The sequence below is a fragment of the Defluviimonas salinarum genome (assembly GCF_026013545.1).
Taxonomy (GTDB): Bacteria; Pseudomonadota; Alphaproteobacteria; order Rhodobacterales; family Rhodobacteraceae; genus Albidovulum; species Albidovulum salinarum.
In genome coordinates this window covers 167290-209218 of the sequence record NZ_JAPDOG010000006.1, presented here as the reverse complement: position 1 = coordinate 209218, position 41929 = coordinate 167290, and the positions used below count along the sequence as shown (strand labels likewise).

General features: G+C 67.5%; 38 protein-coding genes and 1 tRNA gene (1 of these 39 cut by a window edge). 24 read left to right on the top strand and 15 right to left on the bottom strand.

All coding sequences use genetic code 11. The annotated features are described in order from the left end of the window. A partial coding sequence (locus tag OM960_RS09185; protein ID WP_264771761.1) for a trimethylamine methyltransferase family protein occupies positions 1–185 on the top strand: 185 nt, incomplete at its 5' end. A gap of 50 nt (positions 186–235) precedes the next feature. After that, complete coding sequence (locus OM960_RS09180) at positions 236–2647, top strand: GcvT family protein (RefSeq protein ID WP_264771760.1); 2412 nt, start codon at positions 236–238, stop codon at positions 2645–2647. Positions 2648–2815: 168 nt separating this feature from the next. Here OM960_RS09180 and OM960_RS09175 read toward each other — a convergent pair whose 3' ends face one another. The 6 genes from OM960_RS09175 to OM960_RS09150 all read right to left on the bottom strand — a co-directional run bounded on the left by OM960_RS09175 (position 2816) and on the right by OM960_RS09150 (position 11367). Then, entirely contained in the window at positions 2816–3871 is a 1056-nt protein-coding gene (locus tag OM960_RS09175; RefSeq protein WP_264771759.1) for a helix-turn-helix transcriptional regulator, read from the bottom strand. Between the two features lie 139 nt (positions 3872–4010). After that, positions 4011–4292 (bottom strand): hypothetical protein, encoded by a 282-nt coding sequence (locus OM960_RS09170; RefSeq protein WP_263334196.1) that lies wholly within the window; start codon positions 4290–4292, stop codon positions 4011–4013. A 671-nt stretch (positions 4293–4963) separates the two neighbouring features. Then, positions 4964–7255 (bottom strand): arginine/lysine/ornithine decarboxylase, encoded by a 2292-nt coding sequence (locus OM960_RS09165; RefSeq protein WP_264771758.1) that lies wholly within the window; start codon positions 7253–7255, stop codon positions 4964–4966. Between the two features lie 290 nt (positions 7256–7545). Then, entirely contained in the window at positions 7546–8682 is a 1137-nt protein-coding gene (locus tag OM960_RS09160) for a saccharopine dehydrogenase C-terminal domain-containing protein (RefSeq protein ID WP_263334193.1), read from the bottom strand. Positions 8683–8710: 28 nt separating this feature from the next. Continuing rightward, positions 8711–9442, bottom strand: coding sequence for a response regulator transcription factor (locus OM960_RS09155; RefSeq protein WP_264771757.1), 732 nt, complete (start codon positions 9440–9442; stop codon positions 8711–8713). Continuing rightward, positions 9439–11367 carry a hybrid sensor histidine kinase/response regulator gene (locus tag OM960_RS09150; RefSeq protein ID WP_264771756.1) on the bottom strand — a complete coding sequence of 643 codons (1929 nt, stop codon included), beginning with the start codon at positions 11365–11367 and terminating at the stop codon, positions 9439–9441. Before OM960_RS09150 ends, OM960_RS09155 begins: the two co-directional genes overlap by 4 nt. Before the next feature lie 204 nt (positions 11368–11571). Here OM960_RS09150 and OM960_RS09145 point away from each other — a divergent pair, with 204 nt between their 5' ends. The 6 genes from OM960_RS09145 (at position 11572) to OM960_RS09120 (ending at position 18760) form a co-directional block, all read left to right on the top strand. After that, the gene (locus OM960_RS09145; protein ID WP_264771755.1) at positions 11572–13551 is read left to right on the top strand and encodes a long-chain fatty acid--CoA ligase; all 1980 of its coding nucleotides are present in this window, start codon (positions 11572–11574) and stop codon (positions 13549–13551) included. Then, positions 13548–14369 carry an ABC transporter ATP-binding protein gene (locus OM960_RS09140; RefSeq protein WP_263334186.1) on the top strand — a complete coding sequence of 274 codons (822 nt, stop codon included), beginning with the start codon at positions 13548–13550 and terminating at the stop codon, positions 14367–14369. Before OM960_RS09145 ends, OM960_RS09140 begins: the two co-directional genes overlap by 4 nt. 77 nt (positions 14370–14446) lie before the next feature. After that, positions 14447–15433, top strand: coding sequence for a branched-chain amino acid ABC transporter permease (locus OM960_RS09135; protein ID WP_263334184.1), 987 nt, complete (start codon positions 14447–14449; stop codon positions 15431–15433). Positions 15434–15436: 3 nt separating this feature from the next. Continuing rightward, positions 15437–16513, top strand: a complete 1077-nt coding sequence (locus OM960_RS09130) for a branched-chain amino acid ABC transporter permease (protein ID WP_263334183.1) — start codon at positions 15437–15439, stop codon at positions 16511–16513. A 71-nt stretch (positions 16514–16584) separates the two neighbouring features. Continuing rightward, positions 16585–17865 carry an ABC transporter substrate-binding protein gene (locus OM960_RS09125; protein ID WP_264771754.1) on the top strand — a complete coding sequence of 427 codons (1281 nt, stop codon included), beginning with the start codon at positions 16585–16587 and terminating at the stop codon, positions 17863–17865. A 73-nt stretch (positions 17866–17938) separates the two neighbouring features. After that, entirely contained in the window at positions 17939–18760 is an 822-nt protein-coding gene (locus OM960_RS09120) for an ABC transporter ATP-binding protein (RefSeq protein WP_263334179.1), read from the top strand. 5 nt (positions 18761–18765) lie between these two features. Here the strand turns inward: OM960_RS09120 and OM960_RS09115 are convergent, their stop codons facing one another. Next, positions 18766–19098, bottom strand: a complete 333-nt coding sequence (locus OM960_RS09115; protein ID WP_264771753.1) for a DUF6614 family protein — start codon at positions 19096–19098, stop codon at positions 18766–18768. Positions 19099–19218: 120 nt separating this feature from the next. Here OM960_RS09115 and OM960_RS09110 point away from each other — a divergent pair, with 120 nt between their 5' ends. Both OM960_RS09110 and OM960_RS09105 read left to right on the top strand, forming a co-directional pair. Continuing rightward, positions 19219–20388, top strand: a complete 1170-nt coding sequence (locus tag OM960_RS09110; protein ID WP_264771752.1) for a phenylacetate--CoA ligase family protein — start codon at positions 19219–19221, stop codon at positions 20386–20388. Positions 20389–20515: 127 nt separating this feature from the next. After that, the gene (locus OM960_RS09105; protein ID WP_264771751.1) at positions 20516–22189 is read left to right on the top strand and encodes a peptidoglycan-binding domain-containing protein; all 1674 of its coding nucleotides are present in this window, start codon (positions 20516–20518) and stop codon (positions 22187–22189) included. A gap of 67 nt (positions 22190–22256) precedes the next feature. Here the strand turns inward: OM960_RS09105 and ykgO are convergent, their stop codons facing one another. Together ykgO and OM960_RS09095 are read right to left on the bottom strand one after the other, a co-directional pair. Beyond that, positions 22257–22382 carry a type B 50S ribosomal protein L36 gene (ykgO, locus tag OM960_RS09100; RefSeq protein WP_263334173.1) on the bottom strand — a complete coding sequence of 42 codons (126 nt, stop codon included), beginning with the start codon at positions 22380–22382 and terminating at the stop codon, positions 22257–22259. Between the two features lie 68 nt (positions 22383–22450). Beyond that, a tRNA-Val gene (locus OM960_RS09095) sits at positions 22451–22525 on the bottom strand. 151 nt (positions 22526–22676) lie between these two features. Here OM960_RS09095 and OM960_RS09090 point away from each other — a divergent pair. Next, a complete protein-coding gene (locus OM960_RS09090) occupies positions 22677–23540 on the top strand; it encodes an N-formylglutamate amidohydrolase (protein WP_263334171.1) in 864 nt (287 codons plus the stop codon). Here OM960_RS09090 and OM960_RS09085 read toward each other — a convergent pair whose 3' ends face one another. Continuing rightward, entirely contained in the window at positions 23541–24794 is a 1254-nt protein-coding gene (locus OM960_RS09085; RefSeq protein WP_263334170.1) for a DNA polymerase IV, read from the bottom strand. A 165-nt stretch (positions 24795–24959) separates the two neighbouring features. On the opposite strand from OM960_RS09085, the gene OM960_RS09080 reads away from it, so the two are divergent. Then, positions 24960–26132, top strand: coding sequence for a site-2 protease family protein (locus OM960_RS09080; RefSeq protein ID WP_263334168.1), 1173 nt, complete (start codon positions 24960–24962; stop codon positions 26130–26132). A gap of 72 nt (positions 26133–26204) precedes the next feature. Continuing rightward, entirely contained in the window at positions 26205–27761 is a 1557-nt protein-coding gene (locus OM960_RS09075; RefSeq protein ID WP_263334166.1) for a PAS domain S-box protein, read from the top strand. Here OM960_RS09075 and OM960_RS09070 read toward each other — a convergent pair. Further along, on the bottom strand, positions 27732–28478 hold the full coding sequence (locus OM960_RS09070) for a response regulator (protein ID WP_263334164.1): 747 nt from the start codon (positions 28476–28478) through the stop codon (positions 27732–27734). The genes OM960_RS09075 and OM960_RS09070 overlap by 30 nt on opposite strands. A gap of 183 nt (positions 28479–28661) precedes the next feature. On the opposite strand from OM960_RS09070, the gene OM960_RS09065 reads away from it, so the two are divergent. Then, on the top strand, positions 28662–29363 hold the full coding sequence (locus OM960_RS09065) for a helix-turn-helix domain-containing protein (protein ID WP_264771750.1): 702 nt from the start codon (positions 28662–28664) through the stop codon (positions 29361–29363). Between the two features lie 18 nt (positions 29364–29381). On the opposite strand, the gene OM960_RS09060 is transcribed toward OM960_RS09065, so the two are convergent. Beyond that, positions 29382–30470 (bottom strand): polyheme membrane-associated cytochrome C, encoded by a 1089-nt coding sequence (locus tag OM960_RS09060; protein ID WP_264771749.1) that lies wholly within the window; start codon positions 30468–30470, stop codon positions 29382–29384. A 131-nt stretch (positions 30471–30601) separates the two neighbouring features. Here OM960_RS09060 and OM960_RS09055 point away from each other — a divergent pair, with 131 nt between their 5' ends. The 9 genes from OM960_RS09055 (at position 30602) to OM960_RS09015 (ending at position 37295) form a co-directional block, all read left to right on the top strand. Then, positions 30602–31846 (top strand): hypothetical protein, encoded by a 1245-nt coding sequence (locus tag OM960_RS09055; RefSeq protein WP_264771748.1) that lies wholly within the window; start codon positions 30602–30604, stop codon positions 31844–31846. Further along, positions 31843–32619, top strand: coding sequence for an RnfABCDGE type electron transport complex subunit D (locus tag OM960_RS09050; RefSeq protein WP_264771747.1), 777 nt, complete (start codon positions 31843–31845; stop codon positions 32617–32619). The genes OM960_RS09055 and OM960_RS09050 overlap by 4 nt, the downstream gene beginning before the upstream one ends. Next, on the top strand, positions 32612–33412 hold the full coding sequence (nqrC, locus tag OM960_RS09045; protein ID WP_264771746.1) for an NADH:ubiquinone reductase (Na(+)-transporting) subunit C: 801 nt from the start codon (positions 32612–32614) through the stop codon (positions 33410–33412). Before OM960_RS09050 ends, nqrC begins: the two co-directional genes overlap by 8 nt. A 1-nt stretch (position 33413) precedes the next feature. After that, positions 33414–34067 carry an NADH:ubiquinone reductase (Na(+)-transporting) subunit D gene (locus OM960_RS09040; RefSeq protein ID WP_264771745.1) on the top strand — a complete coding sequence of 218 codons (654 nt, stop codon included), beginning with the start codon at positions 33414–33416 and terminating at the stop codon, positions 34065–34067. Then, positions 34064–34666, top strand: coding sequence for an NADH:ubiquinone reductase (Na(+)-transporting) subunit E (nqrE, locus tag OM960_RS09035; protein WP_264771744.1), 603 nt, complete (start codon positions 34064–34066; stop codon positions 34664–34666). Before OM960_RS09040 ends, nqrE begins: the two co-directional genes overlap by 4 nt. Continuing rightward, a complete protein-coding gene (gene nqrF / locus OM960_RS09030; protein WP_264771743.1) occupies positions 34663–35883 on the top strand; it encodes an NADH:ubiquinone reductase (Na(+)-transporting) subunit F in 1221 nt (406 codons plus the stop codon). The genes nqrE and nqrF overlap by 4 nt, the downstream gene beginning before the upstream one ends. A 37-nt stretch (positions 35884–35920) precedes the next feature. Further along, a complete protein-coding gene (locus OM960_RS09025; protein WP_264771742.1) occupies positions 35921–36091 on the top strand; it encodes a hypothetical protein in 171 nt (56 codons plus the stop codon). After that, positions 36084–36482, top strand: a complete 399-nt coding sequence (locus OM960_RS09020) for a CBS domain-containing protein (RefSeq protein WP_264771741.1) — start codon at positions 36084–36086, stop codon at positions 36480–36482. Before OM960_RS09025 ends, OM960_RS09020 begins: the two co-directional genes overlap by 8 nt. Positions 36483–36584: 102 nt before the next feature. Beyond that, on the top strand, positions 36585–37295 hold the full coding sequence (locus tag OM960_RS09015; RefSeq protein ID WP_264771764.1) for a FadR/GntR family transcriptional regulator: 711 nt from the start codon (positions 36585–36587) through the stop codon (positions 37293–37295). 2 nt (positions 37296–37297) lie between these two features. Here the strand turns inward: OM960_RS09015 and OM960_RS09010 are convergent, their stop codons facing one another. After that, positions 37298–38593 (bottom strand): ABC transporter substrate-binding protein, encoded by a 1296-nt coding sequence (locus tag OM960_RS09010; RefSeq protein ID WP_264771740.1) that lies wholly within the window; start codon positions 38591–38593, stop codon positions 37298–37300. A 163-nt stretch (positions 38594–38756) separates the two neighbouring features. Between OM960_RS09010 and OM960_RS09005 the strand changes: the two genes are divergently transcribed. Beyond that, complete coding sequence (locus OM960_RS09005; RefSeq protein WP_263334140.1) at positions 38757–40124, top strand: trimethylamine monooxygenase; 1368 nt, start codon at positions 38757–38759, stop codon at positions 40122–40124. Between the two features lie 63 nt (positions 40125–40187). Here the strand turns inward: OM960_RS09005 and OM960_RS09000 are convergent, their stop codons facing one another. Together OM960_RS09000 and OM960_RS08995 are read right to left on the bottom strand one after the other, a co-directional pair. Further along, on the bottom strand, positions 40188–41540 hold the full coding sequence (locus OM960_RS09000) for a sensor histidine kinase (protein ID WP_264771739.1): 1353 nt from the start codon (positions 41538–41540) through the stop codon (positions 40188–40190). Further along, positions 41540–41929, bottom strand: partial view of a response regulator gene (locus tag OM960_RS08995; protein WP_263334137.1) — the 3' portion only. The gene runs 270 nt beyond the window's last position; only the last 390 of its 660 coding nucleotides appear in the window; its start codon lies off the right edge, out of view — the gene reads right to left on this strand; the stop codon is at positions 41540–41542. Before OM960_RS08995 ends, OM960_RS09000 begins: the two co-directional genes overlap by 1 nt.

The window sequence follows — 41929 nt, the reverse complement described above, 5'->3', positions numbered from 1 at the left end:
CGGATTGGACCAACTACGGCGGCTGGGAGGCGGCCGGCGCGAAGGACGCGCTGACCCGCGCGACCGGGCTCTGGCAGCAGGCGCTGCGCGACTATGAGGAACCGGCACTGGACCCCACCATCCGCGAGGCACTTGACGCCTATGTCGCCCGCCGGAAAGAAGAGATCGGCAGCGACGAGCCGTGAGCCCCTCCCGCGATACCCGTACAAACGACGAATTCCCGAAAGGCTTACACATGAAAACCAATGCCCAGGCTGTCGTGATCGGAGGCGGCGTCATCGGCTGCTCGATCCTTTATCACCTCACCAAGCTCGGCTGGACTGATGTCGTCCTGCTTGAACGCGACGAACTGACCTCCGGCTCGACCTGGCACGCGGCGGCCAACATCCACGGGCTGCACGACAACAACAACATCACCCGGATCCAGAACTACACGATGGATCTCTACAAGGCGCTCGAGGCCGAGACTGGCCAGGGCTGCGGCGTGTTCCAGCCGGGATCGCTCTACCTCGCGCAGACCGAGGCGCGCGAGCACCAGCTGCGCCTGCAGGCGGCCAAGGCGAAATACTACGGGCTGAACTTCCACGAGATCAGCCGCGACGAGGCCGAACGGCTGCATCCGCTGGTCAATTTCGACGGCATCCGCTGCATCATGTTCGAGCCGTCGGGCGGCAATGTCGACCCGTCGGGCGTGACCAATGCCTATGCCGTGGGCGCGCGCCAGCGCGGCGCCGAGATCCACCGCTTCACCCCGGTTACCGCGACCGAGCAGCAGCCCGACGGTACATGGATCGTTCGGACGCCCAAGGGCGACATCCGCACCGACTGGGTGGTCAACGCCGCCGGCCTCTGGGGCCGCGAGGTCGCGGCGCTGGCGGGGATCACGCTGCCCCTGCAGCCGACCGAGCACCAGTATTTCGTGACCGAGACGATCCAGGCCATCGCCGACATGGACCGCCGCCTGCCCTCGGTCGCGGACCGCGACGGGGAATACTACCTGCGGCAGGAGGGCAAGGGTCTCCTGATCGGCGCCTACGAGCGCGACATGCGCTTCTGGGCCGAGGAGGGTACGCCGCTCGACTTCGCGCATGACCTCTTCCCCGACGACCTCGGGCGGATCGAGGAGAACATGATGCGCGCCATCGACCGGGTGCCGGCGGTGGGCGAGGCCGGGATCAAGCGGGTCATCAACGGCCCGATGATCTGGTCGCCGGATGCGAACGTGCTCTACGGCCCGCATCCCGACCTGAAGAACTACTTCTGCTGCAACGGCATCATCCCCGGCTTCTCGCAGTCGGGCGGCATGGGCCTGATGGCGGCGCAGTGGATCGTCGAGGGCGAGAGCCAGTACGACATGTTCGCCTGGGACGTGGCGCGGTTCGGCGAATGGGCGGACAAGGCCTTCACCAAGGCGCGGGTGCGCGACCAGTACGCGAACCGCTTCAAGATCCATTTCCCGAACGAGGAACGCGCGGCGGGCCGCCCGGTGCGCACCCGGCCCGTCTACGAGACCCAGAAGGCGATGGGCGCGGTCTTCGGCCTGAACTACGGCTGGGAACACCCGCTGTGGTTTTCCGACACGCCCGGCACGACCGACACCAACGGCTTCACGCGTCAGAATTGGTGGGGCCCGGTGGGCGACGAATGCCGGATGCTGCGCGACCGCGCGGGGATCATCGACATCTCCAACTTCGCCAAGTACCGGGTCACGGGCGCGGGCGCGTCGGACTGGCTCGACGCGGTCTTCGCCAACCGGATGCCGAAGGCGGTGGGCCGGTTCTGCCTGACGCCGCTCATCGGCGTGCGGGGCGGGATCGCGGGCGATTTCACGGTGACGAAGCTCGGCGAGGAGGACTTCCTGATCGTCGGCTCGGGCATGGCCGAACGCTACCACAAGCGGTTCTTCGACGCCGTCGCGCGCCCCGAAACCGTGCGTTTCGAAGGCCGGACCGAAGCGATGTGCGGCTTCAACGTCGCCGGGCCGCAATCGCGGGCGCTCCTGCAGGGGCTCACCGACGCCTCGCTCGCGACCGCGGACTTCCCGTTCATGCGATCGGCGCAGATCACCCTGGCCGGGGTCGAGGTGGTCGCAATCCGGGTCTCGTTCACCGGCGATCTCGGCTGGGAGCTGCATTGCCGCACCGAGGACCAGGCCGCGCTCTATACCGCGCTTCTGGAGGCCGGCAAGTCGATCGGCGTCGGTCCGGTCGGGTCGCGGGCGCTGATGAGCCTCAGGGTCGAGAAGGGCTACGGTTCCTGGAGCCGCGAATACAGCCCCGAGTACTGGCCGCAGGAAACCGGGTTCGCGCCGCTGATCAAGATGGACAAGGAGTTCCTGAACAAGGCCGCCTATGCCGCGCTGATGGACCGCGCGCCGCGCGAGACGCTGTCGATGGTCGAGGTGCTCGACGTGAAGGACGCGGACGCGACCGGGGGCGAGCCGATCTTCCTGCCCGATGGCAAGCCCGTGGGCCGCGTGACCTCGGGGGCCTACGGCTATTCGGTCGGCAAGTCGCTCGCGCTCGCCTATCTGCGGGGTGTCGCGCCCGGGACCGAGGTCGAGGTGATGATCCTCGGCCGGCCGCATCGCGGGGTCGTCCTCGCGCGGCCGCCCTTCGACCCGGGCGGCGAACGGCTCCGCGCCTAGCGCGCGGTCGTCTCGCTGCGATCGGAAGCGGTGGACCGGCATCGGCTGGGATCCCGGTCCCGTGCCGGTCCGAACCGGCCGCCGGGCCTGGCGGCGGCATATCCGCCGGTTGGCCCGGCACGTCAGCCGGTGCCCCGGCGGCCGGCGGCCCGATGCCGTGGCCGTCTGCTAGAGCGCCTTGCCGTTCTTGCCATTGGCCGGCGCCGATGGTGCCGGAAGGGCGAGCGGGTCGCGGTCCGCCTCCGACCTGCGGACTTCGCTCGGGGCCATGCCCGTCAGCCGCTTGAACGCGCGGCCAAAATGCGATGGGTCGGAGTAGCCGAGCATCAAGCCGATTTCGATGATCGGGATATCCGTTTCGGCGATCAACTCGCGCGCCTTGTCGATCCGCGTCTTCAGCACGAGATCGCGGTAGGAGATGCCGAATTCGTCCATCCTCCGCCGCAGGGTCCGTTCTCCAAATCCCAACCGTCGAGCGACATGGCCCATCTCGACGCGCCCCTCTTCGATGCCGAGCCGGATCATCGCCTCCACCGCGGCCAACGACTCCTTCGGGGCAGGGGTGGTCACTTCCAGGACGATGTCATTCAGCGTCGTGAGTTTCGACGGGCGCACCAACTGAACGCAGGACAATGCGGAACGCTTGTAGGCCAGGGTGATCGCGGGCTGCTGAAACCGGATCTCGCAGCCAAACAGCTGTTCATATCGCGCTGCATTCGCCGGCTTCGGAAAATCAAACCCGACGTGCTCGAGGAGCGTCGTTCCGGTAATATACCGCTCGCCCAGTGAGGCCATCACCCGCGCCGACAGCACTGCGTAGTGCCGATATCCCTTCGCACTGCGCAGGACCGAGTGGTAGTTCCAATATGCCCGGCTCTCCTTGGTCTGAATGGACAGCCTGTCGTGGGAAGCGTGGTAGGGCATCATCGCGCAGGCAAGATGGATCGCATCGCCAAAGGTCTCGGCGGCGCACACATAATCGGCGAACTTGCCAAAAGTTGAAATGGAAGCGTGCTTCGCGAGCTCGAGGCACGCTTCGCCCTTGATTACCTGTGACAGGCCTTCAAAGAAACTGAGCTGGCGGCTTTGGGGAACATAGTGCTTGTAGCTGTGCAGAACCGTTTCCGGCAGGTCGACACGCTGCAAAAGTGATGCCAATGCGCGCGGTCCGATCAATTCCTCGACGGGATCCGCGAAACCGACGAAGGCACGGCTGGAGATCATCGGAACTCGCATTTTCAGCGGTTTCTCTCCAAGCCAGAATTGCACCCGTCAGGGACTGTAAATCGCTTGCCATTCCGGCGCAAATTCCACGCCGGGTTAAATGAGGGGGGCGAATTCGCCCTCCCCCAAAAGTATTAGATCAGCCGCACTTCCTGTCGAGGATCAGCTTGATCTTGGTCTTCTTGCCCTCGCGGTTGTCGCTGCCGTCGATGATCATCTGCATCTCGGACGCATCGGCCCATGCGAGCTTGCCGAGGCAGTCTTCGGACACGCCGTGATCGAGCAGCAGGTCCTTGAGATACTGTTCCGTATTGTTGAGGGTGAGCGAGCCGTTTTCATAGAGCTTCTCGGCATAGGTCTGCGCCATGCCGGCGGTACCGAATGCACAGGTCAGCACCGCGAGCGAAAGCAGCTTTTTCATGGGTATTCTCCAATTCATCCCGGTTGCAATTGTGTTGGCTGCACAGCGGAGATCCCCTTTGGTGAACACCGCGATGCTTAGCGCAGCCACTATTGCATCGCGTAAATCACGGGTGCTAGCCATATTCGGCCACGATGATTCTTTCGCTCCTTGAGCGTCGGTGGCTGCAGTTCCGGGCGTCGTCCAACTTGAAGCCTAAAACTGCTGGAGCACTCTATTTCGAATTGCGATCGGCATGCCGGGTTGGCGTGCCGCCGATTTCGTCTTGATGATCGCAGGCTTGTTCCGGAAACCGTCGGAAGGCCACGCGCCGCCGCCGCATCGACGGCCCGACGACAGGCTTTTAGGGCGACCGCGCAAATCGGCAACCGTTTCCCGGCCGGATTCGTCGCCACGGAGCGACCGGTGAAGGCGATCAGACAACCGCAAAGTGCTTGCCCCGACGTAAGGTGAATTTGCCGCCGACGCTCCGCCGGAACCGGAAGATTCCGGGCGTGAGAACGCGTCACGAAGCGTTCCAGCGCGGCGAAGGGCGAAGGGAGCCGGTTTTCCGGATCAGCGCAGGCTGGGACGCGCACTCCGCGACGGGGATTTCCTGATCCGATCCTTTGGCGCCTCGTCGGGCCGGCGTGGTTCCCTCTCAGGAAGGCGGCCGGTTTCCGGCCGTCAGGTCACGTTCCCACGCAGTCGGCGAAATAGTGTACCGACCCGTCGGCGCCGACCTCCTGCACGAGGCCGTGGATATCGGTTTCGAAGCCCGGGCATTCGCGCGCGAACTCGCGGTTGAACTTCAGGTATTCCACGATCTTCTTGTTGAACACTTCGCCCGGAATCAGCAGCGGGATGCCCGGCGGGTAGGGCGTGACCAGACTGGTGGTGATCCGGCCCTCCAGGTCGTCGATCGGCACGCGCTGCGTGGTCCGGCGCGCGATGTGCGAAAATGCCTCGCTGGGTTTCATCGCCGGCGTGAGATCGCTGAGATACATGTCGGTGGACAGGATCGCCACATCGTACTTGGCGTAGAGCGCGTGCACATGCTGGCAGAGGTCGCGCAGCCCCATCTGCTCGTAGCGCGGTTGCTTGGCGCAGAACTCCGGCATGGCGCGCCACATCGGCAGATTCCGGGCGACGTCGTCCTTGAACTGCTGCAATGCGGTCAGGAGCGTGTTCCAGCGGCCCTTGGTGATGCCGATGGTGAACATGATGAAGAAGCTGTAGAGGCCCGTCTTTTCGACCACGACGCCGTGTTCGGCGAGATACTTGGTCACGATGGAGGCGGGGATGCCCGTCTTCTCGAACCGCCCGTCGAGGTTCAGGCCGGGGGTGATGATCGTGGCTTTGATCGGATCGAGCATGTTGAAGCCGGGCGCCATGACGCCGAACCCGTGCCAGGACTCCTCGCCGTCCGAGGGCTGCACGCCGTCCGCGTCCGTCCGTTTCAGCACCCAGTCCTTGGTGCGGCCGATGCCTTCATCGACCAGCTCGTCCGGCCCCCAGACCTGGAACCACCAGTCATCCTGGCCGAACTCCTCGTCGACCTTGCGCATGGCGCGGCGGAAATCGAGCGCCTCGGCGATGCTTTCCTCGACGAGCGCGGTGCCGCCCGGCGGCTCCATCATGGCCGCGGCCACGTCGCAGCTGGCGATGATGCTGTACTGCGGGCTCGTGCTCGTGTGCATCAGGTAGGCTTCGTTGAAGAGGTGCCGGTCGAGCTTGGTGTCCTGCGAATCCTGCACGAGCACATGGCTCGCCTGGCTGATGCCGGCGAGGAGCTTGTGGATCGACTGCGTGGCGTAGGTGACCGAGTGCTTGGTCCGCCCGCGCTTGCGGCCCATCGAATGGTAGCTGCCGTAGAAGGGGTGGAAGGCTGCGTGCGGCAGCCAGGCCTCGTCGAAATGCAGGTTGTCGACATAGCCGTCGAGCATGCCCTTGATGGACTCGGTGTTGTAGAGCACCCCGTCATAGGTCGACTGCGTGAGCGTCATGATCCGTGGCTTGACGGTCTCGGCATCGACATCGGCGAGCAGCGGGTTGGCGCGGATCTTGGCCTTGATCGTCTCGACCTCGAACTCGCTGTGCGGGATCGGGCCGATGATACCGTAGTGGTTCCGCGTCGGCTTCAGGAACACCGGAACCGCCCCGGTCATGATGATCGAGTGCAGGATCGACTTGTGGCAATTGCGGTCCACCACCACCACGTCCCCCGGCGCCACCGTGTGGTGCCAGACCATCTTGTTGGAGGTCGAGGTCCCGTTGGTGACGAAGAAGCAGTGATCGGCGTTGAAGATGCGTGCGGCGTTGCGCTCGGAGGCGCCGATGGCGCCGTTGTGGTCGAGGAGCTGGCCCAGCTCCTCCACCGCGTTGCAGACGTCGGCGCGCAGCATGTTCTCGCCGTAGAACTGGTGATACATCTGGCCGATCGGGCTTTTCAGGAAGGCCACGCCGCCCGAATGCCCCGGGCAGTGCCAGGAATAGGAGCCGTCCTCGGCGTAGTCGAGCAGGGCCCGGAAGAACGGCGGCTGGATGCCTTCGAGGTAGCTCTTGGCCTCGCGGATGATGTGGCGCGCCACGAATTCTGGCGTGTCCTCGAACATGTGGATGAAGCCGTGCAACTCGCGCAGGATGTCGTTGGGCAGGTGCCGGCTGGTCTTGGTCTCGCCGTAGACGTAGATCGGCACGTCGGCGTTCTTCCAGCGCACCTCCTCGATGAAGCTGCGCAGGTTGGTCACGACCGGGTCGATGTCCGGGCCGGGGCTGAATTCCTCATCGTCGATGGAAAGCACAAAGGCGCTGGCCCGAGACTGCTGCTGCGCGAACTGCGACAGGTCGCCGTAGCTGGTCACGCCGAGGACTTCGAAGCCCTCGGCCTCGATGGCCTGCGCCATCGCCCGGATGCCGAGGCCCGACGAGTTCTCGGAGCGAAAGTCTTCGTCGATGATGACGATGGGAAAGCGGAACTTCATGGAACTTTCCTTCCGGCAGAACTGCGGATGGGGAGGACGCGTTGCGCCAGTCGCGGATCATCCCCTGTTCCCAGCCAAATTGGTTTGGGGTCAGTTCTCGTTTCTTCCGGTTGATTTGGTTGACGTCAAGACCTGCCGAGCGAAACCGTCGTCGAACGCGCCCGGGACAGGCCGTTCGGCGCCGGCCCGAGGCGCGCCGGGGTTCCTTGCGCGGGAAAGCGGGCGGAGGGGTGCCCGGACCCCTTGGCGGCCGGCTTGGCCCGTCGGAGCGATTCCACCGCCGGGCGGCGTCACCGCCTGATCAGGTCGACCCGCCGCATGACCTGCGCTTCGTGCCCCGTCGCCTCGAGCCAGCGCGCCACCAGGCGCGGATCGTGCGGCGCGGCGTGTAGCCCGACCGGCAGTTCCCGCGCCATCAGCGCCTCGACGGCCAGCGCCACCGTCCCCGAGACGAGCCGCGCCATCGCCGAGCCGCGCACGTCGCCGCGGGCGTCGAGCGCCCAGCTTTCGTGCCAGACCGGAACCCCCGCCCGTTCCGCCTTCAGCGCGACACAGAGGACGACCCGGTCCGGCTCTCCGGGGGCGAAGGGGTGCTCCTTCAGCAGCCGGTCCGACAGGGCCTCGAGAGTTGCAGCGTCGGGCGCCGCGGCGAGCGTCTCGAAGACCGGCGCCCAGGCTTCCGCCCAGCCGTTGAGCCGGAGAGTGCCGCGCACGAAATCGCGCAGTTTCCAGGCGGGATCGAAGCGGTAGTCGGCGACATAGGGCAGGCTGTCGCGGTTCGGATAGACCTCGAAGGTCTCCGGGACGGGCAGCGGCGCGGCGAAACTGGTGACCGCGTCCCAGGGATGGGCCACCCGCAGTTCCGAGAAGTCCCGGATCGCCCGCGCCGGCGCCTTCAGCGCCTTGAGAACGCCGAGCGGCGACCAGGAGAACTTGTAGCGGAAGGCGTTCGGGATCGCCGGCAGGCCGCCGCAATAGGAGGTGAATGAGAGGACGTTCGCCGCGTTGTAGGCAGCCGAGGCGCGGTAGCGGGCGACGAGGTCATGCGCCATGAGGTGGTCAATGCCGGGGTCGAGCCCGACCTCGTTGACGATCGCGACCCCGGTCTCGCGCGCGGGCGCGTCTAGCGCCCGCATCTCGTCGGTGATGTAGCTCGACGAGATGAAATGCGCGCCGCGCTCGACGCAGGCACGGGCGAGGTCGCCGTGCAGATGCGCGGGCAGCATCGAGACGACGATGTCGCCCCGGCCGAGTGCGGCGCCGAAAGCCGCAGGCTCCATCGCCCGGATGTCGTCCGCGACATCGCCGACCGCCGCCACCGCCGCCTCGACCGGCAGGTTCCAGACCGTCACCGGATGGCCGGCGAGGATCAGCCGCCTGAGCCCGGGAAGCGCCGACAGGCCCGTGCCGCACCAGTGAATCCGCATTGCTTTCCCTCCGTTTCCCCGGCAGCCGTCAGCCCCAGTCGACATCGCCGAGAAAGATGTAGCCCGCGCCGTAGATCGTCTTGATCAGGCGCGGATTCTTCGGATCCTCGCCGAGCTTGGTCCTGAGCCGCGAGATCCGCACATCCATCGCCCGGTCGAAGCTCTCGCCCGCCGCACCGCCAAGGCTCTCCTGCATCTGCGCGCGCGAGATCAGCCGTTTCGGACTGTCGAGGAAAAGCCGCAGAACCTCGCCCTCGGCATGGGAGAAGGGCACCTCGGCGCCTGTCTCGTCGACAAGCACATAGCGGTCGAAATCGGCGCTCCAGCCGGCGAAGCGCGCCACCGTCGCGGCGCGCTCGGGATCGGCGCGGCCCTTCCGAAGCCGGGCACGGATCCGGGCCACGACCTCGGCCGGGTCGAAGGGCTTGATGATGTAGTCGTCGGCGCCGAGCTCGAGCCCCGTCACCCGGTCCTGCACCTGCGCGCGCCCCGAGATGATGATGATCGCCGCGCCCGATTCCAGCGCCAGCCGGTGCACCAGCGCCAGCCCGTCGCGGTCCGGCAGGCCAAGATCGACGAGGCAGACGTCGGGCGTCATCCGGTTCAGCGCGGCCTCGAACTCGGTCGCGCGCGCGAAACTCGAGGTGCGGAAGCCCGCCTCCTCCAGCGCGTCCGAGAGCATCCGGCGAATCTCCGGCTCGTCGTCGAGGATCGCGACATGGGGCCGGGCGTCGGACCCGCGCGGACTGGTCTGGCTCATGCGGCCTCCCGGGTGGCGAGCTCGGCGGCGAGCTCGGCGGCGGTGAAGGGTTTGCTGAGGATCGGAACCGCCCCGGCGCGGGCGCGCATGGCATCCCCCGGCGGCAGCGAGGTCATCAGGAGCCGCCGCGCCGGGTGGTCGCGGGCAGCAAGCGCCTGCATGAAATCGACGCCGGTGCGGCCGCCGGGCAGGCTGATGTCCGACAGCACGAGGTCGACCCCCGGCAGGTCCACAAGCTCCTCCGCCTCGGCGACGCTCGCGGCCTCGATGACGTTGTGGCCCATCGCCGTGAGCATCTCGCGGATGTCGGTGCGGATCTCCTCCGTGTCCTCGACCAGCAGCACGAGAAGCGGCGCGGCCGGCGCGGGGCCGACGGGGCGCAGCGGCAGCCGCAGCATGACCCTGGCGCCGCCCTCCGGTCGGTTGGCGAGCTTCACGCTGCCGCCCATCAGCTTGGTGTGGTCATAGACCATCGACAGGCCGAGTCCCGACCCCTCGCCGCCCTTCGTGGTGAAGAACGGATCGAGCCCGTGGTCGAGGGCCGCCGCCGAGAAGCCGGGTCCGGTATCGGCGACGCTGATCTCGATCCAGGTGTCGCGCACCGGGCGCACGGTGAGGGTGATCCGCCCCACGCCCGAGCCGATCGCGTCGCGGGCGTTGAGGACGAGGTTCAGGAGCGAGTCCTGCAGCGATCCGGCGTCGAGAAGCACCGGCCCCAACGCGCCCGCGACAAGGATGTCGAGGCCGATCCCCTCGGGCAGCGACGGCCCCGCCATGATACGCAGCTCGTCGAGGAGGGCGGCAAGGTCGGTGGCGGCGGGATGGATCTCGCGCGGGCCGGAGATCGCGGCGATCCGGTCGAGGAGCGTGCCGCCCCGGCGCGCGGCGGCGAGCGTGGCGCGGGCGAGATCGGCGGCGTCGGCCGGAAGCTTCTCGATCCGTTCCAGCCGCCCCTGAAGCCCGAGGATGATCGTGAGCAGGTTGGCGAAGTCGTGCGCGAGCCCGGAGGTGAGCTGGGCCGCGAGTTCGCGCTTCGCGCTCTGGCTCAGGGCGGCGCGGGCCTGGGTTTCCTCGGTGACGTCCATCGAGAGAATGTAGACCCCCTGGACACGCCCCCCGGCGTCGCGGTCCGGCGTCAGCGCGAGCCGGATCCGGCGGCCCGAGGCGTCATGGGTGAACTCGAACACGTTCGGCTCGCCCGAAAGCGCGCGGCCGAGCCCCGGCTCGATCTTGGCGAAGGTCTCGGCGCCCAGTGCCTCGGGTACCGGTCGGCCGACGATGTCGGAGAGGCTGCCCGGCATCACCGCCGAGAGCCGCCGGTTCGAATAGGTATAGACGAGATCGTGTCCGACATGGGCGATATGGGCCGGCATCATCTCGGTCACGAGCCGGGTCCGCGCCTCCATCTCGGTCAGCTCGCGCTTGGCCTCGGTCAGCGCCGCGTTCGTCGCACCGAGCGCGCGGTTGGCCTGGGCGAGCCGCTCGGCATGGGTGAGAAGCTGGTCGGAGAGCTCCTCGGAACGGGTGCGCAGGAGCGCCTCCTGCGCCTTGATCTCGGTGATGTCGGTATAGACCGTGACCCAGCCGCCCTGTTGCAGCGGCGAGCCCTCGACCGAGATCGTGCGGCCGTTCGCGCGGGTCCGCTCCATGTAGTGCGGCTGGAAGGCGCGGGCCTGCTCGACGCGGGTCCGCACCGCGTCTTCCTCGTCCTCGACCGGCCCGTATTCGCCGCGGGTGACGAGGTAGCGGATCGTGTCCTCGAAGGCGGCGCCCGGCGTCACGAGGGCCTCGGGCAGGTCGAACATCTCCTGGAAGCGGCGGTTGCAGACCGCAAGCCGGAGATCCTTGTCGTAGATCGACAGCGCCTGCTGGATGAGGTTCAGCCCGGCCTGGGTCAGCTTGGCGCGCGTGTCGTTCCGCTCCATCCGCGAGGGCTCCTTTCGCCCTATCGCTAGCACCGCCGGGCGCGGGCCGCAAAGGGGAAGTCGGGCCTGTTACAATTCGAAAGGATTGGGAAAAAGTCCGGCAACCTTTAACCGCAATCGTCTTGCACGGAAGCTGCGGGCATCGGAGGAATCACCCGCAGGCGAATACAGGCGCCGCGGATCGGCGCGGGGGGAGGAGCACCAGTGGCAGAAAACGCGACGACGGGCGACTTGCAGTCCATCCCGGCGCTTCTGGCGCGCAACGCGGCAAAGTGGGGCGGGTTGCCCGCCTTCCGCGAGAAGGAATTCGGCATCTGGCAAAGCTGGACTTGGGCCGAGACGGCCGACGAGGTCCGCGCCATCGCGCTCGGTTTCCTCACGCTCGGCATCGACCGCGGCGATCACGTCGCGATCATCGGCCGCAACCGCCCGGCGCTCTACTGGTCGATGGTGGCCGCCGAGATGTGCGGCGCGGTGCCGGTGCCGCTCTATCAGGACGCCGTGGCCGAGGAGATGGCCTATGTCCTCGAGCACTGCGGCGCGCGCTTCATCGTCGCGGGCGACCAGGAGCAGGTCGACAAGGTGCTAGAGGTGCAGGAGGCGCTCGGCGACAAGAGCACCCAGATCCACCACATCGCCTATCTCGACAAGCGCGGCATGCGCAAATACGACCACACCCGCATGAACGCGCTCGCCGACATCGCCGCCGAGGGGCGCGCGGCGGCGCAGCGCGTGGGGCCCGAGCTCGACAAGCGCATCGCCGAGCTGACATACGACCACACCTGCGTGATGCTCTACACGTCCGGTACGACCGGCAAGCCCAAGGGCGTCGTGCTGTCGAACCGCAACATCATCGAGACCGCGAAGAACTCCGCCGCCTTCGACCACCTCAAGCGCGACGACGAGGTGCTGGCTTACCTGCCGATGGCCTGGGTCGGCGACTTCATCTTCTCGGTCGGCCAGGCGTTCTGGACCGGGTTCACCGTGAACTGCCCCGAGAACGCCGCCACCATGATGACCGACCTGCGCGAGATCGGGCCGACCTATTTCTTCGCACCGCCGCGGGTCTTCGAAGGCCAGCTCACCAACGTGATGATCCGCATGGAGGATGCCGGGCGGCTTAAGAAGCGGATGTTCGACCACTACATGGGCATCGCGCGCCGCGTCGGCCCGGCGATCCTCGACGGCAAGCCCGTTTCGGGAATGGACCGCTTCCGCTACTGGCTCGGCGATCTCCTCGTCTACGGGCCCCTGAAGAACACTCTCGGCTTTTCCCGCGTCCGCGTCGGCTACACCGCCGGCGAGGCGATCGGGCCGGAGATCTTCGACTTCTACCGCTCGCTCGGCATCAACCTGAAGCAGCTCTACGGCCAGACCGAGGCCTCGGTCTTCATCACCCAGCAGCCGGACGGCGAGGTGCGGTCGGATACGGTGGGCGTGCCCTCGCCCGGCGTCGAGGTGAAGATCAGCGACAACGGCGAGGTCTTCTACCGTTCGCCCGGCACCTTCGTGGAATACTACAAGAATGCCGAGTCGACCGCCTCGACCAAGGATGCCGAGGGCTGGGTGGCGACCGGCGATGCCGGCTTCTTCGAGGAAGGCACCGGGCACCTTCGGATCATCGACCGCGCCAAGGACGTGGGCAAGATGGCCGACGGCACGCTCTTCGCGCCGAAATACGTCGAGAACAAGCTCAAGTTCTACCCAAACATCCTTGAAGCCGTGGTGTTCGGCGCGGGCCGGAACATGTGCACCGCCTTCATCAACATCGACCTCAACGCGGTCGGCAACTGGGCGGAGCGCAACAACATCGCCTACGCCTCCTACCAGGAACTCGCCGGCCACCCGAAGGTCTACGAGATGATCCAGTCCCACGTGGAGGACGTGAACAAGTCGGTCGCCGCCGACCCGATGCTGGCGGGCTGCCAGATCCACCGCTTCCTGATCCTGCACAAGGAACTCGACGCCGATGACGGCGAGCTGACCCGCACCCGCAAGGTCCGCCGCAAGATCATCGAGGAGAAGTTCGCCGACCTGATCGACGCGCTCTACGGCGGCAAGGACGAGATCTACACCGAGACCGAGGTGACCTACGAAGACGGCCGCAAGGGCAAGATCAAGGCGACGCTGACCCTGCGCGACGCGAAGGTGGAACGGGTGGCGGAAAGGATGGCGGCGGAATGAAGGACATGAATTCAGAGGGTTACACCACCGCCGACGGCCGCAAGATCGGCGGCGTGTTGATGGAGATGAAGAACATCACGCTGCGCTTCGGAGGCGTGGCTGCGATCACCGACATTTCCTTCGACATCCGCGACGGCGAGATCCGCGCCATCATCGGCCCGAACGGCGCCGGCAAGTCCTCGATGCTGAACGTGATCTCGGGCTTCTATGTCCCGCAGGAGGGCGAGGTCTGGTTCAAGGGCTACAAGCGCGGCCCGATGAAGCCCTACCAAGTCGCCCGCCTCGGCATCGCCCGCACTTTCCAGAACATCGCGCTCTTCGATGGGATGTCGGTCCTCGACAACATCATGACCGGGCGGCTCACGCTGATGAAATCGGGCCTCCTGTCGCAGGCGATGTGGTGGGGCGGCGCCCAGCGCGAGGAGACGGAGCACCGGGAAAAAGTCGAGAAAATCATCGACTTCCTCGAAATCCAGTCGATCCGGAAGACGCCTGTGGGACGTCTGCCCTACGGGCTGAAGAAGCGGGTGGAACTCGCCCGCGCGCTCGCCGCCGAGCCGAAGCTTCTTCTGCTCGACGAGCCGATGGCCGGCATGAACGTCGAGGAGAAGGAGGACATGTGCCGCTTCATTCTCGATGTGAACGACGAGTTCGGCACCACGATCGCGCTCATCGAACACGACATGGGCGTGGTGATGGACCTCTCCGACCGGGTCGTCGTGATGGACTACGGCAAGAAGATCGGCGACGGCACGCCCGACGAGGTCCGGAGCAATCCCGACGTGATCAACGCCTATCTGGGGGTCTCGCATGACTGACAGCTTCCGTACAGCGCGCGTACGCCAGGCGTACAGCCCGCGTCCCGACACAAGCCGCGGCATCATGGAGGCGCGCGATGTCTGATCAGATCCTCTTCGCGATGGAGGTCACGCTGAACGGCCTCATGGCCGGCGTGATGTATTCGCTCGTGGCGCTGGGTTTCGTCCTCATTTTCAAGGCGTCCGGAATCTTCAACTACGCGCAAGGTGTGCTCGCGCTCTTCGCGGCGCTGACGCTCGTGGGCTTCCAGAACGGCCAGGTGCCCTTCGCCCATCTCATCAACGCGATCTTCGGCACCAACCTGCACCACTTCGGCTGGCACCTGCCGGCGGTCGTCGCGATCATCCTCACGGCGGCCGTGATGGTGCTGCTCGCGATGATCGTCGAGAAGTTCGTGCTCCAGCACCTCGTCAACCAAGCGCCGATCATCCTCTTCATGGCGACGATCGGGCTGGCCTACTTCCTCGAAGGCCTCGGCGACATCATGTGGGGCGCCGACATCAAGAAGCTCGACGTCGGCCTGCCGCAGGGGGCAAATGAGGCATTCGAGGCCGTCACGGACAGCGTTTTCGGCTTCGGGTTGTATATCGACAATCTCGACATCGTGGCGACCGTGGTCGCGGCGCTCCTCGTGCTCTCGCTCACGCTCTTCTCGCAGTACACCAAGTACGGCCGGGCGCTGCGCGCGGTGGCCGACGACCACCAGGCCGCGCTTTCGGTCGGGATCTCGCTGCGCTTCATCTGGGTGCTGGTCTGGTCGATCGCGGGGATCGTCGCGCTCGTGGCCGGGATCATGTGGGGCTCGAAGTCCGGCGTGCAGTTCTCGCTCTCGCTGATCGCGCTGAAGGCGCTGCCGGTCCTCATGCTCGGCGGCTTCACTTCGATCCCCGGCGCCATCGTCGGCGGGCTCATCATCGGCATGGGCGAGAAGCTCTTCGAGTTCTTCGCCGGCCCGCTGATCGGCGGCGCGACCGAGAACTGGTTCGCCTATGTGCTGGCGCTTCTCTTCCTCGTCTTCCGGCCGCAGGGCCTGTTTGGCGAAAAGATCATCGAGAGGGTTTGACCGATGTTTTACCGCGAGGCAGGCGACTTCAAGACGTCTTACGTTGACGACAGCCAGACCTTTCCGATCAGGTTCGACCGCTGGCGCTACTATGCGATCCTCGCGGTCGCCTTCGGGGCGGCGCCGCTCCTGATCAACGACTACTGGGCGAATGCGGTCTTCGTGCCGTTCCTGATCTACGCGATCGCGGCGATCGGGCTCAACATCCTCACCGGCTATTGCGGGCAGGTCTCGCTCGGCACCGGGGGCTTCATGGCGGTGGGCGCCTATGCCTGCTACAAGTTGATGACCGCCTTCCCCGAGGTCTCGATCCTGATCCACGTCCTCCTCGCGGGCGGCATCACCGCGGGCGTGGGGGTCCTCTTCGGCCTGCCCAGCCTCCGGATCAAGGGCTTCTACCTCGCCGTGGCGACGCTTGCCGCGCAGTTCTTCCTCGTCTGGCTTTTCAACAAGGTGCCGTGGTTCTACAACTATTCCGCCTCGGGCCAGATCTCGGCGCCGGAACGGACGATCCTCGGCCATGCGGTCACCGGCGCCAACACCACGGCAAGCGCCAAGTACTTCTTCTGCCTCGTGATCCTCTTCGCGCTGGCCTGGCTCGCCCGGAACCTGACGCGCGGCACCGTGGGGCGGAAGTGGATGGCGATCCGCGACATGGACATCGCGGCCGAGATCATCGGGGTCAATCCGCTGACCACCAAGCTCTCCGCCTTCGCGATCTCCTCCTTCTACATCGGCGTGGCGGGGGCCCTCTTCTTCGCGGTCTATCTCGGCGCGGCCGAGGTCGGCGAGGCTTTCGGCATCCAGAAGTCGTTCCTGATCCTCTTCATGATCATCATCGGCGGGCTCGGCTCGATCTTCGGCAGCTTCGCCGGCGCGGCCTTCATGGTGCTTCTGCCGGTGCTTCTGAAGAACGTCCTCGTCGGCCAGCTCGGCTGGGCCACGGATCTCGCCGCGCATGTCGAGCTGATGATCGTCGGCGCGCTGATCGTGATCTTCCTCATCGCCGAGCCGCACGGGCTCAACCAGCTCTGGCGGCTGGCGAAGGAGAAACTCCGGCTCTGGCCCTTCCCGCACTGAGGGCCGCCCAACCAGAAGACCGGCCCCGGCGCCGGCATGTCGAAACGCTTAACCTTGGGAGGAGACCCAGAATGAGAAAGACCATGACCGCCCTGGCTCTTGCGATGGCCACGGCAACGCCGGCGATGGCCGAGCTCGTCGTGCCGAACCTGAGCTACCGGACCGGCCCCTTCGCCGCCGGCGGCATCCCCTATGCCGACGGCTTCAACGACTATTTCACGCTTCTCAATGAGCGCGACGGCGGCATCGGCGGCGAGAAGGTCGCGACCCCGGAATGCGAGACCGCCTACAACACGGAAAAGGGCGTCGAGTGCTACGAGGCTACCAAGGGCTCCGGCGCGCTGGTCTACAACCCCTTGTCGACCGGCATCACCTACCAGCTCATTCCGAAGGTGACGGCGGACAACATCCCGCTCTACACGCCGGGCTACGGCCGCACCTCGGCCGCGAACGGCAAGGTCTTCTCCAACGTCTTCAACTATCCGGCCAACTACTGGGACGCCGCCTCGGTGGCGATCAAGTATCTGCTCGACGAGAACGGCGGCGACCTCGAGGGCAAGAAGATCGCGCTCGTCTACCACAACTCGGCCTATGGCAAGGAGCCGATCCCTACCCTGTCGGCGCTGGCGGCCAAGCACGGCTTCGAGCTTGTCGAGATCCCCGTCGACAGCCCCGGCCAGGAGCAGAAATCGCAGTGGCTGCAGATCCGCCGCGACAAGCCCGACTATGTGCTGATGTGGGGCTGGGGCGTGATGAACGCGGTGGCGATCCAGGAGGCCGCGAACATCCGTTTCCCGATGGAGAATTTCATCGGCGTCTGGTGGTCGGGCTCGGAGAACGACGTGCTGCCGGCAGGCGACGGCGCCAATGGCTACAAGTCGCTCGCGATGCACGGCACCGGGATGGACTATCCGGTCTATGCCGACCTCAAGCAGTATGTCTATGACGCCGGCAAGTCCTCCGGCGCGGGCGACCAGGTCGGGTCGGTGCTCTACTCGCGCGGCATGTACGCGGCGCTGGTGATCTCGGAAGCGATCCGCAAGGCGCAGGAGCTTTCCGGCCATGCGGCGATCAACGCGGCCGAGCTCCGCGACGGTTTCGAGGCGCTGGAGATCACCGAGGCGCGGATGGCCGAGCTTGGCCTGCCGAACTTCGGTCAGCCCTTCGCCTCGTCCTGCGAGGATCACGGCGGCCCGGGCGCCGCGATGATCCAGCAGTGGGACGCCTCGGCGAAGACGTGGAGCCTGATCACCGGCTTCATCGCGCCGGATGATGAGGTGCTGACGCCGCTGGTGATGGGGGACTCCGCCGCCTTCGCCGCGGAAAACAACATCGCCGAACGCTGCAACTGAGCGCCATGCAAGACCTTCCCCGGCCCGACCAGGGCCGGGGTCCTTTGGATCAACTTCCGCACGGGAGGCCCCCATGCTCGACGCCGGCAAGACCGAGACGCTGCTCGAGGTCAACAATATCGAGGTGATCTACAACCATGTGATCCTCGTCCTGAAGGGCGTGAGCCTCAATGTCCCGAAGGGCGGCATCACCGCGCTTCTCGGCGGCAACGGCGCGGGCAAGACCACCACCCTCAAGGCGATCTCCAACCTGCTGCATTCCGAGCGCGGCGAGGTCACCAAGGGTTCGATCGTCTACCGCGGTCAGAAGGTGCAGGACATGGCGCCGGCCGATCTGGTGCAGATGGGCGTCATCCAGGTGATGGAGGGGCGGCACTGTTTCGAGCACCTGACGGTCGAGGAGAACCTCCTCACCGGCGCCTATACCCGCAAGGACGGTGCCGGCGCGGTCGCCCGCGACCTCGAGATGGTCTACAGCTATTTCCCGCGCCTGAAGGAGCGCCGCAAGAGCCAGGCCGGCTACACCTCGGGCGGCGAGCAGCAGATGTGCGCGATCGGCCGGGCGCTGATGTCGAAGCCCGAGACGATCCTGCTCGACGAGCCCTCGATGGGCCTCGCGCCCCAGCTCGTCGAGCAGATCTTCGAGATCGTCAAATCGGTCAACGAGAAGGAGGGCGTGACCTTCCTCCTGGCCGAGCAGAACACCAACGTGGCGCTGCGCTACGCCCATTACGGCTACATCCTCGAAAGCGGCCGGGTGGTGATGGACGGGCCGGCGAAGGAGCTGCGCGAGAACCCCGACGTGAAGGAATTCTACCTTGGCATGTCGGACGAGGGCCGCAAGTCGTTCCGCGACGTGCGCTCCTACCGCCGCCGCAAGCGCTGGCTGGCGTGAGCGGGTCAGATGTCTTCGAAACAGGTGAACAGTTGATCGTGAACCTTTCCATAGACCGCGCGATGCAGGCCGAGCAGGGGCTCGGTCCGCGCCCGGATTCGGTCGACGGCATCGTCGGCCTGGCGGCGGCCCGTGAAGGTCATCGTGACGAAGAACCGGTGGTCGCGGTCCGCGTCGGTGTCGAGCGCCGGATTTCGGTGGCGCCGCCCGAGGGGGCCGACGCGAAGGAGGAGGTTCTCGTCGCGCAGATGGGCCGCGAATTCCGCGAGGGCGGCGGCGAAGTCGGGCTCCGCAATGCCGGGCTTGAGATTGAAGATCGTGTGCATGTGATAGGCCATCCTGTCCTCCCTTCGCGCGCGCCCAGCGTACCACGCGGGACGGCAAACCCCGAAGTCTTCAAGAGAAAATCCACATGGCGGCGTCGGCTGGACGTCCGCGCTGTGTCGAGGAACTGAACGATGACCGGATATGACACCCTCGAAACCCGTTCCGCCGACGAACGCGCCGCGGACCAGTTGAAGGCCCTGAATGCCCAACTGGCGCTGAACGGGCGTGACCCGGTCGCGAGCCTCGGCGATCTCGCCAAGCTGCCGGTTCTGCGGAAATCCGACCTCGTCGCGGCGCAGAAGGCGAAGCCGCCCTTCGGCGGGCTGCCGGTCTCGAACCTCGCCCATGTCTTCCAGTCGCCGGGGCCGATCTACGAGCCGGGCGGCGTCGGCCATGACTGGTGGCGGGTGGGGCGCTTCCTCCATGCCGCCGGGATCGGCAGGGACGACATCGTGCAGAACTGCTTCGGCTACCACCTGACGCCCGCCGGCATGATCTTCGAGAACGGCGCCCGCGCGGTCGGCGCGGCGGTGTTGCCGGCCGGCACCGGTCAGACCGACCTGCAGGTCCGCGCCGCCGTCGATATCGGCACCACCGCCTATGCCGGCACGCCGGATTACCTGAAAGTGATCCTTGACCGCGCCGAGGAGATGGGCGAGCGGCTGAAGATCGCCAAGGCCGCCGTCGGCGGCGGGGCACTGTTCCCGTCGCTCCGGGCCGAATATGCCGACCGCGGCATCGCCTGCCTGCAGTGCTACGCCACCGCCGATCTCGGCAACATCGCCTACGAGAGCGCCGCGATGGAGGGGATGATCGTCGACGAGGGCGTGATCGTCGAGATCGTCCGTCCCGGCACCGGCGATCCGGTGCCCGAGGGCGAGGTCGGCGAGGTCTTGGTCACGACGCTCAACCCGGACTATCCGCTGATCCGCTTCGCCACCGGGGACCTCTCGGCGGTGATGCCCGGCGCCTCGCCCTGCGGGCGCACCAACTTCAGGATCAAGGGCTGGATGGGCCGCGCCGACCAGACCACAAAGATCAAGGGCATGTTCGTGCGCCCCGAGCAGGTCGCCGAATTCGTCGCCCGCCATGCCGAGATCGCCCGCGCCCGCGTCGTCGCCACCCGCGAGGGCGAGATGGACGCGATGACGGTCATGGTCGAGACCGAGGCGGGCGATGCCGCCGCGTTCGAGAAGTCGGTGATCGACACGCTGAAGCTGCGCGGCCGGATCCAGCTCGTGCCGAGGGGCTCGCTGCCGAACGATGGCAAGGTGATCGAGGACCAGCGGCAGTACGAGTGAGGCGGCGCGCCACCGGCGGCTTTCCGCTCCCTGTTAGCTGACTGCACCCCCATTGGGGCGATCTGTGATGGGATAACGGCGCGCACCCCGCTAGGTTCGCCGCCGTTACCAGAAGGAAAGCCGCCCCATGAAGCACCTCAGCCTGTTCGCGTTCGCCGCCCTCCTCGCCGCCCCTGCCTTCGCGCAGGACGCGGCCCTCGTGATCGGCAACGAGAACTACGACAACGCGAGCGACATCTCGTCCGGGCTCGACGCGCTCGACGCCGCCGAGGCGCTGGCGGCGGCGGGCTTCGCCACGTCGAGCGGCGGCGACCTGACCGCCGAGGCGATGCGGGCGCTGATCGCGGAGTTCTACGGCCGCACCGAGATGCCGGGGCGCAGCGTCATCCTCGCGCTTGGCCATTTCGCCCATGCCGGGAAGGACAGCTGGCTCTTGGGCATCGACGCCGATGCGCCGACGCTGGTCGGAGCCGACCGGGCGGGCGTGCCGGTGGCGACGCTGCTGCGGATCGCGGCGGAGCGGCCGGGCGGGGCGCTGGTGCTCCTTGGCACCGAGGAACGGCGGATCGAGCTTGGCCGCGGGCTGGCGCCGGGGCTCGGCCGGATCGACATCCCGCAGGGCGTGACGGTGATCTCCGGCGATGCCGAGACGGTCGCAGCCTTCGCCGCCGAGGCGATGGAAAACCGCGCGCTGTCGGCGGCGGGGCTCGCCGAGCGCGCCGAGGACCTGGCGGCGGAGGGCTATCTCGGCACCGGCACGCCGCTCCTGCCCGAACGCATTGGGCCGAGCCTGCCGGTGGCGACGGCGCCCGAGGCCGCGGCGCCTGCCGTCGAGGCGGAGGCCGGTTTCGCCGAGGAGCGCGCGGTGTGGGAGACGGCGCGGTCGATCGATAGCAAGGCGGGCTACGAAGCCTATCTCAACCGCTATCCGGACGGAATCTTCGCCGATGCGGCGCGGGCTGCGATCGCCGATCTCGACCGGCCCGCCGACCCGGCGGCGCAGGGCCTCGCGGCGGAGGCCGCGCTCCGGCTCGGCCGTGGCGAGCGGCGCCAGATCCAGCGCGACCTCACGACCATCGGGTTCGACACGAACGGCGTCGACGGGGTCTTCGGCCGCGGCTCGCGCGACGCCATCGCGGGCTGGCAGCGCCAGAACGGCCATGCGCCGACGGGCTACGTCACCGGGCCGCAGATGGAGGCCATCGCCGCACAGGCGGCGGCGCAACAGGGCCAGGTCGGGACCGGGGCGGTGCAGCAGGGCGATGCGGAGCGGCTCGACCGGCTGTTCTGGGAGGAGACCGGGGCGACGGGCGACGAGGCGGGGCTCCGGGCCTATCTTCGGCGCTACCCGGACGGGATCTATGCCGATCTCGCGCGGGAACGGCTCGCGGGGGCGGGCGGCGGACTCGGCGGGGCCCAGAGCACCGACCGCGCCGACTGGGACCGGGCGGTGCGGCGCAACAGCGCCGAGGGGTATCGCGACTACCTCGCGGCCCATCCCGACGGCGCCTTTGCCGAGGACGCCCGGCAGATCCTTTCCGGGCGCGACGTGAATGCGGCGGCGGAGGCCGAGCGGCGGCGGGCGGAGCAGGTGGAGCAGGCGCTCGGGCTCAACTCGACGATGCGCTCGATGGTCGAGCAGCGGCTCTCCGGGATGGGGCTGAAGCCGGGGCGCGCTGACGGCAACTTCGACGGCGACACCCGGCGGGCGATCCGCCGCTATCAGCAGGCGCGCGGCCTGCCGGTCACGGGCTATCTTTCGCAGGACACGGTGGCGCGGATCCTGGTCGATTCGTTCTGAGGGGTGGCCAAAGGAAAAGGCCGCCGGTTTTCACCGGCGGCCTTTTCAAATCCGTCCTTGCGGCGGCTCAGCCCTGGCGGGCCTTGAAGCGGCGCTGCGTCTTGTTGATGACGTAGACGCGGCCCTTGCGGCGCACGATCTGACAGTCGCGATGGCGCAACTTCAGCGAGCGGAGCGAGTTCCTGACCTTCATCGGTCTTCTCCTATTCGCGGCGCGCGTCGCGCCCTTGAAAACAACGATACCCCCCGCGAGGGGGGCGATGGTGGGCGGTACTGGGATCGAACCAGTGGCCACTACGATGTCAACGTAGTGCTCTACCGCTGAGCTAACCGCCCGTTCCGGTGCTGTTTCCGCCAATCCTGCTTGCGCCGGATCACGGCGGAACCGCGTCGGTCCCGGGTCTATAAAAGGAGTCGGGGAGGCTTTCAAGGGGTTTTGGCAAAGCTCTTTTTGCCGCTATAATTTTCTTGACCTCAAGGAGCCCGAATGCCGGCTGCGCCCTACGATCTCACCATGCCCGAGCGGCTCATGACCAGCGTGGTCTTCGCCTCGCCGCATTCCGGGCGCGACTATCCGGCCGGATTCCTGCGCGAATCGATCCTGGACGAGCGCACGATTCGCTCGTCGGAGGATGCCTTCGTCGATCAGCTCCTCGCCGGTGTCTCGCAATTCGGCGCGCCGCTCATCGCCGCGCGAGTGCCGCGCGCCTATATCGACCTCAACCGCGCCGCGGACGAGCTCGACCCAGCGGTGGTCGAGGGGGTTCGGCTCAACACCCACAATCCGCGCATCTCCTCCGGGCTCGGCGTGATTCCGCGCGTCGTGGCCGGGGGGCGGGCGATCTATCGCGGCAAGGTCCCGCTGTCGGAGGCCTGCCGGAGAATCGAGACCTGCTGGCGGCCCTACCACGCCTGCCTGAGCGGCCTTGTCGACGATGCCCGCGCGCGGTTCGGCGAGTCGATCCTGATCGACATGCATTCGATGCCGCACGAGGCGATGGATGCCGTCGCCTCGTCGGGGCGGCGCCGGGCCGAGATCGTGATCGGCGACCGTTTCGGGAGCACCGCGGGCGCGGCGCTCGTCGAGCGGATCGAGGCGGCGTTCGAGGCGGCCGGGTTCCCGACAGTGCGCAACGCCCCCTTCGCCGGGGCCTATGTCGCGCAGACCTACGGCCGGCCAGCGCAGCGGATGCATGCGGTGCAGATCGAGATGGACCGCTCGCTCTACATGAACGAGCGCGAGATCCGCCCGAACGGCAATTTCGCCGGCTTCAAGCGGATCCTGACCGGGATCCTCGCCGAGATCGCGGATATCGGCCGCACCGGGGAGCTGTCGCTCGCGGCGGAATGATCACCTGAGCGAGCGGCCCTTGACGATCGCGTCGGGGCCGAAGCGGGCGCGGATCGCGTCGGTCGCGCGCTCGGCGCCGGCGCGACGCGCAGCCTGCGGGTCGAGGAGGTCGGCGGTGAGATCCGCCTCGGCGGCCGGGACGAGGTCCGACAGTCCCACCCCGACCAGCCGGAACGGGCCCGGCTCCTTGACCTGCGCCAAGAGGTCGGCGGCTTCGCGGTAGAGCCGGTCGGCCATCTGCGTCGGCTCGCGCAGGGTGTGGCGGCGGCTGATCGCGGTGAAGTCGGCGCGCTTGAGCTTCAGGGTCACGGTGCGCCCGGCCAGCGTCTTGGCCTTGGTCCGGTCGGCGACCTTCTCGGCCAGCCGCCAGATATGGCCGTCCAGCAGGTCGCGGTCGGCGATGTCCTCGTCGAAGGTGGTCTCGGCCGAGATCGACTTCATCGGCTCGTGCGGATTGACGCGGCGGTGGTCCTCGCCGCGGGCGAGGTGCCAGAGCCGGTCGCCGATCGCGCCGAAACGGTGGTTGAGATCCTTGCGGTCCCAGCGCGCGAGGTCGTCGAAGCTGCGGATCCCGGCGGCTTCGAGCGTCATCTGGGTCGCGGCGCCGACGCCCCAGATCATCCGCACCGGCTTGCCCTTGAGAAAAGCGGCGGTGTCGGCGCGGCCGATCACCGAGAAGCCGCGCGGCTTGTCGAGGTCGGACGCTACCTTGGCGAGGAACTTGTTGTGCGAGAGCCCGACCGAACCGGTCAGGCCGAGCTCCGCCTCCATCCGCTTCAGGAGCCGGCAGAGCTGCACCGCCGGCGGCGCCCTGTGGAGCCGCTCGGTGCCGGAAAGGTCGAGGAAGGCCTCGTCGAGCGACAGGGGTTCGATCTTCGGCGTCAGCTCGTCCATGAGCGCGCGGATCTCGCGCGAGACGGCGGCGTAGTGGCTGCCGCGCGGCTTCACCACCACCGCCTCGGGGCAGAGTTTCAGCGCCTGGAACATCGGCATCGCCGAGCGCACACCCTTGATCCGTGCGAGGTAGCAGCAGGTCGAGACCACGCCGCGCTTGCCGCCGCCGACGATGACCGGCTTGTCGCGGATGTCCGGATTGTCGCGCTTCTCGACCGAGGCGTAGAAGGCGTCGCAATCCATATGTGCGATCGAGAGCGTGAAGAGCTCGGGATGCGACAGCACGCGCGGGCTGCGGCAGGCCGGGCAGCGGGTGCCGGACTCGAACGGGTGGAGGCAATCGCGGCAAAGGGCGGGCATGGCGCGAGTATAGGCGTCTGCGCACGCGCGGGGGAGGGGGAGGTTGCGGACGAGGGCGTTTATCGCGCGCGGCCCCGATCCCGAGCCGCGCGCCTTGATCGGCGTCAATTCGCGGGTCGGATAACTAGATAGTGTCGGGTCACACGCAATTGAAAGAGATGCCCGATGTTCGCAAGGGCGGTCAAGCTGGTCGACATCTTCGGCTTCCAGATCAAGGTCGATCCGAGCTGGCTCCTGATCGCCGCCCTGATCGTATGGACCTTGTCTTCGGGCTATTTCCCGCAGGCCCTGCCGGGGCTCGCCCAGGGGGATTACCTTGCGCTCGCGATCATCTCGATGCTTGCGCTGTTCGCCGGACTGATCCTGCACGAACTTGCGCATTCGCTCGTGGCGCGGCATTTCGGCCTCGGCGTCGGGGGAATAACACTATTCGTTTTCGGCGGGGTCGCGGAACTGGACGAGGAGCCGGAAAGCCCGCGTTCGGAATTCTGGATCGCCATCGCGGGGCCGATCATGAGCCTGGCACTCGCTGCGATCGCATGGCTTGCGTATCGGGCACTGGAGGGGGCGGAGGTCTCGGCCCCGCTGCAGGCGGTGTTCGAATACATCGCCCTGATCAACTTCGTGCTGGCGCTGTTCAACCTGATCCCGGCCTTCCCGCTCGACGGCGGCAGGATCCTGCGCTCGATCCTTTGGCGGATGCGGGGCGACCTGATCGGCGCGACGCGCAACGCTTCCGTGATCTCGTCGCTCTTCGCCTACGCCCTGATCGGCTTCGGTTTCGTCTCGCTCTTCTCGGGCGCGACGGTCGGCGGCATCTGGCAGGTTCTGATCGGGCTCTTTCTTCTTTCCGCCGCACGGGGCACCTATCAGCAATTGCTGGTCAAGACCTCGCTTTCGGGCAAGAGCGTGCGCGGGCTGATGACGGATAAGGTGCATGCGGCTGCGCCCGAGGACACGCTGGCGACGGTGGTCGACAAGATCATGCTGCGCCACGCGGTGAGCTTCGTTCCGGTGGTCGAGGGCGATCACCTCCTGGGTTATGTCGATACGGCGCTCCTGCACGGGATCGACCGCGACAACTGGGGCGACACGCAGGTGGCGGATATCTTCATCGCCGCCAGTGACGTGAACACGGTGGCGCCCGACCTGTCGGCCGAGGCGCTGATGAAGCGCGTCGCGGCGACCGGACGGCGCAAGTTCCTCGTGGCCGAGCGGGGACGCTTTCTCGGCGTCATCACGCTCGCCGATCTTCTGGCCTACCTGGCCGTGCTGCAGGACCTCGGCACCGGACGCGGTGGCGGGAGGTCTGCCGAGCCGAATCCTTTCGGGCGCTGATGCCCGCACGGAGGCGTTGACGCTCCGCCGCCCCCGCGCGAGACTGCGCCGAGGGGAATTGTCCGGTATCACATGGCTGAAAGCGACCGCAGCTCATATCTGCTCGACTCGCTGCTGGACGCGGCGGTCGATGCGATCGTTGTCGCGGATACCGATGGCCGCATGGTCCGGGTCAATCCCGCGGCCTGCCGTCTCTTTGGCTATTCCAGCGGCGAGATGGTCGGCGAGAACATCGACATGCTGGTCCCGGACCCCGATGCGTTCCGCCATGTCACCGCGATCGAGCGCTATCTCAGGACCGGCGAGGCGCGGATCATCGGCACGGGGCGCGAAGTGGAGGGGCTGCGCCGGGACGGCAGCATCTTTCCGCTGCACCTTTCGGTCGGTCAGAGCACGATCGACGGCAGGGTGCTGTTCGTGGCGCTCCTGCACGACATCTCGCGGCGCAAGGCTGCCGAGGCCGCACTCGTCATGGCGCAACGGATGGAGGCGCTGGGCTTGCTCACGGGCGGCGTCGCCCATGACTTCAACAACCTCCTGACGGTGATCGTCGGCAATCTCGAACTGCTGGAGGGCCAGCTGGAGGGCACGCGCGGCAGGGAAATGATCCGCGATGCGCTCGCCGCCGCCGAGCTCGGATCCTCGCTGATCCAGAGGCTGCGCGCGCTCGGGCGCCGCGGCCATCTCAAGCCGGTGCGGCTGGACGTGAACGAGGCCGTGCGCGCGACGATGGCGATCCTGCGCCGCACGCTCGGTCCGAACGTCCGGCTGGATTGCGCCCTCGCCGCCGACCTGTGGGCGGTTCAGGCGGATCCGGCCGAACTGCAGGCCGCGCTCGTCAATCTGGTGATCAACGCGAACGACGCGATGCCCGACGGCGGCGACATCGTGATCCGGACGAGCAGGGTCGCCATTGACGACGAGTACCTCGCGCATGAGGTTGGTCTCAAGCCGGGGGAGTTCGTGCGCATTTCGGTCACCGACAATGGCACGGGCATGCCGCCCGAAGTGCTCAGGCGGGCGTTCGAGCCCTACTTCTCCACCAAGGGGGAGACGACCGGCACGGGGCTGGGGCTGGCGATGGTCTACGGCTTTGCCAACCAGTCGGGCGGGCGGGCGACGATCTACAGCGAGGCCGGGCTTGGCACGACGGTCAGCCTCTACTTCCCTGCGGACCGGGATCCGGTGCGGCCCGAGGCCGAACCCGCGCCCCGGCCGAAGCCGGTGGTCGAGCCGGGCGCGGGCGAGACCGTGCTCGTCGTCGAGGACAACGAGAACATCCGCCGGCTCTCGGTCGCGCGGCTCCGGGCGATGGGCTATCGCGCGGTCGCGGCGGCGGACGCCGAGGAGGCGCTGGCGATCCTCGCCGGAGACCCGGCGATCGACGCGCTGTTCACCGATATCGTGATGCCGGGAGCGATGAACGGGACCGAGCTGGCGCTGCGGGTCCGCGCGGACTGGCCGCACGTCGCGATCCTGCTGACTTCGGGGTTCTCCGGCGATCTCATCCAACCGCAGAAGGAGCTGGCGCCGCCGTTTCCGGTCCTGAAGAAGCCCTACCACCAGGCGGAGCTGGCGACCCGCCTGCGGGTGCTGCTGTCAGGCCGGGCGGGCGTCCCCGGCGGTTAGTGTGACCTCGGGCGTGAAGATGTAGCCCACGCCGCGCACGGTCTTGATCAGTTTCGGGGCGCCGGGCTCGGCCTCGATCTTCTTGCGCAGCCGCGCGACCTGGTTGTCGATGGTCCGGTCGTAGGGCGACCAGCCGGGGCCGTTCAGGATGTCCATGATCTGCTCGCGCGACAGCACCCGGCGCGGGCTTTCGAGGAACACGGTCAGGAGCCGGTAATCGCCAGCGGTCAGATCGACGATCTGCCCGTCGGGACCGGTCAGTTCGAGCTTGTCGGGAACCGCCCGGAAGCCCGCGAAGCAAAGCTCCCGGCTTGCGTTGGCTGCGGCCTTGGCGGGTTCTGCCGGTCGCTCGCCGCTGCGCCTGAGCACGCTGTGCACCCGCGCCAGAAGCTCCCGGACGTGGAACGGCTTGGACACATAGTCGTCCGCCCCGATCTCGAGCCCGACGACGCGGTCGATGAGATCGTCCTTGGCCGTCACCATGATGATCGGAACGTCGGAGGCCTTGCGCACCTCCTGCGCGATGTCGAGGCCGCTTTCCCGGTCGAGGTTCAGATCGAGCGTGATGAGATGCACCCGGATGCGGGACATGGCCGCGCGAACCTCGGCTGCACTGGTGGCTTCCTGAACAGTGTAGCCTTCGGATTCGAGACAGCTGCGCAGAAGTTTGCGCACACCGGCATCATCCTCGACCACGAGTATGTTCGTCTCGACCATCCCCTATCCTTGGGTAAATATTCCTGATTTCTGGTCCCTTTCGGAAAGATAGTGCTTTCTGGTCGCGGATCAATTGGCAAATGCCGGCCGTCCCGCGCGGGTACAATTTGATACATTTGCGCATGAACTCCTGCGACAGTCGCGTGTCACCCTCAGTCCGCACACCTTCGTGGGGGAGGGACCATGTACGCAATTTCACCGGCAGATCTCGGCACGGAAAAGACGTCAGTTCAGCGCCGCCGCCCGGCTCGGAGCGCGGGCGCCGAAGGGGTGACGCGCAGGCTGACGCCCGGGCAGCATCTCTTCTTCGAATCGGATCGGGCGGCTTTCGTCTACAAGGTCCAGTCGGGCGTCCTGCGCCTGACGCGCACGCAGAAGGACGGTCGGCGGCAGGTCATCGCATTCGGCTTTCCGGGCGACGTGATCGGGTTGCCCTGCGAGGGGCGTCACACGACCGAATGCGACGCGATCACGCCGGTCGAAGTGCTGCCGCGCCGCTGCGACATCTCGGAGCCGTCCGGCATGGACCCGCAACTGCGCGCGCGGCTGATGGAGGCTGCGCTCAACGAGATCCGGATGCTGCAGGATCATTTCCTGATCTTCGGCCGGCGGCTTGCGAGCGAGAAGGTCGCGGCGTTTCTCGTGCTCCTGCTCGACCGGATCGGCGAGCCGGTCGGTGAGCTCCAGCTGATCCGGCTGCCAATGAACCGCGCCGATATCGCCGACTATCTTGGGCTCACGCCCGAAACCGTGAGCCGGTCGATCACGCAACTGCGGGCGCAAAACGTGATCGCGCTCGACGATGCCAACACGATGGTCGTGCGGGATGAATACTGCCTGCGGTGCCTCGCCGAGGGCGATGCCGAGCTGTGCGCCTGCGCCTGACCGGAACAAGGGCTACCGTCACGGCCGCGTCGCGGGCTTGATCGCGGTTTCGACCTTCGCGCCGAGGCTTTCGAGGCTGTCGATCAGGATCTGCGCGGCATAGGCCGGGTTGTGGGCGTGGATGCCGGGATCCTTGGCAACGAACTGGTAGTTGTAGGCCGCCTTCAGAAGGCGCGGCGTCCAGCTCTGGTAGCGGTTCGGATAGCCGACCTCGTCGCCGTCAGGCTGCCCGTTGGCGTTCAGGTCCGCGAAGAAATAAGGGTAGCTGTCGGGCGCGTAGACCACGGGCGCGCCGGCGACCTCGGCAGCATAGGTGCCGATCGCCCGGCCGAGCGCGTCGTGCAGCCCCGCGATTTCGTGCGCGGCGCCTTCAGCGGCGTCGCCGTCGGCGTCGTAATCGCCGGTATGGGTGCGGATGTCGGCGATCTCGGCGGTCTTGTGGCAGGCGACGCAGCCCTCGGCGCTGACGGCAAGGGTGTGGGGATCGTGGCAGCCGGTGCAGTTGTCGAAGCCAGGCACATGGGTGAAGCGGCTGGCGTAGGTCTTGCCGGGGTACTCGTAGCCGCCATGCGCCGCGGCGCCCATCAGGCTCGCGGCTGCGGCGCGGTAATGCACGTTGATGAAGCCGAGATCGGGCGAGACGGCGTCCTCGTCGAGCCCGGCGATCGCGCTTTCCACGCTCACCGAGGATTGCCGGCCCTGGTGGCAGACCCAGCAGACGGCGGACGTGCCGAGCCCCTCGGTGATCGCGCCGGAGGGGAAGGTCACCTGGTCGAGCGCCGTTGCCGTCTGGTTGTGGCAGGCGGCGCAGTCGACGGTGGATCCAGTCAGCGCGGGGTGGTCGACGACGCCGGCCTCGCTGCCGTCGGCGCCGAGGAAATCGCGGAACCCGGAGCTGGTGTGGCAGTTGGCGCATCCCGGCGGCACGGCGCCGTCCTCGTTCCAGTGGCGGAACGATTCCGAGCTTAGATCGGCATGGGGAGAGGCGAGCCAGGATTCGACCACATCGGGGAGGACGGGGTTCGTTTCCTGGGCAAGCGGCGCGGTCGCGCCGAGGCCGGACAGGAAGACAAGCGTGAATGCCAGCGTCAGGTGCCACGGGATCATGTCGGGAAACCTCCGGTGCTCGGGCCGATCGCCCCATGTTGCCGGATCGGCGGCGGGCGCTCGTTGACACGGATCAAGGCGCAGGGGCGCCATGCGTCGGAGGGTCGTGCCTGAAACCATCTGGACCGCACATGATTGGACTGAACGCAATCCGGGAGCGGCGCATCCGTCCTGCTGCGGGGCCGGTCGGAGCCTTGCGGCGGCCGGACCGTGTCGCGCTTGTCGGCGCGGATTATCCGGGGCTGCGGCCCGTTCTCCTGGTCGCGGAGGGAGACCGCGTCAGGGCCGGGCAGGCGCTGTTTACCGACCGCCATCACCCCGAGGTCGCCTTCGTGGCACCGGCGTCCGGCATCGTCGAAACCGTGGCGCTGGGCGCGGGGCGGAGGTTGTCGGTGCTGGTGGTGCGTCTCGATGCGGCGCCGGAGCGGGATCCTCCGACTAAGGAAGTGCGGGTTGGGGGTGCCCGTGCGGCGCTGCTTGCGGGCGGCCTCTGGCCGGCGTTCCGCAGGCGGCCCTACGGGCGCATCCCGGCACCCGACGAGGTGCCGGAGGCGATCTTCGTCAACGCGATGCCCGATCGGGACGGGGCGCCCGATCCGCAGGCGGTCCTTGCCGAAGCGGGGCCGGGCTTCGACCGCGGACTCGACATGGTGGCCGAGCTGACCGGGGGGGCGGTCTTCGTCTGCCAGCGCCGGGGCGCGGCCTTCGCGACGCCCGGCCGCGAGCGCATCTGCACCGTGTATTTCCCCGATCCGGCGGCGGCGGGGCTCAGTTCGCATCACATCGCCCGGCTCGGCGCTCCGGCCCCGGGGGGCAGCGTCTGGACCGTCGGCTGGCAGGACGTGGTCGCGATGGGGGAGCTGGCGCGGACCGGCCGTTATCACGGCCAGCGCGTCATCGCGTTTCACGACGGGCGCGGGGAGGCCGCCCTGTTCCCGACCCTGCTCGGGGCGGAGTTGAGCGACCTTGCGGACCTGCCGGGCGATGCGGGTGCGGCCTTCCGTCTGGTCTCCGGCGCCCGGATCGGGGGCCGCGAGGCACGGTTTCTCGGCCGCTATGACACGCAGGCGGCGTTGGTGCCGGTGCGGCGGGTATCGCTCTTCGACCGGCTCGCGAAACATCTCGCGGCCGGGGGCAAGCCGCGCCCCAAGCCGATCCTGCCCCGGGCCGCGCTCGACACCGCACTGCCGGTCGCGATCCCTCCGGTGCCGCTGATGCGCGCGCTCGCGATTGGCGACGTGGAGGCGGCGGAGCGGCTCGGGGCGCGCGGACTTGTCGAGGAGGATGTCGCGCGGCTGACTCATCTCTGCACGAGCGGCAGCGACTACGGCCGGCTTCTGCGCCGGGTTCTCGACCGGATGGAGGGCGCGGCATGATCCGCGCCGCTTTTCCGGGGGGCGTCACGCTTCTGCAGGCGGCGGCCCTTCTGCCGCCGGTCGCGGTGGCGGTGTTCGCACGGGGGGCTGGAGCGACGGCGGTGCTGGCGGTCGCGCTCCTGACCGCTCTGATCTGGGATCTCGTCTTTGCCCGCGCCCGCGCCGCGCCCGTTGCCTGGCACAGCGTCACGACCGGGCTGATCCTCGCGGTGGCGGTGCCACCGGACGTGACGCTCTGGCAGGTGGCGCTGGCCGCGAGCTTCGGCGTCGTCTTAGGCGAACAGGTCTTCGGCGGACGCGGCTTCGGGTTCCTCAGCCCGGCGGTCGCGGCGCTGGCCTTTCTCGCCTTCTCCTTTCCGGGAACCGGGCTTGCCGGCGCCGAGCCCGCCGTCGCGGCGGCAGCGGTCCCCGGCCTGGTGCTGCTTTTCGCGGCGGGGCTCGTCTTCTGGCGGCTGCTCGCGGGCTTCGCGCTCGGACTTTGCCTCGCCACGCTTCTCGCCTCGGGCGCTTTGCCCGCCCCGTCGCTAGCGGTGTCGCTTTGTTTCGGCGCGGTCTTCCTGCTCGCCGATCCGGTCGCGGCGGCGGCGACGCAGGCCGGGCGCTGGATTCACGGGCTCATCGCCGGGGGGCTGGTGGTCCTTCTGGCCGACATGGGGCCGGTCAACGCGCTCGTCTTCGCCGCTTTGCTCGCGAGCCTCGCGGCCCCGCTGGTCGACCATCTGGTGATCCGCGCCCTGGCCAGGCGCCGGGACGGGAGGCGGCGGCATGTCTGAGCGCATGGGTCTCTGGCGGCGCTTCCTCGGCCTGCCGAACACCGATCCGCGCAAGGCTTTCGGCGTGACCTTCCTCGTCGCGCTCGTCTGCGCGCTGGTCGTCTCCTCGGCCTCGGTCCTCCTGAAGCCGGTGCAGGACGCGCATGTCGAGCGCGAGCGGCAGGCGCGGCTCGCGGCGATGGTCGCGGCCCTTCCGGCGATGCGCGAGCTGATGGAGGAGGCCGGTGTCGATGCGCTCGAGACGCGGCTCGTGGTGCTGGAGACCGGCGACTACGAGACCGCCACCGATCCGGCGGGCTTTGATCCCGTCGCCGCCGCGAAGGATCCCGCGACCAGCATCGCGCTTCCGCCTGAGGCCGATCCGGCCGGGCTGAAACGGATCGCCACCGTTGCGCCGGTCCATCTTCTCGAACGCGACGGGCGGCTCGCGCTTGTCGTGCTGCCGGTCTCGGGCGTGGGGTACCAGTCGCTGATCCGCGCCTACCTGGCGCTTGAGCCCGATCTCGTCACCATCGCCGCGCTGACGATAGTCGAGCAGGGTGAGACACCCGGTCTCGGCGCTCGGATCGAGGAGCCGGACTGGCAGGCGCTCTGGACCGGCCGGAGGATCGCGGAAGAGGCGGGGCGCATCCTGATCCGGGTGGTGCAGACCCCGGCGAAAGAGCCCTACGAGGTCGACGGGATCTCGGGCGCGACCCGGACCGGGGCCGGGGTCGGCAACATGCTGGCCTTCTGGCTCGGTGCGCACGGGTTCGGGCCGTTCCTCGAGCGGCTGAAGCGGGAGGGCTCGTGACATGGCCACGTTCCTCGACCGCCTGACCCGACCGCTGATCGACGAGAACCCGGTGACGTTGCAGATCCTCGGGATCTGTTCGGCGCTCGCGGTCACGACGACTCTGGCCACGGCGCTGACGATGGCGGCGGCGCTGACGGTGGTGCTGTGCCTCTCGGGCCTCTTCATCAGCCTGATCCGCCGGCATATTCCGCATTCGGTGCGGCTGATCGTCCAGATCACGATCATTGCCTCGCTCGTCATCGTGATCGACGGGCTCCTGCGCGCCTACGCGTTCGAGATGAGCCGGCGGCTCTCGGTCTTCGTCGGGCTGATCGTCACCAACTGTCTCGTCCTTGGCCGGGCCGAGAGCTTCGCGATGAAGAACCCGGTCCTGCCGACGCTCGCCGACGCCTTCGGCAACGGTCTGGGCTACAGCCTCGTCCTGATCGTCGTCGGCACTTTGCGCGAGCTTCTCGGCGCGGGCACGCTCCTTGGCCGGCCGGTCGTGGCGACCGTGGCGGAGGGCGGCTGGTTCGAGCCGCTCGCACTGATGCAGCGGGCGCCGGCGGCGTTCTTCATCCTCGGGCTCCTGGTCTGGGCGATCCGGGCCCTGCGCCGGTCGCAGGCCGAGGCGCCGGACTACCGGCTCGAGGCGGCGGAGGAGGAGCGATGACCGAACTCCTCTTCAGGGCGATCTTCGAGGAGAACCTCGCGCTGTCGTTCTTTCTCGGCATCTGCACCTTCCTTGCGGTGTCGAAGCGGGTGGAGACGGCGGCGGGGCTGGGGCTTGCGGTCATCGTGGTGCAGACGATCACGGTGCCCCTGAACAACCTGATCCAGACGCAGCTTCTGTCCGAAGGCGCCTGGGGCTGGGTGGGGCTGCCGGAGGTCGATCTGGGGTTCCTGAAGCTCGTGACCTTCATCGGCGTGATCGCGGCCTCGGTGCAGGTGCTTGAAATGACGCTCGACCGCTTCGCGCCGCTGCTGTACCGCGCGCTCGGGATCTTCCTGCCGCTGATCACGGTGAACTGCGCGATCCTCGGCGGCAGTCTTTTCATGGTCGAGCGCAGGTACGATTTCGCGGAGGCGGTCGTCTACGGCTTCGGCAGCGGCGTCGGCTGGGCGCTTGCGATCGTGACCTTCGCCGCGATCCGCGAGCGGCTGCGCTACAGCGACATGCCGGCGGGGCTGCAGGGGCTTGGCAGCGCCTTTCTCGTGACCGGGCTCATGTCCCTGGGGGTCTCGGCGCTGGCGGGGGCGGGCGGGCCATGACCGAGATCGTCCTTGGCAGCATGCTCCTGACCGCGATCGTCCTTGTCCTCACGGCGGTCGTCACGGCCGCGCGGCGGGTGCTCCTGCCCGCGAAGCCGGTCTCGATCACCGTCAATGGGCGCGAGAACGTCGCCGCCATGACCGGCGACAAGCTGCTCTCGGCGCTTGGGCAGGCCGGGATCCTCGTGCCCTCGGCCTGTGCCGGGGCCGGGACCTGCGGGCTTTGCCGGGTGACGGTGACCGGGGGCGGCGGGACGGTGCTGCCGACCGAGACCGCGCGGCTGAGCCGGGCGGAGCTGGCGCAGGGGATGCGGCTGGCCTGCCAGGTGACCTTGCGCGGCGATGTCGCGGTGGAGCTGCCGGAGAGCCTGATCGGCGCCGAAAGCCTCGACTGCACGGTGCACTCCGCCCGCTTCCTCGCGCCGTTCATCCGGGAACTCGTGATCGCGCTGCCCAAGGACGCCCGGCCGGCGCTGCCTGCGGGGAGCTTCTTCCAGATCACCGCGCCGCCCTACCGGCTACAGTTCGACGCGCTCGACGTGCCGGCGGAGCACGAGCGGACCTGGCGGGCGGTCCGTCCGCTCGTCTCCGAGAGCCGGCAGAGCGAGATGCGGGCCTATTCGATCTCCAACCGGCTTGAGGACAGCGAGGCGGGGCGCGTCGTCTTCAACATCCGCCTCGCGCTGCCGCCGCCGCATGAGCCGGAGGCGCCGCCGGGAAAGGTGTCCTCCTACCTCTTCTCGGTGAAGCCGGGCGACCGGATCGAGATCGCCGGTCCCTTCGGCAGCTTCCGCGCTCAGGAGAGCGATCGCGAGATGGTCTTCATCGGCGGCGGGGTCGGCATGGCGCCCTTGCGCGCGATCATCCTCGACCAGCTGGAACGGTTGGGGACGCAGCGGCGGATGAGCTTCTGGTACGGCGCGCGGAACCGGGGCGAACTGTTCTACGCCGAGGAGTTCGACGCGCTGGCCGAAAGGCACGCCAATTTCCGCTGGACGGTCGCGCTGTCCGACCCGCGCCCGGAGGATGGCTGGCAGGGCGCCACCGGCTTTGTCCACAATGTCGTCGAGGAGCGGCTGCTGAAGGATCACCCCGCGCCGGAGGACTGCGAATACTACCTTTGCGGCCCGCCGCTGATGATCAAGGCGGTGCTCGCGATGCTCGCCGATGCGGGCGTGGAGGACAGTGCCATCTTCAACGACGATTTCGGAGCCTGAGCGATGGAACCGCCCCTGACCCTTACGGAGAGATGACATGGCGACCTTCCTTCTGACCCTCGCGATCCTGCTTCTCGTCCAGGCCGGCCTCGCGGTCGGGATCCTCGCCGGGCGCCGCCCGCTCAAGGGATCCTGCGGCGGTGTCGCCTGCCTCAAGGGTGCAGCCTGCGCCGGATGCGGGGGCGGGGAAGGGGGCCGCGATGACTGACCGCCCCAAGGTCGCCGACTGCATGGCGCGTGAGCTGATCACGCTGACCCCGGACATGGAGATCAACCATGCGCTGAGGATACTGCTCGACCGGCGCATCTCGGGGGCGCCCGTGGTCGATGCGGCGGGCCAGCTTGTCGGGGTTCTGTCGAAGAAGGACTGTCTGCGGGCGGCGCTGAATGCGTCCTACTATCAGGAGTGGGGCGACTGCGTGCGCGACTACATGAACCGCGACGTCGAGACGCTCGACGCGAACATGGATATCGTCGCGGCGGCGGAGGCCTTTCTTGGCAGCGTCTACCGGCGCTTTCCGGTCCTGTCGGAGGGGCGGCTGGTCGGGCAGGTCAGCCGCGCCGACGTCCTGCGCGCGCTTGTCGAGCAATGGGGGTGAGCGGCGCAGGGCTGGGCTGACGGGCGCAGTTGTGGCGACTTCCGCGATCTGGTTAACTCCGGGCGACCGAACCGGGATCCCGCCGTGAACAACCGTCTGGCCATGTCCAAACCCGCCGAGGCCGCCGAGAGCACCATCGGCGCCACCGTGCAATCCGTGATCGACACGATCTTCGGCCGCATCGAGGCCGAGGAATACGCGATCGACGAGCGCCTGCCCTCGGAGCGGACGCTCGCGGCCGAGCTCGGCGTCGCGCGCAATACCGTGCGCGAGGCGCTCGACGTGCTGGAGACCCGCAAGGTGATCCGCCGCCGCGCCGGCAGCGGCAGCTTCGTGACCTACAACGCCGAGGCGCAGACGAACACTGCGCCCTCGGCGCTCGCCTCGAACACGAGCCCGCTGAACCACCTCGTCGTGCGCGGCATACTCGAACCCGAGATGGTGCGGCTCGCGATCATCAACATGACGCCGCGCCAGATCGAGGCGCTGGGCGAGACCCTGTCGCAGATGGAGCAGGTGCGGACCGACGTTGCCGCCTTCGTGCGCCAGGAGGAGGAGCTTTACCGCCAGATCGCGCATGGCACCGGCAACCCGCTTCTCGCGGCCTGCTACGAGCTTGCCATCGACTCCTGCCGGCAGAATTTCCGCGCCGCGCTCCTCCGGCGGCATCTGACGCCGAAGCGGATCGGCGAGTACCAGCAACGCTACAACACGCTCTTCAACGCGATCGCCTCGCGCGATATCGAGGCGGCGGTCGAGTTCATCAAGCTGCACCTGATCGAGGAGCAGAAGCTGCTCCTGCAGGAGATGTGAGCCTAGAGGCTGCGGCGCGCAAGCGCGGTCTTGCTGCCGGCGCGGGCCTGGCGCTGGTCCCACATCTGGCCGAGTTCGATCATCTGGGCCTTGAGGCGGGGCCCGTGCTCTGCGAGCCAGTCGGGGATCGAGCCGAACTCGACGATCCGCGCCTTGCCGTCGGTGAGCCGCACCACCGGCCAGTCGCCGACGAGCGCGTTGTCGATGCCGAAGATCTCCGCCCCCCACCAGGCGGCCGGCCCGAAGGCATGCATCACCGCGCCGGACTGCTTCATCGCGGCGAGGACCGAGATCGAGGTCACGCTGCCCGCGCGTTCTGCCGCCGTGTGCCAGATGTCGAGGATCGCGGCATATTCCCAGGAAACCGCGCTCCAGCTGTCGGGGAAGCGGCGCTGGTATTCGTCGTAGAAATCCTTCGGGCGGTTGAAGAAGAAGGCCTTTTCGGCGAGCGCGGGGTCGTCGAAATCGGGGAACTGGAAGACGAAGCCCTCCATGAAGGTGCGCGAGGTGCGCGCGACCAGCCGGGGATAGGCGTCGAGCGTGCAGGAGAGAAGCTGGCCGGTGAAGCCCGCGGCATGGGCGGCCTCGGTCAGGGCATGGACCATCGGCGTGTAGCTCGTGCACCAGCAGAGCATGTCGGGATGGTCGGCCAGCATGGCCGCGACGATCGCGCCCGCGTCGGCGGCGTCCGGGTCGTAGCGGATCTCCTTGACCACCTCGATTCCGGCGGCGTCGAAGGCTGCCCGGTAGGTCGCGAGCGAGGGCAGGCCCAGCGCGTCGGTCTGGCTGCAGAGCGCGACGCGGCGGATCTCGGGGCGGCTCCGCGACAGCCAGTCGACCCCGGTGACGTTGTAAATCGGATGGAGTTCGCTCGGCGCGATCAGGTAGGGCGTGTCCGGTGACAGGTCGCTTGGCAGGAGCGTCGCGGTGAGGATCTTGCGGTCGGTGAGGTAGTCCATCACCGCCGACAGCGTGTCGCCGCCGAGAGAGAGGATGAGCTTGACGTCATGTTCCTGCACCAGCTTGCGGACGCCTTCCCGCGCGAGCTTCGGGTCATAGCGGCAGTCGTAGGGCAGGATGCGGATGTTGTGGCGCCGGCCGCCCAGCTGGAGCCCGCCCTTGCGGCCGATTCGGTCGGCCCAGATCTGGCAGCCGTTGAGACCGGGCAGGCCCCAGGATTGGACTGGACCAGTCAGCGGGGCGACGAATCCGATGTTGATCGTGTCCGCAGTCCCGGTGGTCAGCCGGGGGAGCGCCCCCTTTATGGCCAGTCTTTGCGCGAAACTTCCTGAGCTCATGTCGCCGATATTACGTCCTTTTCGTACGTTGTGCAGCCCTTTCGCGACGGAATATTACCTGTAGGCAAAACTTTTTATTGACAGGCGGACAACCAATTCGCCAGTCTGGTCCAAACCAAAGGAACCAGATCGCGAAATTGGTTCATACCACCAGGAGATCGAAATGAGGAAACGCGTAGCCATCATCGGTGCAGGCCCGTCCGGCTTGGCCCAGTTGCGGGCCTTCCAGTCCGCCGCCCAGAAGGGCGCGGAGATCCCGGAACTGGTCTGTTTCGAGAAGCAGTCGAACTGGGGCGGCCTGTGGAACTACACCTGGCGCACCGGCCTCGACGAGAACGGCGAGCCGGTGCATTGCTCGATGTACCGCTACCTCTGGTCGAACGGTCCGAAGGAAGGCCTCGAATTCGCCGACTATTCGTTCGAGGAGCATTTCGGCAAGCAGATCGCCTCCTACCCGCCGCGGGCGGTGCTCTTCGACTATATCGAGGGCCGCGTGAAGAAGGCCGACGTGCGCAAGTGGATTCGGTTCAACAGCCCGGTCCGCTGGGTCAGCTTCGACGACAAGACCAAGAAGTTCACCGTCACCGTGCATGACCACGACACGGACCGCACCTACAGCGAGGACTTCGACCATGTGATCTGCGCCTCGGGCCATTTCTCGACGCCGAACGTCCCCTTCTACGAGGGATTCGACACGTTCAACGGCCGCGTCCTTCATGCCCATGACTTCCGCGACGCCCGCGAGTTCCGCGGCAAGGACATCCTCGTCGTCGGCGCCTCCTACTCGGCCGAGGATATCGGCTCGCAGTGCTGGAAATACGGCTGCAAGTCCGTGACCTCCTGCTATCGCAGCGCTCCGATGGGCTTCAAATGGCCGGACAACTGGGAAGAGCGGCCGGCGCTCGAGAAGGTCGACGGCAACACCGCCTATTTCGCCGACGGCACCACGAAGGTCGTCGACGCGATCATCCTCTGCACCGGCTACAAGCACTATTTCAACTTTCTGCCGGACGACCTGCGGCTGAAGACCGCGAACCGGCTGGCGACGAACGATCTCTACAAGGGCGTCGTCTATGTCCACAATCCGGCGATGTTCTACGTCGGGATGCAGGACCAGTGGTTCACCTTCAACATGTTCGACGCGCAGGCCTGGTGGGTGCGCGACGCGATCATGGGCCGGATCGCGATTCCGTCCGACAAGGCGGTGCTGATGAAGGACGTCGTCGACCGCGTGGCGGGCGAGGATGCCGGCAAGGATGCGCATGACGCGATCCATTATCAGGGCGACTACGTCAAGGAGCTGATCTCCGAGACCGACTACCCGAGCTTCGACGTCGACGGCGCCTGCGAGGCCTTCTTCGAGTGGAAGGACCACAAGAAGAAGGACATCATGGGCTTCCGCAACAACGCCTATCGCTCGGTCATCACCGGCACGATGGCGCCCCTGCACCACACGCCGTGGAAGGATGCGCTCGACGACTCGCTCGAATCCTACCTGCAGACCGGGACCGCCCGGGCGGCGGCGGAATAGGTTCGCCTCCTTCTTCCCGGGAGCCCGAACCTGCGCGGCGGCCACTCCCCGTGGCCGCCGCGTTCACGTCCGGACCGGACCGAGCCCGAGCCGTGTCGGGATCGAGATCCGGACCGACAGACCGCCGAGAGCAGCGGAATCGCCGAGCGTGATCGTGCCGCCATAGGCCTGCACGAGATCGGTCGCGATCGCGAGGCCGAGGCCGGTTCCCGGGGCGGAGGTGTCGAGCCGCCCGCCGGAACGCAGCGCCTCGCGGCGCGCATGGTCGGGAATGCCGGGGCCGTCGTCCTCGACCGCGATCCAGGTCTCGGAACCGGAATTGCCGCAGGCGAGCCGCACCGTCTTGCGCGACCACTGGAAGGCGTTTTCCAGCACGTTGCCGAGAACCTCCTCGAGATCCTGCATGTCCATCCGGATCCGGAGATCGGGATCCGCCTCGGTCCGGAAATCCTTCGAGCGGGTGGCGGGCATCGAGCGGAAGAGCCGCGCCATGCGGTCCACCGAACCGGAGAGGTTCGCAAGCGCCTGCGTCGTGGCACCGCTGTTCGCCGCACGGATCCGGGCGAGGGAGCGCAGGAGCTGGGCATCGACCCGGTCGAGCGCCTCCTTGGCGGGCGCGATGTCGGTGCCATCCCGCTCCAGCGAATCGAGCGCGTTGCGCAGGATCGCCGACGGTGTCTTCAGAGCATGGGCGAGGTCGGCCGCCTGGCGCCTGCCGCGCTCGACGATATCGCGGTTGCGTTCGAGCAGCGTGTTGATGTCGGCGACCAGCGGGGCGACCTCGCTCGGGTAGTCGCCGGGATCGAGCGCCTCCTCGCGGTCCCAGCGGTGCGCGACATCCTCGCGCAGCTTGGTCAGCGGACGCACGATCGCCGAGGTCTGCAGGATCGCGCCGGCGATCCCGAGCACGCCGATCAGGGCCAGCGTCGACAGCAGGCCCTGGCGGAACCGCTGGCGTTCGAGTTCGAGCGCGGCAAGGGATTCCGCGACCATCACGGTCCAGGACGTGCCGTCATCCAGTTCGACGAGGCTGTAGGCGCCGCGCACCGTGCCCTCCGGGCCGGCGCCGGTCCAGAACTTTGGCTCGGGCGCGGGGTCGCGCGGCTCCGGCAGGAGGGAATCGAACAGCGAGCGCGACGCGACCGTGTCGGTCTCGGCGCCGGAAATCTGCCAGTAGCGGCCCGAATAGGGCCGCAGATAGGCCGGGTCGGTCAGGAAGTCCTCGACCAGGTCGACGTCGCCCTCAGTGTTGCCGAGCGCCGAGACGAGCTGCAGTTGCCGGTCGAGGAGGGTGTCGTCGAACCGCCGCTGGGTTGCGACATCGAAGATGTAGTAGAGCGCGACCCCGCCCACCGCGAGGGCAATGGCGGCCCAGATCAGGCCGCCGACGATCGCGCGGTGCCTGAGGGACCGCATCAGCCGTTGTCGATCATGTAGCCGCTGCCGCGGACCGTCTGGATGAAGTCGGGGCCGAGTTTCTTCCTCAGGCGCGTGATGAAGACCGCGATCGTGTTGGAATCGCGGTCATTGTCATATTCGTAGATATGCTCCGCCAACTCGCTGCGCGACACGAGCCGCCCGGCATTGTGCGCGAGATAGGACAGGACCGCGGCCTCCTGCGACGTCAGCTCGACCGGAAAACCGCCCAGGGTCACGCGGTTGTTGCGGGTGTCGAACTCGACATTGCCCTTGCGGAAGACCGGGTTGACCGTGCCCGACCGCCGCCGCAGCATCGCGCGGACCCGGGCCGAGAGCTCGGGCATGTGGAACGGCTTCGACATGTAGTCGTCGGCGCCCGCGTCGAG

Bases quoted from the DNA above. Each gene is read 5' to 3' on its own strand.
- OM960_RS09015 (WP_264771764.1), top strand. From the start codon at position 36,585: ATGTCCAAACCCGCCGAGGCCGCCGAGAGCACCATCGGCGCCACCGTG.
- OM960_RS09070 (WP_263334164.1), bottom strand. From the start codon at position 28,478: ATGGTCGAGACGAACATACTCGTGGTCGAGGATGATGCCGGTGTGCGC.
- ykgO (WP_263334173.1), bottom strand. From the start codon at position 22,382: ATGAAGGTCAGGAACTCGCTCCGCTCGCTGAAGTTGCGCCATCGCGAC.
- OM960_RS09040 (WP_264771745.1), top strand. From the start codon at position 33,414: ATGGCCACGTTCCTCGACCGCCTGACCCGACCGCTGATCGACGAGAAC.
- OM960_RS09150 (WP_264771756.1), bottom strand. From the start codon at position 11,367: ATGGAGCGGAACGACACGCGCGCCAAGCTGACCCAGGCCGGGCTGAAC.
- OM960_RS09130 (WP_263334183.1), top strand. From the start codon at position 15,437: ATGTTTTACCGCGAGGCAGGCGACTTCAAGACGTCTTACGTTGACGAC.
- OM960_RS09135 (WP_263334184.1), top strand. From the start codon at position 14,447: ATGTCTGATCAGATCCTCTTCGCGATGGAGGTCACGCTGAACGGCCTC.
- OM960_RS09140 (WP_263334186.1), top strand. From the start codon at position 13,548: ATGAAGGACATGAATTCAGAGGGTTACACCACCGCCGACGGCCGCAAG.
- OM960_RS09115 (WP_264771753.1), bottom strand. From the start codon at position 19,098: ATGGCCTATCACATGCACACGATCTTCAATCTCAAGCCCGGCATTGCG.
- OM960_RS09000 (WP_264771739.1), bottom strand. From the start codon at position 41,540: ATGCGGTCCCTCAGGCACCGCGCGATCGTCGGCGGCCTGATCTGGGCC.
- OM960_RS09160 (WP_263334193.1), bottom strand. From the start codon at position 8,682: ATGCGGATTCACTGGTGCGGCACGGGCCTGTCGGCGCTTCCCGGGCTC.
- OM960_RS09165 (WP_264771758.1), bottom strand. From the start codon at position 7,255: ATGAAGTTCCGCTTTCCCATCGTCATCATCGACGAAGACTTTCGCTCC.
- nqrF (WP_264771743.1), top strand. From the start codon at position 34,663: ATGACCGAGATCGTCCTTGGCAGCATGCTCCTGACCGCGATCGTCCTT.
- OM960_RS09155 (WP_264771757.1), bottom strand. From the start codon at position 9,442: ATGAGCCAGACCAGTCCGCGCGGGTCCGACGCCCGGCCCCATGTCGCG.
- OM960_RS09090 (WP_263334171.1), top strand. From the start codon at position 22,677: ATGCCGGCTGCGCCCTACGATCTCACCATGCCCGAGCGGCTCATGACC.
- OM960_RS09120 (WP_263334179.1), top strand. From the start codon at position 17,939: ATGCTCGACGCCGGCAAGACCGAGACGCTGCTCGAGGTCAACAATATC.
- OM960_RS09055 (WP_264771748.1), top strand. From the start codon at position 30,602: ATGATTGGACTGAACGCAATCCGGGAGCGGCGCATCCGTCCTGCTGCG.
- OM960_RS09105 (WP_264771751.1), top strand. From the start codon at position 20,516: ATGAAGCACCTCAGCCTGTTCGCGTTCGCCGCCCTCCTCGCCGCCCCT.
- OM960_RS09085 (WP_263334170.1), bottom strand. From the start codon at position 24,794: ATGCCCGCCCTTTGCCGCGATTGCCTCCACCCGTTCGAGTCCGGCACC.
- nqrE (WP_264771744.1), top strand. From the start codon at position 34,064: ATGACCGAACTCCTCTTCAGGGCGATCTTCGAGGAGAACCTCGCGCTG.
- OM960_RS09075 (WP_263334166.1), top strand. From the start codon at position 26,205: ATGGCTGAAAGCGACCGCAGCTCATATCTGCTCGACTCGCTGCTGGAC.
- OM960_RS09175 (WP_264771759.1), bottom strand. From the start codon at position 3,871: ATGATCTCCAGCCGTGCCTTCGTCGGTTTCGCGGATCCCGTCGAGGAA.
- OM960_RS09010 (WP_264771740.1), bottom strand. From the start codon at position 38,593: ATGAGCTCAGGAAGTTTCGCGCAAAGACTGGCCATAAAGGGGGCGCTC.
- OM960_RS09025 (WP_264771742.1), top strand. From the start codon at position 35,921: ATGGCGACCTTCCTTCTGACCCTCGCGATCCTGCTTCTCGTCCAGGCC.
- OM960_RS09170 (WP_263334196.1), bottom strand. From the start codon at position 4,292: ATGAAAAAGCTGCTTTCGCTCGCGGTGCTGACCTGTGCATTCGGTACC.
- OM960_RS09080 (WP_263334168.1), top strand. From the start codon at position 24,960: ATGTTCGCAAGGGCGGTCAAGCTGGTCGACATCTTCGGCTTCCAGATC.
- OM960_RS09110 (WP_264771752.1), top strand. From the start codon at position 19,219: ATGACCGGATATGACACCCTCGAAACCCGTTCCGCCGACGAACGCGCC.
- OM960_RS09050 (WP_264771747.1), top strand. From the start codon at position 31,843: ATGATCCGCGCCGCTTTTCCGGGGGGCGTCACGCTTCTGCAGGCGGCG.
- OM960_RS09125 (WP_264771754.1), top strand. From the start codon at position 16,585: ATGAGAAAGACCATGACCGCCCTGGCTCTTGCGATGGCCACGGCAACG.
- OM960_RS09060 (WP_264771749.1), bottom strand. From the start codon at position 30,470: ATGATCCCGTGGCACCTGACGCTGGCATTCACGCTTGTCTTCCTGTCC.
- OM960_RS09180 (WP_264771760.1), top strand. From the start codon at position 236: ATGAAAACCAATGCCCAGGCTGTCGTGATCGGAGGCGGCGTCATCGGC.
- OM960_RS09020 (WP_264771741.1), top strand. From the start codon at position 36,084: ATGACTGACCGCCCCAAGGTCGCCGACTGCATGGCGCGTGAGCTGATC.
- OM960_RS09065 (WP_264771750.1), top strand. From the start codon at position 28,662: ATGTACGCAATTTCACCGGCAGATCTCGGCACGGAAAAGACGTCAGTT.
- OM960_RS09005 (WP_263334140.1), top strand. From the start codon at position 38,757: ATGAGGAAACGCGTAGCCATCATCGGTGCAGGCCCGTCCGGCTTGGCC.
- nqrC (WP_264771746.1), top strand. From the start codon at position 32,612: ATGTCTGAGCGCATGGGTCTCTGGCGGCGCTTCCTCGGCCTGCCGAAC.